The following is a 55,369-nucleotide window of genomic DNA, read 5'->3' on the forward strand; positions in this document are numbered from 1 at the left end:
GGGTTTATGGAGCGGTTACCTTGAAGCAAAGATCGGATGTAGCGATCAGACAGGCCGCCGCGACCATTTAGCGTTCCAATTAGGGGGCAACGTCTTGAGGTGAGGGCAGGGGAGACAGTCCTAGATAGCGGCGATATCGAGTTAAGTAACAATCAACATAGTCATCGCGCACGCTAATTCGGGCTGCTTTATTTCCCTTTCCGACAACATGAAACCACCAGTTGCCAACAGTATCTCAGCGCAGGTCACCCATTGAGGGGCGCCAGTTTTCTCTGCCGAATAAATCAGAGACCCTGAGATACATCGAAAAGATAGTTGCCACAATAAATAAAGTGCGTTCGTGTCTCGGATCCTCCGCAGCCATCTGCTCTGCACAGTCGATAACGAAACTCCACTGAAGCTCTGTAAGCGATTGTGCGGAAACGTCCAATACCGCACGTTGTTTATGATGGACTTTTGTTTTATTGCGCGGAAAGGATTCGACTCGGTCAAGCCTTCGTCCATCGCATGCTGAAAAAAACTACCACCTGCGCAATCGATCCTTGCGCCATCTGGTAGGGGCGAATTGGAAGGTCTTTCGACGACTCTACAGCGATTTTACGATCTCGTTTGCTAGCCGTACTACTGAACGGCCTCCAGTCTTTGTTCACAACATAATCATCTGACTCAAGTCGTTTTCGCCCCCCAGACGAACAATCTCGATTTCACTACTGGTCCTACCCATTCTGCTGGAGGCTGTAGGCAAAACTCCATGAACATTTCAGCATCTACACGACGAATATCAAGAATGGATTTTTTCGCTATGATCAGGGACCAGAGCAAGAGACGCTCGACATGTGTGCGAAACGAGTTGAATGTCGTCTGGTTGCCGGCATATGAGCGTAAAAAACTTCGCACCACAAGGTAGCTCTCTAAGGCCTTACAATCAGGAGCGAATCGTTTCAGATAATCAAGAACCAATGGTAGTTCCTGATGCACCCCGAGAAAACTGAGTTGGTTAAATTTCCCAAAGGTATCAAAAAGATGTTGTGGATCTACGCGCATGGGCTACTCAGACGAGGTTGCAGATCTATCAAGGATGCTTTCGAATGAGGTGCTATGCAATATCCGGGTCTGACAGTTATCGGATATTGCGTGCGTAGAGGCCTTTGCTTTGCCATCGGTTCACTGCCGATGTAGGTCTTGACGGATTCGGGAGAACAGCATTTCGATGTCGGGCTCATTGTCGATCAGCAAAAAGGCCTCTGCAAGTAGGGATAGCGGGTGCACGTCCATACGTGTCGCCAGCTCGACCAGCTTATCGAGGGTGGGGCTCTTGAGGCCGCGCTCAAGAGAGCTTACATAGGTACGGCTGCTGACATCGCCAAAATCCTCCTGGGTCAGGCCTCGGCTAGTCCTAGTTTTGCGTAGCGCTTGAGCGAGGGCTGTTTTGAGCTCCATTTGCGTATTTGATCCACAAAAGGAATGATGAAGCCTCTTTGAATCCTATAGTGCTACAATCTATAGTGTTCATTTTCGTTGGGAGAGAGCTATGACCACCTTGCGAGTAAACCCTGAAAGCTTCTCAGAAGTAGCATCCCTAGGGGCAGGATCCACATTTCTAATCGTTTGCGTGCTGGACCTTTTGGAAGAAAAAGAGATTATTGACATCAGGATTTTTGAAACGGGCCAGAGCACATTGGACTTCTTGAACGAGCTCGACAGGCCCAATGCCACTAGAGGCGTGGTAGGTCTTCAACTCGCATTGCCGCCGCGGTTGAGTCCTAACCAAAAGTGGACGGTAGAGCCTGTTGTCGACTTCGCAAGGGTTATATTGGCGCAGCCCGAGAGAACCTTAGATTCGTATGCTTACCGTATTGCGAGTGGGCGCTATTATGTTGATGGTAATGAAATACCTCTCAAGGTTGTGAGGAGCGAGAGAAGCATTTACCAAGCATCAAATGCTAATTCGAGCGATCCAGTACTGAGTGCATACCAAGCCTGGATTGCGAGGATATTAGGCGAACTGATCAATGAGCAGTTCAACATGCAGCAGAGGACGGAGGCAAGTCGTGGCTGATACAACCGGGAGTGAGTCGTTTCAGGCTTGTTTGTCAGCGCTGTCACTATTGATGTCTTGGGGCGCTGAAGAGCAAGTCGCACATAGTATAATCGGCATGCCCGATTGTGCCGCTCAAGAGATCAAGCTCCGCCTAAGCGTTATTTTTGAGATGAATAGCTACTTGAACAAGATTTTTGAGAATCCTAAGAATATCGCAGGTTTTATGTCCATGAAAAATGACAACGATTATTTTGAGGGAAGCACTCCGCTGGAGAAAATAAGCGATGGAACCTATGCATCCCTACGAGAATGCGCAAAGCGCCTTCAGGCGCTGAGTATGGGCTAGCTCCCCAGAGGCCCTGAACCAAAAGTACTTGAGTTCCACGGTGGAACTTTTTCGTATCAAGGTCAGCGCCTAGCTTTTCATGCAGAACTAGGCCTGAAGGAGGGTTGAGCCTAGTAGTGCCAGGTTCGCTGAAGACTAGCCACATCTGCTCCGCGCTGTGCCTCTAAAACAGGTTATCTTTTTTCAAAATATTTATCTTCTTTGAGGGCTCCGCAGAGCGGACCTAGGGGCTGTGAATCCATCCTTTTAAAAATACTGGCGGTAGTGTGTCGCTATCGAGAGCGGCGACGGAGCATTTCAAGCAACTGATGTGCGGTAATTATTCTTTTTTAGGGGTATTTATCCTTTTTGCGGATCCCTAACAGCCACGTAGTTACCCCCAGACAATCGGTCGGGAGCGTGATCAGATCAACCCTTAAAAAATTATTCTTTTTAAGGTTTTACTTTTTTTTAAGGATAGGCAATATGGCGTTTGTAGCGCTGGAGTGGCACGCGCCCTATTTTTTTTACGGACCGATTGCGATTCGTAGAGTTTGCCTAGGGGAGAAGATTCAGGATAACTCATTGATTTTTCTGGTTTATTGTTTTTAAGGGCCGATTACTTTTTTTAGGGCATCCTGACAGTCGTTCCACGTCGATTTCGCGCATTTGGAGAGCACGTCAAGGCTGGAGCAGGCATGCCAATACAGCTAAGTCACTGATTTTTCATGCGCATCTATGGATAACAAAATTCGCATCTATGGATGCCGGTCACACGGTGCTAGGGTTAGCCGGTGGGTGGAAATGCAACGCTTACAAAACGCCCTGTATTTAACATAATATGCATTATGCGCAAATTTGTATGGAGCCACCGGGGCCGAGGGTGGGTAGATTTGAAGCCAGGCCCACCCCTTAGAACTCTCCCTCAAACCATGATGGTTAGTCCATCACCATGCATCTCGAAATTCTCAATGAACGGATCTGTTGAGCCACATTCCTTGTGGTACTCAACGACACGCGGAATCACATCCTGCAGCACACCGACCAACCCCGTGCAGTAAAGTTGCCGAGCATCTTTCTCGTACCGGTACCGTGCTTTAGTGAAGACATTGCGGTTCGATTCGATCTGATCAACATGACGGTCAAGACCAACCCGACGCCGTGTAGCTTCAGGGACGGCATGAAACAGTGTCAGTAAATCATGCCAGTCAATTCTATCACCGGCTTTTCCGTCAGCTCTCAGCTGCGAATACGCAGCCTTGATCGGGTCTTTGTCGATTTCGTAGGTTTCCCAGATCTTGCCAAAGCCGCCAGTAGGCACAGCCACAAAGCTCTTCAACAGGATTTCCATGGCTAGAGCGGCGTTGATCTGCGAGACATCCATCAAATCATCGCCACGTAAAAGCTGCAGCGACGCTCGTAAATACCTGCAGGCGTCCTCGACCATACGGGCTGATATGTTTTGCATAAGGTGGTCCTGGTCCGTCTGCTCTCGCGGATATGACAACAGACCTTGATGCTACCACCCTTTTTTGCCAGGATATTTTAATGCCTTTAAGGAATAACTACGCTAAATATCCATTTAGTTGAGTTAACGTTGTAGTTCACCAATATACTGGCCCTTCCCCGCAAATACGTCAGCCACGGTTCGTGCTCTCGCCCGCTCATCCCTTCTTGGCTACCGGCCAGCAGCCCTGAGCTTCGCTCTCAGTCCCGCGCCTCACCACCATAATGCCTACACGCCGTCACGCCATGCCCGCAGCCACCTTTCTACGCCTGGCAAGCCGGTGGAACGTTTCTGCAACCGCCCGGGTCGCACAACAAAGACGCAGCCAACTGCGTGAACCCTGACCGTGAGGACCTTCCATGAGCGCGCTCTCTTCCAATGGGGCTGCAGAACACCCCATCTGCCTGACCCTCAATGGTCAGCCCCGAACACTGGCAGTCCACCCGTGGACCACCCTGCTCGACCTGTTGCGTGAACAGCTGGACCTGGTAGGTACCAAAAAAGGCTGCGACCACGGCCAATGCGGCGCCTGCACGGTGCTGCGCGACGGCAAGCGCGTCAATGCTTGCCTGACCTTGGCCATCATGTGCGACGGCGCAGACGTGGTGACCATCGAGGGGCTGGCCAGCGGCGACGTGCTGCACCCTATGCAACGGGCCTTCATCACCCACGATGCGTTTCAGTGCGGGTACTGCACACCTGGGCAGATCTGCTCTGCCGTCGGGCTTGTGCGTGAAGGGCGAGCCGACTGCCGTGAGGCCATTCGCGAGCAGATGAGCGGCAACCTTTGCCGCTGTGGTGCCTATGGCAACATCGTCGCCGCGATCGAAGAAGCCCAGCCGCTGATGGCACACCCGGATCAACCACAACGGGGGGCGAAGCCATGATGCCCTTCAGCTACCACAAGCCTGCGTCAGTCAGCGAGGCCGTGAGCCTGGCTGGCGACAGCGCGCGCTTTATCGCCGGGGGCACCAACCTGGTCGACCTGATGAAGGAAAACGTGGTCCGCCCCGAGCGCCTGATCGATATCTCAGGCTTGGCGCTGGATGGGCTGCATCCCACTGCCAACGGTGGCGTCATGATCGGTGCCCTGGTCAGCAATGCCGACCTGGCCTGGCACCCGATGATCGAGCAACAATACCCGTTGCTGTCACAGGCTATCCTTGCGGGCGCTTCACCGCAGTTGAGAAACATGGCCAGTACCGGCGGCAACTTGCTCCAGCGCACACGCTGTTACTACTTCTACGATACCGGCACCCCCTGCAACAAACGTGAACCCGGCAGCGGATGCCCTGCTCGTAGCGGCCGCAACCGCATACACGCCATTCTTGGCGCCAGTGAGGCCTGTGTGGCCACTCATCCGTCCGACATGTGCGTAGCACTGGCAGCACTCGAAGCCGTGGTGCACGTAGAGGGACCGGCTGGTAAACGCCAGATCCCGTTCGCAGATTTCCATCGCCTGCCGGAGAACAATCCGGAGCGTGATAACCAGCTGGCAGCCGATGAACTGGTAACGGCCGTAGAGCTGCCGCCACCGCTGTTCGAACAGCATTACCGCTACCTGAAAATTCGAGACCGAGCCTCCTACGCGTTCGCGCTGGTGTCGGTCGCTGCGGCCTTGCGCTTGGATGGCGATGTGATTCAGCACGCCCGCCTGGCGCTGGGCGGTGTAGCGCACAAACCATGGCGCAACCCGGCTGTGGAAAGCCTGCTGGTTGGCCAGGTGCCTTCCGAGGCGCTGTTCGACAACGCCGCACAGGCGCTGCTTCAGGGCGCGCAGCCGCTGACCCACAATGGTTTCAAGGTAACACTGGCGCAGCGTGCAATCGTGCGTGCATTGACTGACGCGGCGCACCGTGCCGCTGGTGTGGGGGCATGACCATGGTCAACAACAAATCGGTAGTCGGTACCCCTCTGGATCGCGTGGATGGCGTGGCTAAAGTCACCGGCCAGGCACGCTATGCGGGCGAATACCCAAAAGACGGCCTGCTCCATGGCAGCGTGGTGTCCAGTACCATCGCCCGCGGCCGCGTACTGCGCATCGACGCTACCCAGGCGCTGGGCGTACCCGGCGTTGTCGCGGTGCTCGACCATGGGCATCGTCCGCATATTTCCAGTTATGACGATGACTACAGCGACGCCGATGCAGCAGAGGGCGCACCCTTTCGGCCCCTGTTCAACGATAGGGTGCTGTACAGCGGGCAACCCCTGGCGCTGGTGGTGGCGCACACCCTGGAGGTGGCCCGGTATGCAGGCTCATTGATCCGGATCGAATACGCCGAGGAACCTCACGAGACAGACCTGGGCGCGTCCAGGGCGTCGCATGTGGCGCCGGCAGAAACACCGGCCCCGCGTGGCGACTTCGCTGGCAGTTTCGCTGGGGCACCCGTGCAGGTCGATGCCACCTACCTGACTGCCAACGAGCACCACAACCCGATGGAGCCCCACGCCTCCACCGTGCACTACAAGCCCGACGGCAGCCTGGAAATTCATGACAAGACCCAAGGCACGCAGAACTGCCAGGACTACCTGCACAAGGTATTCGGCCTGCCGAAGGCCCAGATCCGTGTGCACGCAGCCTTCGTCGGCGGTGCCTTCGGCTCGGGCCTGCGCCCGCAGTACCAGCTGCCCCTGGCAGTGATGGCGGCGCTGCATCTTCAGCGCTCTGTGCGCGTCACCCTCACGCGCCAGCAAATGTTCACGTTCGGCTACCGGCCCCGCACCGAGCAGCGTTTGCGCCTGGGGGCAGATGCAGATGGGCGCTTGCTGGCTGTCGGTCACGATGGGCTGGGGCAGACCTCGCGCTTCGAAGACTTCACCGAGCACCTGGTGGAATGGAGCGGCATGCTCTACCAGTGCGACAACGTTGAACTCAACTACCGCCTGGCCTCGCTGGATGTGTACACGCCCCTGGACATGCGTGCCCCTGGGGCCGGTTCAGGCGTGGTCGCGCTTGAGTGCGCGATGGATGAGCTTGCCTGTGCCGCTGATATCGACCCGGTAGAGCTGCGCCGGCGTAATTTTGCTGCCAACAACGGCAACGAGGGCAAGCCCTACTCCAGCAAGGAACTGCTGGCGTGCTATCAGCAAGGCAGTGAGCGTTTCGGTTGGCAGCACCGCAACCCGCAACCGCGCAGCATGCGCACTGGCAACCAATTGGTCGGTTGGGGAATGGCGGGCGGCGTCTGGGAGGCCATGCAAATGAAGGCCAGCGCGAAAGCGCGCCTGGATGCCCAAGGCCACCTCACCGTCAGCAGCGCCACCACCGATATCGGCACCGGCACCTACACCGTCATGACCCAGATTGCAGCCGATGCTGCGGGCGTCAGCGTGGAGGATGTCACCTTCGTGCTCGGTGACTCATCCCTGCCCACTGCGCCCCTGCAGGGCGGGTCGTTCACGGTATCGTCGGTAGGCTCGGCCGTGCGCCAGGCTTGCCAGGTGTTGCGTACCAAGGTGCTGGAGCATGCCCGCAAGGTGCATCCGCAGGTGGCGAGCACAGCGCGGGAGGACATCGTCTTCGCGGATGGTTACCTGCACGCGGGTAGTTTTCGCGTGGCCTTGGCAGACATCGTCGCCAGTGCCCCCGGCGCGGAGTTCGAAGTGCAAATCGACGCTGAGCCTGGTGCAAGGCGCCAACCGTTTTCCACGGCGACCCACTCGGCGGTGTTCGTCGAAGTCCAGGTAGACGAAGACCTTGGCATGATCAAGGTCACCCGAGTGGTCAGCGCCGTGGCGGCGGGCCGCGTGGTCAACCCGAAAACGGCCCGCAGCCAGATCCTGGGCGGCGTGGTATGGGGTATCGGCATGGCACTGCACGAAGAGGCATTGACCGACCATGGCCTGGGTCGCATCGTCAATCACAACCTTGCGGAGTACCACATCCCGGTGAACGCGGACTGTGGTGATATCGTCGTGCTCTTCGTTGAAGAGCACGACGATGTCGTCAATGAGCTGGGGTCCAAGGGTGTGGGCGAAATCGGCGTGGTCGGCGTGGCTGCCGCAGTGGCGAACGCCATCTACCACGCAACCGGCAAACGCGTGAGGGAGTTCCCGATCACACTCGACAAGGTGCTGTAACGCGAAAGTTGTCAGAAACATGCGAGGGGAGCGGCTGCAGGCCGCTCCCCTCATTTCTCAGCAAATCGGTACTCGGAACTGGGGCCATCTGGGGGCGGAGGGAACCGCAGCAGCCCCTGCGCTTCCGCTAGACAATGGCCGCAGGGTCGCCCACCGACTGATTCGGTTTGCTCCCCGACAGGCGCCAGCTCACCGCAGTAATCCCATACCGTTCAGCCATCGGGCGGCTGACCTTCCTGATCTTTTCCCGCCCGAATTTGGGGATGATCCCAATGCCCGCATCGCAACTTGCCCAATGCCAGGCTTCGGCATTGTCCAGGCGGTCCAGGCGAATGATGAAACTGCGCGGCTGACCATGCAGTTGGTAATCGATGATGAACAGCTGTGGGGCAGGCATCGCAGGGGCCTCCTCTTCTCCATGGATGACACCCTGATTGATCGGGGCAGCAGCAGAAGATTCAAAAAAATATCGATCGACAGGCACCAGCGGCGCCCGAGCGGTGTACGCCTACAGGCACACTACCGCTCGCGCAGTACCTTCACTCGCTGCGGGTGCCGTGGCTGTTCCGGCCACCTTTGCGTCCGGCTTCCGATGCCCGCTGGCGATCATTGGCGAAGTTGCCGCCCGACGCCTGGCCGCCTTTGTGCCCAGCGCGCGATGCCCGCTCACGGTCGTTGGCGAAATTGCCCGGGTTGGTTTCTTTGGTTCCGCCGCGCTGGCGGGTACCTTCCTGATCTTGTGCCATGTGGTTTCTCCTTGCGATGAATAGGCGGTCGCACAACCTGTGCGTTCATACAGTGCACGCACCCAAGGTTGCCATGTTCAGATTCCGAACCTGCAATTGCCCGCTTGGCTCACACGTTTTGACGGCAGCTGACCGGTGGCCCGAAACACGTGCAGGCCAACTATTTGTGCCCCGTTTGCAGGCGGGGCGCACTTTATCGCGCATGCAGCAGTCACAACTGCAGGGTAGCGGCCTATAATCGCCCCACTATCCAGGTGTGACTGCACAGTCACGCACCGCCCGTAAGGCTCTTGTACAAGGCTCCGTCGATGAAGTCCTCGCCCAAGCAACCCGCCGCGCCGCAAAACCCTGCACTCAGCCCAAGCCACTTGGACTTTCCGGTGGTGGGCATCGGTGCCTCCGCGGGTGGCCTGGAGGCCATCTGCACGCTGTTTCGGCATATGCCAAGCGACTGCGGCATGGCGTTCGTGGTGGTGCTGCACTTGTCGCCGGATCATCAGAGCGTGGCCGACCGGATCATCCAGGCCACCACGCAGATGCCCGTGCGCCAAGTCACCGAGCCGGTGCCGATCGAGCGTAACCATGTGTATGTCATCTCCCCGGCCAATCGCCTCTCGACCAATGACGGCTACCTGCGCGTGACCCCCGCCAATCGCCGCCGTGGCGACCACGTGGCCATTGACCTGTTCTTCCGCGACCTGGCCGACGTGCACAAGGACCATGCATTCTGCGTGGTGTTGTCGGGCACCGGCGCCGACGGTGCCGTGGGGCTGTCGCGGATCAAGGAGCAAGGCGGCGTGACCCTGGTTCAGACCCCGGACGATGCCCAGTACGACAGCATGCCCCGGGCTGCCATCGAAACCGGCATGGTCGACCTGGTTCTGCCCGTGGCCGAGATGCCACAAAAGCTGCTGGAGCTGTGGCGTAACGCCCGCCAGGTCAGGTTGCCGGAAATCGAGGATGACACCCTGCCCCCGGCGCTGGGCACCCGCGTAGGCGACGCCCAGGCCAGCGAGCCGCTGCTGGAGGAGATCCTTCTGCAGTTGCGCAGCAACACGGGGCACGATTTCCAGCACTACAAGCGCGCCACCGTGCTGCGGCGCATTGAACGCCGCCTGCACGTGACCGGGCAAAGCAACCTCGCCGGCTACTTGCACTACCTCGAGCAGAACCCCGCCGAGTCCACGGCGTTGCTGGCAGACATGCTGATCGGCGTGACCAACTTCTTCCGCGACCGCGAAGCCTTCGAGGCCCTGGAGCGGCACGTGCTGCCCCAGCTGGCCAGCGAGCATGACCCCGTCGACGGCCATGACGAGATCCGCGTCTGGTCGGCCGGCTGCTCCACCGGCGAAGAGGCCTACAGCCTGGCCATGCTGATCTGTGAGCAACTTGCGCTGGAGCAGCGCAACCGCAAGGTCCAGGTGTTTGCCACCGACCTCGATGAGCGTGCCATCGGCATCGCCCGTACCGGTTTGTACTCCGAAGCGATCGTGACCGATGTGCCGCCCAGCCGGCTGCGCCAGTTCTTCGTCAAGGAAGACCAGCATTACCGGGTGCGCAAGGAAGTGCGCGAAAAAGTGTTGTTCGCGCGCCACAACCTGCTGTCGGACCCACCCTTTTCGCAAATTGACCTCATTGTCTGCCGCAACCTGCTGATCTACCTCGACCGCGAAGTGCAACGCGACATCCTGTTGATGTTCCACTTTGCCTTGCGCCCTGGCGGCCATCTGTTCCTGGGCTCGTCCGAGTCAGCCGACGTGGTGGGTGAACTGTTCGCGCCGGTGGACAAGCGTAACCGGATCTTCCGCGCCCGTGACGTCAGCAATGCCGGGCGCCGCGCCGAGCGGCAGGTGCCTGGCAGCACTGGCGCCAGCCTGCCATTGGACCCGTTGGCCAAGGTCAAGCCCGGGCGCAAGCCCTCTTATGCCGAACTGCACCACCGCGCGCTGGCCATGCGCATGCCGGCCAGCCTGATCGCGGATGTGGACGGCAATATCCTGCACATGAGCGAAGGTGTCGGGCGCTTCCTGCAACTGGGCGGCGGCGAGCCCAGCCGCAATCTGCTCGGCCTGGTGCTGCCGAGCCTGCGCCTGGCGCTGCGCAGTACGCTGTTCCAGGCGCGCCAAGGCACCGAAGCGGTCACCTCCCGGCCGGTCGACCTAGGCGATGCCCAACAGCCGTTGCAGGTGGAAATCACCGTGCAGCCTTACAAGGACGACGTGCACAACGGCGATTGCCTGCTGGTGGTGTTCGAGCAGCGGGCGCCCGACCCTTCCCTGCCACTGCCGGGCGTCATCCGCCAGACCGACAGCATGGTCCTGCATAACCTGGAACGCGAACTCCAGCGTACCCGCCTGCAGCTGCAGGAAACCATCGAGCAGTCGCAGGTATCCAGCGAGGAACTCACGGCCTCCAACGAAGAAATGCAGGCAATCAACGAAGAGCTGCGCTCGGCCAGCGAAGAGCTGGAAACCAGCAAGGAAGAGCTGCAGTCCATCAACGAAGAGTTGCTTACCGTCAACTACGAGTTGAAGAACAAGGTGGAAGAGACCGACAAGATCAACGACTACCTGAGCAACCTGATCGCCTGCACCGAAATCGCCACCGTGTTCGTCGACCGCAACCTGCATATCCGCTGGTTCACGCCGCGCGCCGCGGACCTGTTCAACATTTTACCGGTCGATACCGGCCGCTCATTGCTCGACATCACGCACCGCCTGGACTACCCGGCCATGGCTGATGATGCCCGCGCCGTGGCCCAGGGTGAGGCCGTTATCGAGCGGGAAGTTGGCGGCCAGCGCGACCACTGGTACCTGGCACGCCTGCTGCCCTACCGCTCCAGCGAGCAGAAAATCGACGGCACCGTCCTGACCTTCATCGACATCAGCAGCAGCCACGCTGCCGAAGAGCACGTGCGCCTGGGCGAAGAACGCTTGAGCAAGCAGCTGGCGGAATCGCAAACCACCAGCCACATGAAGGACGAGTTCTTCGCCATCATGTCGCATGAACTGAAGCACCCACTGAACCTGATTCAGCTGAATGCGGAAATGCTCCGCCGCCTGCCCTCGATCAAGCAGATCGGCAACGCCAGCAAGGCCGTTGCCACCATCTGCGAGGCGGTTGGCAGCCAGGCCAGGATCATCGATGACCTGCTGGATGTGGCTCGCATCCGTACCGGCAAGCTCAAGCTCAAGACCGAGCCGGTAGACCTTGGCGCCATCCTGCGCGGCATTCACGCTGTGGTGGTGGCTGAGCAACACCCCTGTCTGGTGCGCCTGGAGCTGCCTGCCGACGGCTTGCCAGTGATGATCGAAGGCGATGTCACGCGCCTGGAGCAGATCATCTGGAACCTGCTGAACAATGCCCTGAAGTTCAGCCCGGCAGGCAGTGAGATACGCCTGGTGTTGAGCCGTGACGATCAACAGGCACGCCTGCAGGTGATTGACCAGGGCGTAGGCTTGAGCCCCGACAGCCTGGAGCACATCTTCGACCTGTTCAGCCAGGCTCCCCAGCTGGCCAATCAGAACCGTGAAGGCCTGGGCATCGGCCTTTCGTTGGTACGCCAGTTGGTCGAAGCCCAGGGCGGCACCGTGCAGGCCAGTTCGGCCGGCTTGGGCTTGGGCTGCACCTTCTCCGTTTGCCTGCCCCTGTGCAACGTGCAGTCGCCGCCTTGCGCCAACCCTGCAGAGCATTCCCGGGAGGGCCGGCTGCACGGCGTGCGCGTGTTGCTGGTGGATGACTCGGTAGAGGTATTGGAGATCATGCAAGAGCTGCTGGAAATGGAAAACGCCAGCGTGCGCGCCTTCAGCCGCCCCCGCGAGGCGCTGGAGGTGGCCTCCGGTGAGGCGTTCGACATCATCCTCTCCGACATCGGCATGCCGGTGATGGATGGCCATGCCTTGATCAAGGCGCTGCGCAGCCACGCCCATCTGCGCCACACCCCGGCCATTGCCCTCACCGGCTACGGTGCCAGCGCAGACCAGCACAAGTCACGCCAGTCCGGCTTCGACCGGCACCTGAACAAGCCGGTCGGCTACGACGAACTGGTGGAGGCCATCGAAACCTTGAGCGGCACGGTGCCTTACTGATGGTCGGCCGGCATGAACCTCAGGCGTGCACGCTCCACTGGTTCATGTCCAGCGCGATCGGCATCTCGTCGATGGCATGGATCACGCCGCTTTGCAGTGCCTCCTGCGGCCCCAGAATCCGCGGGTACGCCATCAGGTAGCGCGGCACGTCCAGCACCTCGGGCGCACCTTCTGTGCGCTCGGCCACAATCTGCGCGTACAGCTGCAGGTCGTAATCCAGGCTCATCGCATATTCGGCCATGCGTGAATGGTCGACCGAGCCGTGCAAGGTCCAATGGAACGGGTGGAACAGGAACTTGCTGTAGCTGCATGCCGTGCGCCACTCCCCGGCCAGGAACAGGATATTACCCATGGACTCGACGGTGCCCAGGTTGTGCGTATGCACCGGCACCGGCAGCGCCCGCAGGAAGTTGTACAAGGTAAAGCCGTAGCTGCACTCGCCGCCCATGGTAGCGATGTTCAGTTGCAGCACCTCGGCGCCCTGCTGCAATGCCTTCGAGCAGGTATTGATCAGGTTGCCACAGGTCGACGAATTGATCGGCCCGGTGAAATGAATGATGTGTCTGGCCATGCTTGCCTCCAGGGTTGGCAGGTCAATTCCTGGGCTCGCGCGCCTGGGGCGCATACCCGGTGGAATCGTCTGCGCGGGCAAAGTTCAACCTGTCAGTGCCGTTCCCGTTGATCATACGCGGTGAACCCTTGGCCCTCTGCGCCAGTCGCAATACCACAGTAACCGAACAAGGGACCGGTGATGAGGACGACGGCGTGAGCGATATCCGCATCGGCATTTCCGGGTGGCGCTATGGCCCCTGGCGCAAGGACTTCTACCCCAAGGGCCTGCGCCAGGACGATGAACTGGCGTTCGCCTCGCGGGCCGTGAACAGCATCGAGATAAACGGCTCGTTCTACAGCTTGCAAACCCCAGAGCGCTACCTGCGCTGGCGTGATGAAACGCCGGATGGCTTCGTTTTCTCAGTCAAGGGGCCACGGTACATCACCCATGTGCGGCGCCTGAAGGAGGTTGAAGAGCCAGTGGCCAATTTCTTCGCCTCTGGCCCGCTACTGCTAGGCGACAAGCTGGGGCCGTTCCTGTGGCAGTTCCCACCGAACATGAAGTTTGACGAAGAGCGTTTTGCCCGGTTCTTGCAGTTGCTGCCACGTGACCGCAAAGCCGCGCGCGCATGCGCCCAAGGCTGTGCCGAACGGCTGCGGGACAGTGGCGGCCTTGCAATCACCGGTAATGTGCGCTTGCGCCACGCGGTAGAGGTCCGCCACGAGAGCTTTCTTTGCGAGGCGTTCATCAAGCTGCTGCGCAAGCACCGGGTTGCGCTGGTGGTTGCGGACAGTGCCGGCAAGTGGCCGCATGCCGAAGATGTCACAGCAGACTTCGTGTACATGCGCCTGCACGGCGACGTGGAGCTCTATAGCAGCGGCTATACCGCGCGTGCGTTACGCCGCTGGAAACAGCGCATCCTTCACTGGAGCCAAGGTAGCCAGGCAGACGACGCGCGCCTGATCGTGCCGGGGCCGCCACCTCGGCGTGCGGCGCGGGACGTGTATTGTTACTTCGACAATGACCAGAAGGTCCATGCGCCCTACGACGCCCGCCGCTTGCTGCAGAAGCTGTCGCTGGACCATGAACTGATGACCGAACCGGGCGTGGTGCCGGAGGTGGCCTTGTGAACGAACCCATGACTGCTTTGCCGCGCAGCACCGATCAGTCCACCGCCGTGCGCCGTTTGAACGTACTCACGCTGAACGTGCACAAGGGCTTCACCTTCTTCAATCGCCGCTTCATCCTGCCTGAGCTGCGTGAAGCGGTCCGTGCCACCGGCGCAGACCTGGTGTTCCTGCAGGAAGTGCATGGCAGCCATCAGCAACATGCCTTGCGCCACCCGGCCTGGCCTGATACCCCGCAATATGAATTCCTTGCCGACAGCATGTGGCCCCAGTTCGCTTACGGCCGCAATGCCGTGTACCCGCAGGGTGACCACGGCAACGCCTTGCTGTCCAAATTTCCCATCCGGCGCTTCAACAACCTCGATGTGTCGGTGCAAGGCAAGGAACAACGCGGCCTGCTGCATTGCCAACTCGAGGTGCCAGGGCACGACCAGGTGCACGCCATTTGTGTGCACCTGGGCCTGCGCGAAGCGCATCGGCGAAGCCAGATCCAACTCTTGCTCGACCTGCTGGCCAGCCTGCCGCCGCAAGCCCCGGTCATCGTCGCCGGCGATTTCAACGACTGGCGCCTGAAGGCAGATGCCGTGTTGGGCGAGCACCTGGTAGAGGCCTTCGGCGAGCGCTTCGGCACCCCGGCACGCAGCTTCCCGGCGCGTCTGCCGCTGCTGCGCCTTGACCGCATCTACCTGCGCAACGCCATGCCGAGCGCCGCCCAGGTACTGTCGAATTACCCGTGGTCGCACCTTTCCGACCACGCACCATTGGCCGCGGAGATTCACCTGTGAACAGACCTTGGGTAGAGGGCAACAATATCAAGTTGCTGATCAACGGCGAGCAGTATTACCCCTGTGTGTTCGAGGCCATGGCCCGTGCCCAGGAGGAAATCCTGCTGGAAACTTTCATCATTTTCGACGACAAGGTCGGCCGACAACTGCAGCAGGCGCTGATCGACGCGGCCCGCCGCGGCGTGCGTGTCGAAGTGGTGGTGGACGGCTACGGTACCGGCGACCTGCCCGCGCCGTTCATCGCGGCCATGACAGATGCCGGCGTGAGTTTCCACGCCTTCGACCCGCAGCCGCGCCTGGTGGGCATGCGTACCAACCTGTTCCGGCGCCTGCACCGCAAGATCGTGGTCATCGATGGCGAGCGGGCCTTCATTGGCGGCATCAACTACAGCGCCGATCACCTGGGCGACTTCGGCCCCATGGCCAAGCAGGACTATGCCGTCGAGGTAACCGGCCCAGTGGTGGCACAGGTGCATGCTGCCAGCAAGCGCCTGATGTCGCCGGTGCTGCAGGAACCAAGCGCCGTGCGGCCGTTGACCGAGCCCGCCGGGTCCACCACCGCCGTGCTGGTAGAGCGTGACAATGGCGTGCGCAGGACAGCGATCGAAAGCCAGTACCTGCAGGCGTTTCGCGGTGCCAAGGAACGTATCGTAGTGGCCAATGCCTACTTCTTCCCCGGCTACCGGCTGCTGCGCGAGTTGCGCAACGCTGCCCGCCGCGGGGTGGCTGTGCACCTGATCCTGCAAGGGCAGCCAGACATGCGCTGGGTCCGTGCCCTGTCGCGGTTGCTGTACAACTACCTGCTGCGTGATGGCGTGGTCATTCATGAATACTGCAAGCGGCCCTTGCACGGCAAAGTGGCGCTGGTGGACGACGAGTGGGCGACCGTGGGTTCCAGCAACCTCGACCCGCTGAGCCTGTCGCTGAACCTGGAAGCCAACCTGTTCATCCGCGACCGCGCTTTCAACCAGCTGCTCGGCGAGCACCTGCAGTCACTTGCGCACGAACAGTGCAAGCCGGTGACCCTGGAACGCATGATCCGTGGCTACTGGTGGCGGGCACCGCTGATCTTCGCTTGCTTCCATGCGGCGCGCCATTTCCCGCGCATCGCCGGCTGGTTGCCGGCACACCGCCAACGGCTGCGCTCGCTGCAGCCAGACGTCGAGGCCCCGGCCGGCGACCTGCACGAGGGCAATACCTGATGGCACGGACAACCTGGCAAACCTGGGCCAAGCGCGTATTGACGCTGGCGTTCCTGATCCTGATCCCTGTGCTGTTGTATCAATTGGCCCGCAACCTGGACTGGAACGAAGTGCGCCAGTCGCTGCTCGCCTACAAGCCTGGAACGCTGGTGATCGGCCTGGCAATTGCGGTGTGCAGTTACCTGACGTTCGCCAGCTACGACTTGCTGGCCCGCGCCTACACCGGTCATCAGCTGCCCGCCCGGCAAGTGCTGCCGGTCGCCTTCGTGTGCTACGCGTTCAACCTCAACTTCACCACCTGGGTCGGCGGGGTTGCCTTGCGCTACCGCCTGTATGGGCGCCTGGGGCTCGATACCCCCACCATCACGCGCATTCTCACGCTGGGCCTGCTCACCAACTGGATGGGCTACATGCTGCTGGCCGGCAGTGTGTTCGCCCTGGGTCTGGTCGAACTGCCGGGTAACTGGGCGGTGGGCACCACAGGGCTGCGCCTGATCGGCGTGCTGTTGCTGGCGATTACCGCGGCGTACCTGCTGGCCTGTGGCCTGGCCAAGAAGCGCACGTGGCGTTGGCGCGAGCACGAAGTCACTTTGCCAACCCTGCGCCTTGCGCTCTGCCAGGTAGCGCTGGGGGCCAGCAACTGGGCATTGATGGCGCTGCTTATTTACTGGTTGCTGCCGGGCGACGCCTTCTACCCCGCGATCCTCGGGATCCTGTTGATCAGTTGCGTGGCAGGCGTGGTTGCACATATCCCGGCGGGCCTGGGTGTGCTGGAAGCGGTGTTCCTCGCCCTGCTGCACGGGCAGATGGCGCAGGGCACGCTGGTAGCCGCGCTGTTGGGCTATCGCACCCTGTACTACCTGATACCGCTGGTGGTTGCGATCGTGACTTATCTGGTGCTTGAGAAGCGCGCCAAGGCCATGCGCCAGCGCGACAATTCGGTGCAAACCTGATGGTGCGGGGCAGGCGCGCTTAACGTCGGCGCGGCCTGGTGCCGCGCCAACAAGGCGACCTCAAGGGGAAATCGGGTCGCTCGCCGGGAAGGTCTCATCCAGCGCATTGTCTACGGCATTTTCGTCCGGTTTTTCGCTGCAATGGCAGGCTTGCATCCTGCAGCCCTCGCCATGGCTATGGCCGTTGGCGCAGGCCTCACAGCAATAGGCCTTGCCGTCACGCTGCAAGGCATTGGCATCCACGGTGCAGGAACAGTCGGTACAGGCACAACGTTGCTGATTCATGATCTGCTCTCCTCGTCATCGATCACATCATCGGTCCAGGGTTCCCCATCAAGCGGCGCGGAACGTGCCAGTTCGGCTTCATCCAGCCCAAAGCCGCCACCGATTTCGTCGGCATCCACTTCGCGCAGGTCCATGTCAGCCGGGCCGTCGCCGCCGCCGGGCTCGTGGGGGTCACGGGCGCCGGTTTCATCCAGCAGCGTATCCGGGCTCAGGTCGTCGTAGGTGACGTTGTCTTCATGCAGGCTGTCGCTCAGCGCTTCGCCACCCGTCATGCCGCTTTCGGCAACACGCTCTGGTGGGAATTCGCGCTCGATCTCGCTCGCCGGGCGCTCGTCTCCTACCCGCCCCTGGCGTTCGTCCAGGCGCTCATCGAAGTCCAGTTCGTGCACGCTGCCCATGCGGTCCTCGGTGTCGTCGATCTCGGTTGGGGTGTAGGGCTTAGGATCTTCTGTTCGGGCCATGTACGTTCTCCGTCAGTTGGCTGCATTCGGTCGACTGCATCCGGTGGCCGAAGATTCAGAGTTTTTTGAACTCCCTGCCTGCCCGGCGCCTCCCACCTCTACAGAGTGCGATTTGCCCGGAGCCGGACATGGCCAAGCCCCTGCAGGAATACGCGCGCAAGCGCGACTTCAACGCAACGCCCGAGCCCAGTGGCAAACGCAGCCGTGGCAAAAAAGCCCATGCGCTGCAGTTCTGCATTCAGAAACACGACGCCAGCCACCTGCATTACGATTTCCGCCTGGAGTTGGGCGGTACGTTGAAGAGCTGGGCGATCCCCAAAGGCCCGTCGCTGGACCCGAAAGTGCGCCGCCTGGCCGTGCACGTCGAGGACCACCCGCTGGACTATGCCGATTTCGAGGGCCACATCCCTGAAGGCCACTACGGGGCTGGCGATGTCATCGTCTGGGATCGCGGTATCTGGGAGCCGGAGGGCGACGCCCATGAGGGCTATGCCAAGGGCAAGCTCAAGTTTCGGTTGCAAGGCGAAAAACTGTCGGGGGTGTGGAACCTGTTCCGCACCCACCTGGCGGGCAAGAAAGAACAATGGATGCTGGTCAAATCCCACGATGCCCAGGGCCGTAGCGAAGCCGAGTACAGCATCGTCGACGCGCAGCCCGACAGTGTGCTCAGTGACCGCACCCTGATCCCCCGCAAGCCGGCAGCCAAGCAAGCCGCCGCCAAGCCGCGGGCTACCCGCAAGCGCCCCGGCAAGGTTCGCCAAGCCGCATTGCCGAACCAGTTGCAGCCACAGCTGGCCACCTTGGTGGACACGCCGCCCCAGGGCGACTGGCGCTATGAAGTCAAGTTCGATGGCTATCGCATCCTGGCTCGTATCGACGGCGACGATGTGCGGCTGTTCACCCGCAACGGCCATGACTGGAGCAGCAAGATGCCCCGCCAAGTCGCAGCATTGCGCGCCCTGGGCATCGATTCGGCCTGGCTGGATGGCGAAATGGTAGTGGCTGACGAAAATGGCGCAGCGGACTTCCAGGCGTTACAGAACGCCTTCGACACCGAGCAGGACGAGCACATCACTTACTACGTATTCGACCTGCCCTTTCTGGGTGGCCAGGACCTGCGTCACGCACCGCTACAGGATCGCCGCGAAACGCTGAAAACCCTCCTCGATCACGACGCGTCAGACGTACTCAAATATTCCGCCGACTTCGACGAACCGGTCGACGCCCTGCTGGCCAGCGCCTGCCGACTGGAACTCGAAGGGCTGATCGGTAAACGTGCGGGCAGCCCCTACAGCGGCCGCCGCAGCGCGGACTGGATCAAGCTCAAATGCAAGCGCCGCCAGGAGTTCGTGCTGGTTGGCTACACCGACCCCAAAGGCAGCCGCAGCGGCTTCGGGGCCCTGCTGCTGGCCCTGCACGACCCGGACAGTGGCGAGTTGCGCTATGCCGGCAAGGTCGGTACCGGCTTCACGGCTGCCACCCTTGCCAGCATCCATGCCCGCCTGCAACCACTGGAAATTGCCAGGCCCGCCGTGGCCCGCCCGCCCAGTGGCGCAGAAGCCCGCGGTGTGCACTGGCTGAACCCGCAGCTGCTGGCTGAAGTGGCGTATGCCCAGATGACCCGGGACGGCATTGTGCGCCATTCGGTCTTCCATGGCCTGCGCGATGACAAGCCCGCCACCGCCATCGACCTGGAACGCCCCATGCCCACCAACACCACGCCCCGCCGCAAACGCGGCAAAGCAGCGCCGCTTTCGGAGGACCTGCACCTTACCCACCCTGACCGGGTGATCGACCCTACCACGGGCGTGACCAAGCGCGATGTGGCCGAGTATTACGCCGCCGTCAGCCAGTGGTTGCTACCCCAGATCCAGCACCGCCCGGTGGCATTGGTGCGCGCACCCGATGGCCTGGCCGGTGAGCTTTTCTTCCAGAAGAACGCCAGCCAGCTGCACCTGCCCAATGTGCTCGAATACGACAAGGCCCAGGCCGGCCAGGCGGCCATGGTCATCAACCGCGCCGATACCCTGCTGGGCGCGGTGCAGATGAACATGCTCGAGCTGCACAGCTGGAACGCCACTGACAAGGACTTCGACAAGCCCGACCGCTTCGTGCTCGACCTCGACCCTGACCCCGCGCTGCCCTGGAAGGCCATGCTGGAAGCCACTCAACTCACCCTCACCCTGCTCGACGAGCTTGGCCTGAAAGTGTTCCTCAAGACCAGCGGCGGCAAGGGCATACACCTGGTGGTGCCGCTGACCCGCCGCGCGGGTTGGGACGAGGTCAAGGCCTTCAGCCATGCCATCGTCGAGTACCTGGCCAAGCTGTTCCCCGACCGCCTCAGCGCGGTATCAGGGCCCAAGAACCGCATCGGGCGCATCTTCATCGACTATCTGCGCAACGCCAGGGGGGCAACAACCGCGTGTGCCTATTCCCTGCGTGCACGGGAAGGCCTGCCGGTGTCGGTACCCATCTGGCGTGAGGAACTGGCCACGCTCAAGGCCGCCAACCAATGGAACATCGCCAACCTGCCCGCGCGCCTGGCAGAGGTCGACGACCCGTGGGCGGACCTGGGCAAGGTCCGCCAGTCCATTACGGCGCGCATGCGCAAACAGCTGGGGCTTGCCTAGTGGCCACGCATCAGGAGACCCGCCCATGAGCATCGTCCAGGACTTCAACCTGACCCGTTTCGACCGCCTACTGCGTACATTTGGTGATCGTCAGCAACCCCTCAACCTCGACACTCAGTTGCCTCAGCTGATGCAGGCGCTGCAGGCCGACCACCTGGACCTGCTGCCGTTGCCAGGCCAGGGCAATACCTTGCGCCGTTGGCAGACGTTGGCCCGCGTGGCGGGTTGCGACCTGGCCCTGGCCAAACTGTACGAAGGCCACACCGATGCCCTGGCGATTCTGGCGGAGTGCGCAGCTGCACACTACGTGGCAGAAGGCATTTGGGGCGTGTGGGCCGCCGAGCCACCTGATGCCCGCGCGGTCATAACCTCCCGCGACGGCGACAGGGTACGTTTGCAAGGCACCAAAGCCTGGTGTTCCGGGGCGTTGCAGATCGACCGGGCATTGCTCACCGCCTGGGATGAGCAGGGTCAGCAGCAGTTGGTCGCCATCGAACTGTCGCAGCCTGACCAGGGGCTGAACATCGAGCATTGGCAAGCCGTGGGCATGGCTACCACGGCCAGCGTCGAGGTCACCTTCGACAACACCCCGGCAACGCTGATCGGCAAACCTGGCCAGTACCTGGCGCGCCCTGGTTTCTGGCACGGCGGCGGCGGTATCGCCGCGTGCTGGTATGGTGCGGCCGAGGCCCTGGCCGATTACCTGCGCGAGTATTGCCGCAAGCCGCGGCCCGACCCGCATGCCGATGCCCACCTCGGGGCGGTGGACGCCGCTTTGTATGGTGCGCGTGCGGCGCTGCGTGAATGCGCCGCCTGGATCGACCGGCAGCCGGGTGCAGATGCCAGTTTTGAAGTGCGGCGCACCCGCGCCCAGGTCGAGCAGGCCGTGGACCAGGTCATCAGCCATGTCGGGCGGGCGCTGGGTGCCACACCGTTCTGCCGCAACAGCCACTTCGCCCGTTTGAGCGCCGATTTACCGGTGTATCTGCGCCAAAGCCACGCGGAGCGTGACCTGGCAGCGCTGGGCCAACAGCTGGCGCAGGTGCCGGCAGGAGCGTGGCAGCTATGAGTGAGAACTTGATCCAGGCCAGCAGCGGCACCCCTTGGGCCGACTGGCAGCAGGCGGCACACCTGGCCCGCGCCACATGGCTCGACCCCGCCCGGCTCTGCCCGCCTGGGCGCCGCCTGGTGATGATTGCGCCCCACCCGGATGATGAAATCCTCATGGCAGGCGGCCTGCTGAGCAGCTTCAAAGGCCGTGAAGCCGACCTGATGCTGATTTCCGCAACCGATGGTGAAGGCAGCCACCCTGGCTCAACCCAGTGGAGCGAGCATCGCCTGCGTCGCCAACGCCCCCAGGAAAGTCGCCTGGCATTGCAGCAGCTTGACCTGGACCCGAACCGCGTGGACTGGCGCCGGCTCAACCTCAAGGACGGCCAATTGCCGCGAGAGGAAGCGTTCCTGGTCAGCCATCTGACTCAATTGTTGCGCCCGGACGACCTGTTGATGGCTACCTGGCGCAATGACGGTCATTGCGACCACGAGGCCGTCGGGCGCGCCGCCGCCCACGCGGCACTGGCGCGGCAAGTGCAACTGGCCGAGGTCCCGGTCTGGGCCTGGCACTGGGCGCAACCCGACGACCCTCGCCTGCCCTGGCCCCGTGCCCACCGCCTGCAGCTGGATGAAGCCCGGTTGGCGCGCAAGCGCAAGGCCCTCGCCGCCCATGCCAGCCAGTTGCAGGCAGACGGTGAGCGGCCGCCGGTGCTACCGGCAAACCTGCTGGATTGCCTGCTGCAACCTTTCGAACTGGTGTTCCTTTGACTGGAGTTGTCATGAGCCTCGATCCACAGTATTTCGCCGACTTGTATGCGACCAATGAAGACCCGTGGGCTTTTCGCACCCGTTGGTACGAGAAGCGCAAGCGCGAGCTGGTCATGGCCAGCCTGCCCCGTCAATGCTACCAGCGGGTATTCGAGCCAGCCTGCGCCAACGGCGAGTTAAGTGCACTGCTGGCCGAACGCAGCGGGGAACTGCTATGCCAGGACCTCGACCCCACCGCCGTGGGGCTGGCCCGCGAACGCTTGGCTCAGGTGCACAATGCGTCTGTGGAACTGGCGCGGCTCCCGGCAGACTGGCCTGGTGGGCGCTTCGACCTGATCGTGCTGAGCGAGGTGGGCTACTACCTGGACCCCACCGACTGGCTGCAAGTCATCGAACAAGCGGTCGCCAGCCTGTCTTACGACGGCGGCCTGCTGGCATGCCACTGGAAGCACCCCATTGTCGGTTGCCCGCAGGATGGGCGTGAAGTGCATCGCATGCTGGCCCGCCACCTGCCCCTCTACAAGCAGTTCCAGCATGATGAAGCGGACTTCGTGCTCGAGTACTGGTCAGCCCAGCCCAGTGTGGTCGACCTTGACGAGACTTGCCCATGATCGCCGTCGTGATTCCGGCCCACAACGAAGCCCGCCGCCTCGGCCGTTGCCTGCGTGCGGTGCTGATTGCCGCCGTGCAGGCACAGCAGGCTGGCCATCGGGTCGAGGTGCTGGTCGTGCTCGACCGCTGCAGCGATGGCAGCGCCGCCGTGGCGCGGCGTTTTGGTGTGCAGGTGCTGGAGGTGGAGGCTGGCAGTGTTGGTATGGCCCGGCGGGTGGGCGCGGCGCACATGGTCGACCGTGGTGCGCGGTGGCTGGCCTGTACCGATGCCGACAGCCGGGTACCGGGGCACTGGTTGTTGTCGCAGCTGGCCTGCAGTGCCGAGGTTGTCTGTGGCACGGTACACGTCGAATACTGGCAGCCGTGGCAGACGGCGGCCCTGCGGCAGCTCTATCAAAGCCGTTACGAGCAGCGCGAGGGGCACCGGCACATTCATGGCGCCAACCTGGGCGTGTGCGCCGACGCCTATTCACGGGTCGGCGGCTTCCAACCCTTGGCGGCCCATGAAGATGTGCAACTGGTCAGCGACCTGCAAGCCAGTGGCGCGCAGATCGTCTGGACGGCCAGGCACAGCGTGGCCACCAGCAGCCGCCGCGACAGCCGCGCCCGGGAAGGCTTTGGCGATTATCTGGCGGGGCTGCAGGCTCTGGTTTGAGCGAAGCGCTGCGGGGCTTCGCTCAGGAGGCCTTGCGCGGCTTCTTCGCCGGCTTCTTGCCGCCGAGGCTGCGTTTCAGCAGCTCGGTAAGGTCGAGGATGTCCGCACCTTTCTCGGCGCTGGCGGCCTTGCCTTTCTCGACTGTAGCGATCTTGCCTTTGCTGGCCTTTTCTTCCACCAGGTCCAGAATGGTCTGGCGGAAGGCGTCATGGTAGTCCTCGGGCTTCCACGGCCCGCTCATGTCTTCGACCAGTCGCTTGGCCATGTCCAGTTCGCGCTTGTCGACCTTGGTATCGGTCACACTGCTGTCCAGCTCCAGGGTCTCAAGGCCGCGCACTTCCTCGGGCCAGCGCAAAGTGATCATCACCAGCGCGTCATCCAGAGGGCGCAGCAGCGCCAGGTGCTGGCGGGTGTGCAGCACCACCGTGGCCAGCGCCACCTTGCCGGTTTTTTCCAGCGTCTCGCGCAGCAATGCATAGACTTTGCCGCCGCGCCGGTCGGGGGTGAGGTAATACGGGGTATCGAAGTGCTGCAGGGGTATTTCGCCAGCTTCGACAAAGGAGAAGATATCGATCGTCTGGGTGGCTTCAGGGCGAGCCTTGCGGATTTCCTCCTCGCTGATCACCACATAGCGGCCCTTTTCATACTCCACGCCTTTGACGATGTTGTCCTTGTCGATTTCCTTGCCGGTGACCTTGTTCACGCGCTTGTAGCCCACAGGCTCCATGCTGCGCTTGTCCAACCAGTCGAAGTCTACCCGTTCGGTGCGCACCGCAGTGTTGAGGGCCACAGGGATATGCACGAGCCCGAAGCTGATAGCGCCTTTCCAGATTGCCCGAGCCATGACACTGCTCCAAAATTGGCTGCCGATACCAACAGTGACTGCACCGGGTGGCGAAGGTTTAATGGCATTGCCCCACGGCCACCAATGGCCGGCAATCAGACCGCGTTGAACAGCACATGCTTGAACGCTTCGGCCGCCAGGTGAACCTGTACGGCCCAATCACCGGCAGCCTCGCTGCCCGCGTCATCGGAGATGTACTTCAGGCACACGAACGGAATATCTTCGCTGCGGGCGATCAAGGCCAGCACGTAGGCTTCCATGTCGACCACATCGTAAGGCGCATCGCCGTGCTGGGTTTCGAAGCTGTCGCCACTGCCGCAGGTTTCCAGCGCCAGGCCGGGTATGGCCGCACCGTGTTCGAGTAGCACCGGGGTATTCGCCAGTGGCGTCTCGTAACGGGCGAAACCCAACGGCGTCACGTCCATGTCGCGCTGCACGAAACGGTTGCAGCACACGACAGCGCCTTTACCGTGGCGCTGGCTGCCAGCAGAACCCAGGTTGACGATCAGCCTGGGGCGGCGCGCAGCGATAGCCTTGGTGAGGGCGATAGCAGCGTTGACCTTGCCGATACCGGTGAACACGGTGTTCATTTCGCGGAACACCTCGCCCGCTTCGGCTTCAAGGGCGAAGACGAACAACGTGTCATCCAGGGAGATATCAGGGAATAGCGTGGTCAGCATCATGGCGCGGGTGGTCCGTGTGGCGGCAGGGGGCGCGCCATTGTCGGGCAACCCCGGCCAATTGCAAGTGCGCCGTAACACTTCTACAGGCGGGTAACCGTCAGGGCTACGGCGGCTATCCGCTCCACGGCTTCATAACCCGGCTCAGCCAGTTGCTCCCCGAACACATCAGGGTCGATTTCCCGATACACCCAAGAGCACGTGGGGCCGGCCAGACGCAGGCGAACAGCCTCGAGCAAGGGATCACGGCCGTCCACGATCGCCACACCGGTATACAACAGCAACGAGCCGCCCGGGGTCAGCCGCTCACAAGCCTGCTCGACAATCCGCAACGACAACGCGGCCCCCAGGGCGCCACCGCCATGCCGGTAGGTCCGCTCGCCCACATCGAGCATGTAGGGCGGGTTGGCAACGATCAGGTCGAAACTGCCGGGCACATCGTCCAGCAGGTCACTGTGCTTCACCGAAATATTGCTGACGCCAGCCAACGCTGCATTCACGGCGGTGTACCGCAGGGCAAGCGGGTTGATATCCACGGCAAAAACCTGCGCATGGCGCGCCGCCCGTGCAACCAGCAAAGCGCCAATGCCAGTTCCGCAGCCAATGTCCACGGCATGCTCAATGCGTTTGTCGCCGTGTCGCAGGTGCTCGTGGATGACCTGGGCGAAGCGGTAGCTGTCCGGGCCGAAGAACACTGCGTCTGCAGTGTCGGTCGGGTAGGCAGAATGGACCAGTAACAGGTCGCCCAGGGTAGACCAGCGCACCGCGCTGCGAAACGACGGCTGAGGTGCCGCAGTCAAGCCCTCCGCGCGCTGCAGCAGGGCCATTAGATCCGCGGTTACCAGCCCGGGGCTGAACGCCTGGCTCCAGCCGAACACATCGCGCAGGGTGCGTGCCTGCTCGCCGGCGCAGCGGGCCATGACGCGAGCGTGTGTGGCCGGTGTCACGCAGGTGAAACGGTAGCCAGCGGCACGCAGGCGCTGGCCCAATTCAACCAGCGCATCGTCACTGGCAAGTATTTGCGGGGCGGGCTCCATCAGCGCGCTTGCTCCTGGATCATCCCCGTGGCCTGCAGATAGGCGCGGGTCGCCTGCAGCCCGTCAGGCGTCGCGTGACGATTACCAGCCATGCGTTCGATCAGCGCTTCGATATCGTGCGCGTCGACATTCACAGCGTCACCTTCCGGGGATGCCGGCAACTGCCAGCTTCCGGGGAGCACGCGACGAACGCGCGACTGCCAACCTGCTGCAATCCAGTCGTGCCACAACTGCTTTTCATAGGCGGTGAACACACCGTACATCGGTGCTGATGGCCCATCCACGAGTCCCCACCAGCGGCTTTGCGCGGGTTCTTCACCGCGGCGAATCCAGCCCTGCGCCTGCAGCGCCTGCAGAAAGTGCGGCATGGCGCCAGGTTCTGCCAGCCATTGGTTGATGGTGCGCCCCTGCAGCCGGCACCGGTCTGAATGCATGAACTGGCCAAACGGACGCTTCTGTTCCAAGGCCTGCACCAATTCCGCTTCCAGGTCGAAAAGGCTGACCAGGGTGGGTGTATCCACGCCAAGGTCATTCAGGCGGTAGCCGTGCCGTACTCGCTGGTAGAACCCGGAGGGGTCACTGCGCGGGCTGAGTTGGCGCAAGGCCTGGATTGACAGGTGGGCGTGACCGCTGGCGGCGTTGTCGATCGTGACATGCAATTGGAAATACTGGCCGTCGATGCCCAATTCGGCGAGTTCATAGGTGGTAATCAGCAAATGCAGCGGTGGTTGTTCGTAGCCGAGGTTATAACCGATCAGCTCAGGGAGGAAGTCCTCACCGTAGCGGCCCAGTGCCAGCTGCAGTGCCCCCTGCAAATAGCGTTCGTCTTCAAGGTGCAACGGTTCCAGGCAACCCAGGCGGCTCATCAGCCGCTGATAGATCGCCACATGGTTGCAGCGCACATCACCGCTGCCCAATTCTTCCAGGTAGGTCCGGATCAACCCGTGGTAGCGCGGGTCTGCCCAATGCCGCAACGTACTGTGCAACCACGCACCATCCACCGCCTTGGTCGGTGCCACCTGTTGCAGGAACCATAGCGCTTGCGCGCGCGTGGCAAAATAGCGGCGTGGCCCACCTTGCTGGCGTTGTGCCAAGTAGGCGGCAAAACCTTGAGCTACTTGCCCGGCGTGGCGCGCGCCCCAGGCTTCAAGCTCCACGGGGTCGGCTGGCAGGTCATCCGGCAAGTGCCGGGCACGCTCCAGTTGCTCCTTCAACCATTGCGCGCCAGCGTTATCAGTGCCTGCCAGCAAGGCTTCGTAACGCTGTTGCAGGCTGGTTGTGGCCAGTGAGGCCGGAACTGTCGCGGCGGTCTTGCGTGTCATGACCGTCATGCCGTTTTCCTCATGCGCGTTTATTGGCTGGGTTTCTGACCAGGCATCGGTTCAGGATCTGGCGCAGGTTGGGGGGCGGGCTTGTCACTGGGTTGTTGCATTTGCAGGGACGGCTTGGTGGTGTCGGCGTCGTCTTTGCCGGGGTGGCCATTGTCTCGGTCGAAACAGCCGCCAACCAGCAACAGGGCGCCCGACAGGGCCGCCACAGGTAACCATTGCATAACGACCTCCAGGGCTACTCGATGGCAGTGCCGGTTCCCCGGCACTGCAGGGCCTCATTTACGAGCGGCCGCCTTTGCGGCCCGATTCACTGGTTTGGCCGCCGCTGGAATGCTGCCCGCCCTTGCGGCCTGCCTCGGAGGCTTTTTCGCGGTCATTGGCGAAGTTGCCCGAGTTCTTGTTACCGCCCTGGCTGCCTTGTTGGTTGCCGGTACGGCTATTGTCTTTAGTGGCCATGGTCTGAAACCTCATATGATTTCGGGATGCACGGCTTCAGCGCCGTACATGAATTCGGAGTACGGGCTCGGGTCGGGATTCGTTTCAATTGGCAGGCTTCGGACCGGTGGCATTAAATAAGCGGCCAGTCCTTATTTGGCGCGCCTTTCAGTCGCGCGGCGGGTTATCCATACGGGCCTGACGGCGGCCAAGCCAAGCGCCGGTGGCCGCCCAGGCCACGGCCATTACCGCCCCAATCAGCATGGCCAGTTGCGGGTGTTCGCCCATCACGTCCAGGGCACGCTTGAGCCAGCCGCTGAGGGCGTCGCCACCCCGGTACACCACGGTATCGATGAAGTTCTTGGCCTTGTACTTGTCCTCGGCCCGCAACACGGTGAACAGCATCTCGCGCCCCGGTCGTACCAGCGCATACTCCCCTGCACGGCGCACCACCATGACCATTACGAACACCGCGAACACCGGGGCCAGCGCCAGCCACAAGAAGCCCACTGCCATCACCAGCGGCACGGCCATCAGCAATATGCCTACCCCCAGGCGACGTGCCAGCCGCCCGGTGAGGAAGACTTGCGTGAGGATGGCCAAGGCTTGCACAACGCTGTCGATCAAGCCGAACACCTGGGTTTGCCGGGTGGGGTCGGTGAAAGTCTGGCTGACGATGCGTGCCTGCTCGAAGTACAGGAAGGTACTGACACTTGCCAGGAACACCACGAACAGCGCAATGCCCAACAGATAAGGCGAGCGCAGTACCGCAGTGGCACCGGCCAGCGGGTTGCCGCCCAGCGGCCTTGCGGCGCTGCGCTCGGCATGCGCTGGCAACGGTTGCCGCTGTCGCCAGCGCTGCAGAAACAGGCTTGCCCCGACGCTGCCGAGCAGGAATCCCGCCGCCAGCAGCAGCAACCCGGCGTGGCCCAGCGGTGCCACCAGTAGCGTGCCCAGAATCGGCCCACTGAGGCCACCCAGGCTGGCCCCGGCGGCCAACAGGCCGAACAGGCGCTTGCCTTGGGCCGTAGAAAACAGGTCGGCGAGTACACTCCAGGCCAGCGAGATGGTCAGCAGGTTGAACACCGAAAGCCAGATGTAGAACGCCCTCGCCGTCCACAGGTTGTCTGGCGAGCGGGTAAACAACACAGCGAACAGCAGCAGGTTGCTGACAAAAAAACCATAGGTCCAAGGCAGGATGAACCGGCGTTGCACGCCACTGGCCAGCCAGCCGAACACCGGCAGGCATGCCAGGCTGGCGATGAAGGTTCCGGTGAACAACCACTGCAGGTTGTCAACGCCCCCGGCAACACCCATGGTTTCGCGCACAGGGCGCAGCATGAAGTAACCGGTGAACAGGCAATAGAACAGCAGCAGGCCGGCGGTAACCGCCGGGCCTTCGCCGGGCTGTATGTTCAGCCCTTGATCCAGGCGCCGCCGCCAGGCCCTCATGCGCTCAGGTGAATTGCCTGATCAGCGCCTGTTGCTGCGCCTGGGTAAGCATTGGGCCCTGGCCAGCCTTGAGCTGGTCGAGCTGGCGATCTGGCCGACCGGTGGCGGGAATTACCGTCGTCACCGCCGGGTGGCTGATGGCGAACTTGAGAAACAGCTGCGCCCAGCTGCCGACGCCCGCTTCAGCGGCCCAGCCGGGCAACGGCTGGTCTTTGACGCGGGTGAACAGGCGCCCATCGTCGAACGCGCGGTTGACCAGCACCGCTACACCCCGCTCCTGGCACAACGGCAGCAATTCACGGGCGGCCTGGGGGGCACTGACCGAGTAGTTGATCTGGATGAAATCCAGCGCCTCGCTGCGCACCAGCTCGGCGACCTCGGCGTGGCCACTGTTCAGGTAATGGGTGATCCCGACATAGCGGGTTTTGCCCTGCTGCTTGAGTTCGCGCGCGTAGGGCAGTTGGGTTCGCCAGTCACGCAGGTTGTGCACCTGCAACAGGTCGACCTTGTCGGTGCGCAGCCGCTTCAGGCTCTCAGCCCATTGCGCTTGGGCTTCTGCGCGGCTGTCGGCGGCAATCTTGGTGGCAATGAAGCAGCGTGAATGCCACCCCCCCTCCTCCAGCAATTGGCCAAGAATGCTGTCGGCGCCACCGTAATTGGGCGAGGTGTCGATCACCCGCCCGCCACCGTCGAAAAAGGCCTTGAGCACTGCCCGCAGTTGCTGGTAGGCAGCCGAACCGGCTTCAACCTCGAAACTGCCGGAAGTCCCGGCGCCAATGACCGGCAGCGCTTCACCGCTGGACGGTACGGCGCGGGTCAACATGCCTGCCGGCGTGGCCGCGTGCAACCAAGGGGCGCTGGCCAATAGGCCTAACGTAGCACCCACGCGTAGGACATCACGACGTGCATACATGGAAAAGCTCCCGTCATGCCAGGGAAACTTCCAAGGCTAGTCGCTCTACTCGGCGCGCGTGGGCGTTTCTGTGTCCGGATGTTTTTACCTGGCCTGCAGCAGCGGGCTCAGGTCGACACCGGTGGCGCTGATTGGCGGGCACCAGTAGTAGCCGCCGCTCAGGGGCCGGCTGAAGCGGTACAGGCCGTCGATGATGCCGTCCTCCAGGCCACTCATGCGCCGCAGTTGCACTTCGAAGGCATCGAAGCTGCGGCCCAGGGCAACGAAAGCCAGGCCGGCACCGCGCTGATCGGCCCAGGATACCGAGCGGCGAACCATGAAGGCCTCGGGCTCGAAGCTTTCCTGGGCAGTACGCTTGACGTGTGCCGACTCGGGCGCGTCGTCGAGTTCTTCGTTGTCACTGAGGCGGCGGCCCATGATGTTGTCCTGGTCGGCCTGGGGCAGCGACTTGAAGTACGCCAGGTCGTGCTTCCACAGCTGAAACGCAGCAAAGCTGGAACCATCGGCAGCGATCGCTGCCTGCACCGCATCCTCGTCCACCGGGTTTTCCGTGCCGTCTTCGTAGCCGGTCAGGTCCAGCCCACCCCGGTGCAGGAAACCGTCAACGCTGTCGGCCAGGCGCAGGGCCGGCGCCAACGCCTGCTCCAGTGCCTGGGCCCGCAGCAGCAGGTCGCCCCGCTCATTGCCACGCAGCCACAGCCACAACGCATGCTGGGTGCTGGGGTTCTCTACCGCCGCATCCAGCAGCGGGAAAGGACGCAGGCCAGGTACTTCACGCCCCAGGGCTTTGGCCATGGGCGCGCCTACGCCGAGGATCACCTGCACGCCATCGACCTGCGGTAGCAAGGCATCGAGGGCGGCAGGCAACGCCTCGGGCGATTGCAGGGTGAAGAACAGGTGGCGGGCGTGGGCCGGCACCGGGGTGGCAAGCAGACCTTGCTGGAACGGCATGACAGGCTAATCCTTGGAAAAGGCGGCATGCTACTGCGCCTGCGGGCCTGCTGCAACGCGCCATGCAGGGCTGATAAGGGCTGTCCTTGGTAACAAATGGTTACCAAGAGCTGGCTTTTTGCAATTATCTATCCATCCCGGCCCACCTAGACTGCATCGGATCCTTCACCCGAGAGACTGCCGATGACCGCCTCGCCTCTGCTCACCGCCGTTCTGCCCCTGGCCTTGGGCATCATCATGCTGGGCCTTGGCCTGTCGTTGACCTTGGCCGACTTCGCACGGGTGGTGAAATACCCGAAGCCCGTGGTGGTGGGCCTGGCCTGCCAGATTCTGCTGTTACCGCTGGTGTGCTTCCTGATCGCCAACGGCTTTGGCCTGGAGTCGGCGCTGGCGGTGGGGTTGATGTTGCTGGCCGCTTCGCCGGGCGGCACTACGGCGAACCTGTTCAGCCACCTGGCACATGGCGATGTGGCGTTGAATATCACCCTCACAGCGGTCAACTCATTGATCGCGATTCTCACCATGCCGCTGCTGGTCAACCTGTCGTTGAGCTGGTTCATGGCGTCGGACCAGGCCATACCGCTGCAGTTTGCCAAGGTCATGCAGGTGTTCGCTATCGTCCTGCTGCCGGTGGCGCTTGGCATGCTGATTCGCCGCTTTGCTCCAAGGTTTGCCGCGCGCATGCAAAAGCCGATGAAGCTGGTGGCGGCATTGTTTCTGGCATTCACCATTGTCCTGGCGCTGGCCAAGGACTGGCAGACGGTGGTCGAGTACGCACCGGTCGTGGGCCTGGCGGCGCTGCTGTTCAACATCTTGAGCCTGGCGGTGGGCTACTGGGTGCCGCGCCTGCTCAACATCCCCAAGCGCCAGGCCATCGCCATCGGCATGGAAATCGGCATACATAACGGCACGTTGGCGATTGCCCTGGCCCTGAGCCCGTCGCTGCTGAACAACCCGACCATGGCAGTGCCGGCAGCGCTGTACAGCCTGATCATGTTCTTCACCGCCGCCGGTTTCGGCTGGTGGGTCAGCCGAGGGCACGCCGTGGCGCAGCCTGAAAGCGGCACCGCCAGGTAACGCCCAGGCAGTCAGCGCCGGTTGCGCTTGCCCCGCAGTTGCTGTTTCAACACCTTCAACGGCGGCGCGTAGAAAAAACCGAACGACACACCCCCGGTGCGCCCCTTCACTGCATGGTGCAGCCGGTGCGCCCGGTGCAGGCGTTTGAGGTAGCGGTTTACCGGCCGTGGCCGGCGCGGCCAGTGCCGATGAAAGAAGCCATCATGGGCCAGTACATACAGTACGCCATAGCCCGCCACGCCACCGCCCACCCACTGCAGCGGCGCATGGCCGCCCTTGCCCAGGGCGATCAGGGCGGCGGCTATCAGCGCCAGCGCCAGCAGGTAGAGGTCATTGGTTTCGAGCATGCCCAGCTGTGGCTCATGGTGCGAGCGGTGCAAGCACCAGCCCCAGCCATGCATGATGTACTTGTGGGCCAGCGTGCCTACGCCCTCCATGGCCACCAGGGTGCTGAACAGCACGGTCAGATTGAGCAGCATGGAACGGTCCGGGTGATCGCATAGGGTGGCGCAAGGTTACCGGCTGATGGCTTTTTTTTCCATGTGGCAGGCCCGGCTGCTGGGCATTTGCCGATTAAGGCATTGTCTTCTTTCCCCACTTGACCGGTATTGCCACGGGGCGTATGGTCCGCGTCGCAATTTAGCCATCCCAACAGGAGACCCGCTTTGGACAGTAGCCCCAGTCGCTTGCGACAGGCCCACGTGGCGCGCTAGCTCGGCAGTGTCCTGCACTGTCTGGCCAGCCTGGCATGACGGTGGTTTCTTGTAACCCCGCTTCACCTCCCTCCCCCCGTGGTCCTGCGCATCTTTCTGGTTTTTCAACCGCGCCCAGTGAAGGCGCTCATGCGGGCGTGTGCCCGTGGAAGAGGTGAGCTATGGATTGGAATGTTTTTCTGCTGCGCGTCAGTGTCGCGCTGCTGCTAGGGGCGCTGATCGGCGCCGAACGCCAGTTGCGCCAGCGCCTGACCGGGCTGCGCACCAATGCACTGGTCAGTACCGGGGCCTGCCTGTTCGTGCTGATGACCCAGGCAGTGCCCGGCATGGCCGCTGCCGATGCCTCACGCGTTGCCGCTTATGTGGTCTCGGGCATTGGTTTTCTCGGCGGCGGGGTGATCATGCGCGACGGCTTCAATGTGCGCGGCCTGAATACCGCCGCCACCCTGTGGTGCACGGCAGCGGTCGGTGTCCTGTGCAGCCTGGGGCTCTTGCTGGAGGCCGCGCTCGGCAGCCTAGTGGTGCTGTGCGCGAACATTCTGCTGCGCGACATCGCCCAACGCCTTGACCGCCAGGGCGTGGTGCCCGCCAGCGAGCACGAACAGCATTTCGAAGTGCGCATCGTCTGCCGCGCCGAGGACGAGATCCAGGTGCGCAGCCTGATGCTGCACAGCCTGGCCGAACCGCAGCTACGCCTGCAGTCGCTGCAAAGTGCCGACCTGGACAACCCGGCCAGGCTTGAGGTGCGTGCAGAGCTGTTGGGCACCGCCCAGGCACCGGCGCAGTTGGAGCGCCTGGTCAGCCGGGTCAGCCTGGAAAAGGGCGTGAGTTCGGTGCGTTGGCAACTCCAGCAACAGGTGCTGGCCGTGGATTGAGCGCCACCGGGTTCGCTGCCGGTGATGAAAAAGATTAAACCTTTGCCCTGCCCCGCCCCTCAACCGTACGCGACACTGAGGTCGCGCCAAGGTTTAAGGAGTGAAGCATGAGCAGTATTTTCATCAAGCGTGTCGGGTTATCGATGGTGCTGGGTCTGGTATCGGCCCACACGCTGGCAGCCAGCTCCAATGATTTCGTCGATGCAGCGGTCGAATCCGGCATCGCCGAAGTGGTTACCGGCAACCTGGCCCAGGAAAAAAGCCAGAACGCAGAGATCAAGACCTTCGCCCAGCAAATGGTCACCGACCATACCCAGGCCAATCAGAAGCTCGGCGACATCGCCCGTAAACTGGATATTTCGGTACCCGACGACGCGGCGATGACCGACAAGGTCAAGAAGATGATCCTGGAATGGCGTGACGAGTCGTTCGACAAGTCTTACCTCAACAACCAGGTCGATGCGCACGAGAAAGCGGTCGAGCTGTTCAAGAAAGAAGCTGCGTCCTCCGATAAGGCTGAGCTGAAGGCCTTCGCCAGCGAAACCCTGCCCAAGCTGGAACAGCACCTGGAGCACGCCAAGGCACTACAGGCCAAACACGCCAAGTGAACGTGAGGTTCGACATGAGTAACGATGCACTGAAAAGCGAAGTACTCACCCGTCTGCTGCATGCTCACCCACAGGGGCTGGGCAAGGAAGTGCTGGACAACTATCGTGGCGAGAAGGCCGTTGCAGGCATGCTCAAGACCCTGCAGGACGACGGCCTGATTCATGATGGCAGCGTGGTGGTCAGCAGTGACCACCAAATCAGCCTCCAGTACCCCATCAAGCTGTCGGCGGCCGGTGTGGACGCCGCCAGGCGGGCCGAGGGCTAAGCGCTGGCAAACCGGGGATTTGCGCCGACTGGTCTCACAGGCCGGGCAAATCCCTCGGTAAACCCGCCAGCCCATTTCGCTCAGCTGGCGGGCATTCCCTATTTCTTCTCCACATCCCTGGGTGGTTTGGCGGGGCCCTGCGGGTCAACCTGCGGATCGTCGAGGTCCGGCGAATCCGGGTCGAAACCCAGGTCACTCTGCTTGTCCGCCTGCTCCGACGAGTGGGGCCCCTGTTTGTGCGGTGGTTGTTTATCAGGCATAGCGCTATCTCCTTGAGGTGTTTAGGGAAGAAAGCGCTGCCACGAAAAAGTTTGATCAACCTGCTGCTTCGGCCACCCGCGCCCGACACTGCGCCAACGCCTCGTCACGCTCGCGCAGTTGTTCCTCGAAGTGTTTCAACTGCCGTGCTTGCTCGGCACACAGCTCGCGCCGCTGTTCCAGGCTCTGTGCCTGGGTCTCCAATTGCCGGCGCATTTCCTCACTGGCGCCCTGCGCCTGCGCCAGGATCGTGCGCAAACCCTGGATCTGCGCATCACGTAGCTCCAGCAATTCCCCCTGCGCCCGGCATTCGCTGGCCACTTGGCGGTGCTCACCGAGCAAGCGCTCGTTATCGCGGTGCAGGCGGGTCAGTTCGTCCTGCTTGACGATCATGCCCTGCTGCAATTGGCGCACTTCCACCTGCAACTGCTGCAATTGCGCCTCGTGCCGGCGTTGTTCCTGCTCGCGCTGCTCACGGCTGGCGCTGCGGTAATGCTCGAGGGCGTCGCGGGCATGGCGGTGCTTGTCTTCCAGTGACTGGATCTGCTCGTCCTTGTCTGCCAGGCGCAGCTGCAGTTCGCCCAGCGACTGGTTGAGGCTCGCACTGCGTAGCTGTTCGGCCTGCAACGTACTTTGCGTGGACAGCAGCCGCTCGGATTCGGCAGCCAGTGCCGCGGCATCGATCTGGTGCTGCTGATGCGCTGCGGCCAGGGCTTGCTGCGCGCTTTCGAGCTGCGCCTGCAGCTGTTCACGCTGCTGGGTAAACGTGCTTTCGGCCTGCTCGATGGTCAGATCGGCCTCGTCCTGCAACTGGGTCGCCAATTGCCCAACCATGCGGGCCAGCACCTCACTCAATGCAACGCCACCTTCCGCGGCAACCGGCTGCTGGCCGTTCAGCTCCTTGAGGTAGCGGTGAATGGTGGTCTTCGAGCCGGTATTGCCCAGTTCGATACGAATGGCATCGATGCTGGGGTTTTCGCCCCGGGCTATCAGCGCCTGGCGTGCCTGCTGCACCACCACCTTGTTTATGCCGCCCCGGGCCATGAGTGCTCCTACAATTTCGTACTGTGTTATGTAGCATGTAATTACGTACTGATTATGCCAATACCGGCTTTGGTCAGTAAAGGTTTTCTCACATGGAATAATCACGGCTTATCGCATGTGAGGGGTGAATTTGTGGGTTTGGTAGTGCTGGCAGCGGTACGAAGCTCTGCAACCACCCGCCTTGTGTCCCAGGCGCTTTGCCGCCACCATGAACGTCCGGTTCCTGCCCCTGCGAAAAAGCACCCGAAACACATGACCCTGGATAACTACAAGGCAATTGCCGACAGCATCGCGCTGTTGCTGTACCCGCACGCGGAAGTCATCGTCCACGACCTGCGCAGCCAGACATCATTGGTTGCTGGCCCGAAAATGATCCCGCACTGGCGCGCTCGCTACAGGCGGGTGAGATCATCGAAGTGCAGGCGCGCGAAACCCTTTCCGACGGCACCGCCGGTGGCATCGAGCCAGGTGCTGTCAGCTTCCCGCTGTGCCAGGCGCTGGTCACCGGGACGGTGCTGGTCAGCGAGGACGAAATCCGTGCGGCGATGCGCGACATCGCCCGCCACGAGCGCTGGATCATCGAAGGCGCTGCGGCAGTTGCCGTCGCCGGCATGCAGAAACTGGCCAGGCAGTACCAAGGCAAGCGAGTTGCGGTGGTCCTGTGTGGCCGCAACATTGTCCTGGACAAGTTTCTCGAAGCGGTCGGGTGACAGCTGACGCCAGGGCCCGGCATAGCGCCGGGCCCCAACCTCAACCGCTCAGAGCAGGCGCTGCACCTGGGCTGGCGTACGCTGCATCAGCACCTTGCCATGGCGCACCGAGACCAGCGCATGCCCCTGGCTGCGCACCATCTCGTAGTCATCGGGTGCCGACAGCAGCAACAGGTTGGCTGGGCGCCCCACCTCGATGCCATAGTGCTCCCCAAGGTTCAGGGTGCGGGCGCTGTTGTCCGTGATCAGGTCCAGGCAACGCTGCAAGTCTTCGTAGCCGAGCATGTGGCAGATGTGCAGCCCGGCCTCGAGAATGCGCAGGATGTTGCCGTTGCCCAGCGGGTACCACGGGTCCACGATGGAGTCCTGGCCAAAGCACACGTTCATGCCGGCGCGGTCGATTTCGGCTACCCGGGTAACCCCACGGCGCTTGGGGTAGTTGTCGAAGCGCCCTTGCAAGTGGATGCTTTCGGTTGGGCAGGACACGAAGTTGATGCCCGACAGCTTCAACAGGCGGAACAGCTTGTAGCAGTAAGCGTTGTCATACGAACCCATCGCCACGGTATGGCTGGCGGTGACCCGGGCGCCCATGCCACGCACCCGGGCTTCCTCGGCCAGAACTTCAAGAAAACGTGACTGCGGGTCGTCGGTTTCGTCGCAGTGCACGTCTACCAGGCAGCCGCTGCGCTCGGCCAGGTCCATCAGGAATTTTATCGACGACACGCCCTGGTCGCGGGTGTTCTCGAAATGCGGAATGCCCCCCACCACGTCGGCACCAATGGCCACCGCTTCGGTCATCAATGCCCTGCCGTTGGCATACGACTCGATGCCTTCCTGCGGAAACGCGACGATCTGCAGGTCGACCAGCCCGCGGACTTCGTCGCGTACCTCGACCATGGCCTTGAGCGCGGTAAGCGTCGGGTCGGTGACATCGACATGCGTGCGCACATGCTGGATACCGTGGTCCACCAGCATGCCAATGGTTTTCTTCGCGCGGGCCTTGATGTCATCGTGGGTGGTGAACTGCTTGCGCTCGGCCCAGCATTCGATGCCCTCGAACAGCGTACCGCTCATGTTCCACCTCGGCTCACCGGCCGTCAGGGTGGCGTCAAGGTGGATGTGCGGCTCGACAAAGGGCGCTACCACCAAGTTCTGTGCAGCGTCCAGGTCGCCGGGCGCCTGCGCCACTGCATTGGCCTGCGGCACGATTGCGCTGATGCGCTCGCCAGCAAGTTCAATGCGGAACAAGCCGGGTTTGCCGCGCAGCCGGGCGTTGATGATGTTCATGCGGTTACTCCTTGCCGTGGGCTTCGCTCATGCGCCATACCAACATGGCGACCGAAGCATTCATGCGAAAAAGCGGGTCGTCGATCGACTGCCCGCTCAGTTGTTCGATGCGCTGTATGCGCTGATTGACAGTGTTACGGTGCAGGCCCAGGCGCTGGGCGGCTTTGAGGCTGTTGCCATTTTCCATGAGCAAGGCGTCGAGGGTGTGGACCAATGCAGTGGCTTGCTTGCGCCCTGGTGCCAGCAGCGGGCCAAGGGTACGGCTGACGAAATCGTCGATCAGCGAGCGGTCGACGATGCCCTGTAGCAAGCGCAGCACGCCCAGCTCACTGAAATTGCAGTAACCACTGGCCGGGCGCAGGTGCCGGGCCACATCCAGTGCCTGGCGCGCTTCATTCAAGGCCTGGCGGTAGTGTGCACAGTCTTCGGCAAGGCTGGAAAGCCCCATGTACAGGCTCAGCTCGCCGGCCACCCCTTGCAATTGCCGGTACAACCCGGCCAATCGTTCCGGCAGGTCTTGCGTGTCGGCCAGCAACACCACGAACAGGTCACCGGGCAGGTGCGCCGTGACGCTGCCCGGCTGCTGCCGGCACCAGGCTTGCAGTTGATCCTCCAGGGCCTGGCGGGTGTGCTGCCAGCGCCGCTCGCCGAGCGTCAGCCCCAACCGCTGGAACAGCTCATCGACCCCGGCCAGGCGCAAGGCCAGCAGCCGGCGCGGCTCATCCAGCGCCAATTGCAGGTGCGCAGCGCGCTGCCGGGCAATCGCCAGGCTTGGGTAATCGCCACTGAGCAGTTGGCCGAGGATGTCGTTGCGCGAGCGGCGAACCTGGGTCATCTGCACCAGCGCAGTACCGATCAAGTGGGTGACCACCACCATTTTCAGGGCGTAAGGCTGTTCGATCAGTGGCAAGCCCAGCTGCTCGGCACGGGCAATCACTGCAGGCGCAATGTGCTGGATGAAACTGCCGCCGGTGAGGATTACCAGGCCGGCAATGCCGACGGCGTCGCCGTCTTCGACCAGCGCAAGCAGGTTGGCCTCACCCCGTGGGTGGTTGATGCCGGTGACGAACACCAGCTCGCCGCCCATCACCCATTCGGCGATACCTTCGTTTTCTGCCACATAAGGCCAGCGTACCCGCCGTTGCAGGTTGCGCGCCCCGGCGCGCACGCTCATCTCGTGCAGGCCGGGCAGCTGCAGGATTTCTTCCAGCGCCAGGCTCACGGTTCGACGCCCGCCTGGGCCGCTGCGCGGCGCCCGCCCAGCTCGAGCACGACGATGTAGCACAGCGCCGAGGCGCCGATACCCACCAGCGGTGCCACCCAAGGCGACGCGTAGGCCAGTACGGCGCCAACGGCGTAGGCCAACAGCCCGACCAGGTTGTAGCGGGGCAGCGTTGCAGTGCGCAGCGCCGGGTATTTGCCACGGTGGCGGTACCAGAAATCGGCCATGATCACCCCACCCACCGGCGGAATGATCGAACCCAGCAACACCAGGAACGGGATCAGCATCTCGTACATCCCACCCATGGCCAGCACGATACCCACAGCGGCCGCCAACAGGGTCGCCGTGCGCCGCCGCTCGCTGCGCAGCAGGTGGCACGCGGCAGCCGAAACGTTGTAGATGGTCGGCCCCTGGATGGTCCACAGGTTCAGGCACAGCATGACCACTGCGGCAAAGGACAAGCCCTGCAGCATCATCACTTCGACGATATCGGCCTGCTGGTAGACCATGGCGCACCAGGCGCCTGCCACCACCATCAGGCCGTTGCCCAGCAGGAACGCGACCACACTGGCGCTTACCGCTACCCGCCCGCTGCGCGACAGGCGTGTCCAGTTGGTCGCCTGGGTGGCGCCGCTGGCAAAGGTGCCGAACACCATGGTCACTGCCGCGGAAAACGTCATGGTCTCATGCGGTACCACCGCCGCCAGGCCGGCGAACCCACCGGCATCCCGGGTGGCGATGTACATCGACACCAACAGCAGCACGAACATCAGTGGCACCGAAACCCGGGCCAGCACATCCAGCCCCTTGAAACCGAGGATGGCGGTGATGCTGAAGCCCAGGCCGAACAGCACCATCAACGGCAGGCTGAAACCCTCTGCCAGGCCAAGCAGCTTGACCAGCACGATCGCCACCGTGGCGGTGCCCCAGGCGTACCAGCCCAGTTCGGCGAAGCCCAGCAGGAAGTCGGACAGCCGGCTGCCTGCCTCCCCGAAACAGAAACGCCCCATCAACACCGTGTTCAGGCCGCTACGCGAGGCAATGAAGGCCAACGCGGCGGCATACAGCGCAAGCAAGCTGTTACCGAGGGTGGCGACCCATAGCATGTCGGCGAAACTGAACGCCATGCCCAGTTTGCCGCCGGCAAACATGGTGCCGGTGAAGAAGGTGAAACTGAACAGGACCATGGTGATCGGCAGCAGGCCCTTGCGGGCTGATGGCGGCGCTTCGCTGAGTGGAAATTCGCTGGGTGAGCTCATTGCACGGGGCTCCAGGTTGTAGTTGGGAGCAGCTGGAGCAAGATGCGGGCCGCTTTTTGCGGCCGCCAAACAGCGAAAAAACCGGGCATGCAGCCCATTGGTGAATGTGCACAGTGACCAGTAAAGCCGGGTTTTAGCCCGGTGAAAGTGTGCGGCTCGACTTCTTTTGAGGCATTCATGCACCAAAGCGGTTCTGGGCTGAGTAGTAACCACCCAGCCCGACACCGCATGCAACGTTATGCCGCCCCGTCCAGCCCCATCTGCCAGAAATCCGCTTCCAGGCTGGAGGCCTGGGCGAAAATGGCTGCCAGTTCGGCAAAACGCTGCTCGGTCATGCTGCGTGCTGCCAGCTCGTCGAGGTGCCGGCGAGCTGCGGCAGCCACGCCCTGGTAGGCTGCACCCGCGTACTCGCCAATCCACTCGCGGTACGGGTGGCCGCTCAAGTCGCCAATCTGCTCGGCCAGGGCGCGGCCGATTTCGGCATAGCCGACCACGCAGGGGGCCAGTGCCACCTGCAGCTCCAGCAGGTCCCCGGCAGCGCCGCAGTCCAGCACGTAACGGGTATAGGCCACGGTGGCCTGATGCTCTGGCGCCGCTTCAATGTCGGCCTGGCTCAACCCCCAGCGCGCGCACAGCCGCAGGTGCAGCTCGGTTTCATCGAGAATGGCCGCCAGCGTGGTCTGTGCGGCACGAATGTCCGCCGGGCGTCGGCTTTTGTAGGCAGCCAGCGCCCAGGCCCGGGCAAACTGGACCAGGAACAGGTAGTCCTGCACCAGGTAGGTACGAAACGCTTGCTCGCTCAACGTGCCCGCGCCCATCTGCTGCACGAAGTCATGCGTGACATAGCGGGCCCAGGGGCGGTTGGCGGCGGTTTTCAGGCGCTCGAAGATATCCATGCTCACTGGCCCTCCGGGTAGATGGCATCGAAGAAGGCCAGCTCCAGTGCCACGGTGCGTTGGTAGAAGTCACTGGCCAGCGCCGCCGCCTGCGGGCCTACCCGGTCCAGTTCGGCCTGCAGGAAGGCAACGAAGTCCTGGAAGGCCGGGTTGTCATGCAGCGTGATCCATTCGGCATGGACAAAGTTGGCCGGCAAGGGCTTGGGCGCCTTCAACGCCCAGTCCAGGTACAGGCCCTCGGCAACGTTGAGCACCGCCAGCGCCGCCGCGTAGGAACGGGTGGCGGCCGCTTCGCGCATGATCGCCTTGAAACCGGCGGTGGGTGCGGTATCGGCGGGTTCGCGGCGTTGCGCCGGGCTGACATCCAGCGCCTCGAACGCGCGCAGGAAATAGGTGTTCTCGTCGCTGCAGATCATGCCGGCAAAGCGGCCGAAGCGCAGCCGGGCCTCGAAGGTATCGGCGGTGGCGATGGCGGCACCGAGCAAGGTCAGGAAGCTGTCGAGAAAGCGGTGGTCCTGCACCAGGTAGTCGATCATGATCGGCGCCGGCAGGCTGCCGTCACACAGTTGGGTCACGAAACGGTGGCCAACGGCGGCCGACCAGGTCGGGTCGCTATGGCGGCGCAGGGTCTGGCTGAAGCGTTCGGTCATGGTGCTGTCCTTGTGGGGGGATGGCAGCGAGACCTTGGCACTGGGCATGGACGAGCCTCGCATGTGAGGCCGGCAAAAAGGCAGGTAACGACACGTATCGAGCCCATCCCTTCGCCGGCATGATCCGGATCAGGTTCGAAGGGTCACCGCGCTGCGATGCTCAGCGGTTTCTCAGCCCGTTGCCGGGCTCCCCTTGGTCGCGCTCAGGTATACCGCAGCGTGCCGCTGCTGTACAGCGCGCCCGATCACACCCGGGACAGCCGGGTGATTTAGGTTTATCGTGTAGCCGTCCTCCACCGCCGCTTGCACCATGACCGATATCGAACGCTACCTGCGCGCCGCCACCCGCGACAACACTCGGCGTAGCTATCAGGCTGCCGTCGAACATTTCGAAAGCCACTGGGGCGGCTTCCTGCCGGCCACCGCCGAGAGCATCGCCCGTTACCTGGCCGAGCATGCCGACCAGCATGCCGTCAGCACCCTGCGCCAACGGCTGGCCGCGCTGAGCCAGTGGCACGTTGCCCAAGGCTTTCCCGACCCCACCAAGGCCCCCCTGGTGCGCCAGGTGCTGCGCGGCATTCGTAGCTTGCACCCGGCCCCGCCCAAGCAGGCTGCCCCGCTGCTGCTGCAGCACCTGCAAACGGCGGTCGCCTGTTTCGAAGAGGAAGCCCGCCAGGCCCGTGAGAATCACGACTTGGCCGCCTTGCGCCGCGCACGGCGCGATAGCGCGCTGCTGTTGCTGGGCTTTTGGCGGGGTTTTCGTGGCGATGAGCTGGCGCGCCTGCGCGTGGAGCATGTCCAGGCCGAAGCGGGTGTCGGCATCACCCTGTTCCTGCCACGCAGCAAGGGTGACCGCGAAGCGCTGGGGGTGCAGCACCGCACCCCCGCGCTCAAGGCCCTGTGCCCGGTCACGGCCTACCTGCAATGGCTGGAGGTTGCCGGCATTGCCCACGGGCCGGTGTTTCGCAAGCTCGACCGTTGGGGCAACCTGGGCGACAGCGCGCTCAACAGCAACAGCCTGGTGGGGCTGCTAAGGCGCATGCTGGCACGCGCCGGGGTTCCGGCAGCCTTGTACACCGGCCACTCGCTGCGGCGCGGTTTCGCCACCTGGGCCACCGCCAATGGTTGGGAGTTGAAAGCGTTGATGAGCTATGTGGGCTGGAAAGACGCCAAGTCGGCGCTGCGCTACATCGATGCGGCACAACGCTTCGGCGAACTGGCCGCCCTACCGGCCGGCCATGAGCAGGTGCTCATTCCCTGACGGCTGCGCAGCGCCACAGGCGGGCGATGTCACAGGCCCGCGCCTGCAGCAGCTCAGCGGCATCGGCACATGCCTGCTCCAGGCTCATTGGCCCACTGCTCAGGGTAAAGGCCGCATCCACGCCGTGCGCATACAATTGCTGGTAGCCCTCACCCAAGGTCCCGGCCAGTACCACCACCGGTACCCCGTGGCGCTTGGCGACCCGGGCCACGCCCATTGGCGTCTTGCCGCGCAAGGTCTGTGCATCGAAGCGCCCCTCGCCCGTCACCACCAGATCAGCACCTTGGACCAGGGCATCGAGCCCGGCCAGTTCCGCCACCACCTCTACCCCGGGGCGGAACTGCGCGCCCATGAATGCCCGCGCGGCGAAACCCATGCCACCGGCGGCGCCACAACCTGGGTAGTCACGCACATCCTCACCCAGCAACTGCGCACATTGGTCGGCAAAATGCCCCAGCGCTTGGTCCAGCGCCTGCACCTGCTGCGGGTTGGCGCCCTTCTGTGGGCCGAAGATCGCCGATGCACCATTGGCCCCGCACAGCGGGTTGTCGACGTCGGCCGCTACCTCGAACTGTACCTCAGCCAGGCGTGGGTCGAGATCGCTGGCATCGATATGCGCCAACTGCGCCAAAGTCAGCCCCCCTTCCTCCAGCGCCTGCCCCTGGGCATCCAGCAGGCGCAGGCCCAACGCACGCAACATGCCGCTACCGGCGTCATTGGTGGCACTGCCGCCAATGGCCAGCACCACGCGCTGTGCGCCGGCAGCCAACGCGGCGGCAATCAGCTCGCCGGTACCCCAGGTGCTGCTGCGGCAGGCATCGCGCTGCCCGGTTGGGACCAGCTGCAGGCCACTGGCCTGGGCCATTTCGATGATTGCCGTGCGGCTGTGCGGCAACCAGCCCCAGCCGGCTTCCACGCTCTGCCCCAGCGGCCCGCGAACGGTCTGGCGGCGCAGCTCGCCGTCGCTGGCGGCAAGGATCGCGTCCATGGTGCCTTCGCCACCATCGGCCATCGGGCATTCGACCACCTGCACACCCGGGCAACCCTCACGCAAGCCGGCGGCGATGGCGCGCGCAACCCCGGCAGCATCGAGGCTGTCCTTGAACGAGTCGGGGGCAATGACGATCTTCATGGGGATTCTCCTGTCCTGATGGCGGCATGCTGACAGCTGTGCGCCCAGGCGGCCTCGGTCAAATGCACAAAACCCTGGGTGGGTTGTTTGGGCGGATGCCTTTGGCCTGTGGCGGCCCTATCGCCGGCAAGCCGGCTCCCACAGGAATGAGTGCTCCCTCAGGCCTGTATCTGTGGGAGCCGGCTTGCCGGCGATAGGGCCGCAACAGAGAAATGCTTCAGTTTGCAGGCAACAGCTGCAACCCCAGGTACAAGCTCAGCATGCCTTCCATCCGCAGCGGGTCGACCTCGCCCAACTCGGCAATGCGCTCCAGCCGGTAGCGCAGGCTGTTGCGGTGGATGCCCAAGGCATCGGCACAGGCCTGGCTCTGGCCGTCATGGGCACACCAGGCCCGCAGGGTGGTCAGCAACTGGCCGCTGCTGTCCTTGACGCGTATGCGCTGCAACGGCTCCAGCAGTTCATCCAGTGCGTCATCATTGCGGTGGCGCCACAGCAGCGCCGGCAGCCGGTAGCGCTGCAGGCTGAGTAGGCGTTCGCCAGGCAATACCTCACGGCCATAAGCCAGCAAGTCACGCACCCGACGGTAACCCCGGCGCAACTGCTCCAGGCTCTGCGCGGCGCTGCCCAGGGCTAGCCGTTCCACTTCCCAGCCATGCCGTTGCAGGCGTTCCAGCAGGCGCGGCTCATCCAGTGCGACACCCGCCGGGCGGCACCACAGCAACGATTGCCGCGCCGGGCTGACGCACCAGCTGTCGGGGTAACGGCTGATCAACCACGCTGCCAGTGCCTCGGCGGCCGGCCCCGAGGCCAGTTCGAACAAGCACGGCACGCGCGGCAGCTGTGGCTTCAGGCCCAGTTGCCGGGCTTCGTCGAGCAACCGCGGGGAATCACCGCTGCCGCCAAGCAGCAACGCCAGCAGGTCGTCACAGCGCTGCCGCCGCCACTGCTGGTCGGCCTGCAAATGGCGCTGGGCCAGCAGCATTTCGGCGGTCATGCGCACCAGTTCACCGTAGGTTCGCACGTGCTGCGGGTCGCCGGTCAGGCCCAGCACGCCCATCAACCTGCCGTCGAGCATCAACGGCAGGTTGACCCCAGGCTGCACGCCCTTCAGGCATTTGGCCGCGTCAGTGTCCAATTCGACGATCCGGCCGTTGGCAAGCACCAACTGGGCGCCTTCATGGCGGGTGTTGATGCGTTCCGGCTCGCCGCTGCCCAGGATCAACCCCTGGCTGTCCATGACATTGACGTTGCACGGCAGAATGGCCATTGCCCGGTCAACGATATCCTGTGCCAGGTCATGGTCGAGTTCGAACATTGCACGGTCCTTAGGGTGTTAGGCTTTTGGGCTCGGGCACAGCAGCCCGCGCCCGGCACTGTGCAAAAGCACAAAGACAGGCACGCCGCAGTCCCCGAGACTCGTCAGGGCGAGCGCCGGCACAGGCGACGCGGCGATAACCATAACAACAGAGAATCCGATCATGGCACACAGCCCAGCCCCTGACCAAGGCACGGACACCACCCGCAACGCGCTGTACCGGCGCGTCACCCTGCGGCTGATTCCGTTCATTTTCATCTGCTACCTGTTCAACTACCTGGACCGCGTCAACGTCGGCTTTGCCAAGCTGCAGATGCTCGACGCGCTGAAGTTCAGCGAAACCGTGTACGGCCTTGGCGCCGGCATCTTCTTCATCGGCTATGTATTGTGCGGCCTGCCCAGCAACCTGGCGCTCAACCGCTTCGGCCCTCGGCGCTGGATCGCGCTGATGATGATCGCCTGGGGCAGTTTGTCCACTTGCCTGCTGTTCGTCACCACCCCGACCGAGTTCTATACCTTGCGCCTGCTCACTGGGGCGGCCGAAGCTGGCTTCTTCCCGGGTGTGGTGTTGTACCTTTCGCGCTGGTTCCCGGCAGCCAGACGCGGGCGCATCATGGCCCTGTTCATGTCGGCTATCCCGGTTTCGGGCCTGCTGGGCGGGCCGTTCTCCGGCTGGATCCTTGAACATTTCGCCGCCGGCCAGCATGGCCTGGCCGGCTGGCAATGGATGTTCCTGATCCAGGGCTTGCCGACCGTGGCCCTGGGCATTCTGGCAGTGTTCCTGCTCAGTGACGGTTACGAGAAGGCTGCCTGGTTGAGCGCGGGCGAACGCCAGCTGATCGCCGCAGACTTGGCGGCCGATGCTGCCAGCAAGCCTGCCACTGCCGGCGACAGTGTACTGGCGGTACTGACCAACCCGCTGATCTGGACCTTTGGTTTCGTCTATTTCTGTATCCAGAGCGGTGTCTACGCCATCAACTTCTGGTTGCCGTCGATCATCAAGGGCATGGGCTTCGACAACCCGCTGCTGATCGGCTGGCTCAGCGCCATTCCGTACTTGTTGGCCGGGGTGTTCATGATTCTCTGCGGGCGCTCGGCCGATTTGCGCAACGAACGCCGCTGGCATCTGGTGGTGCCGATGCTCATGGGCGCCGTGGGCTTGCTGATCGCAGTCAACTTCGCCGCCAACCCGGCCATCGCCATCCTTGGCCTGTCCATCGCCACCATGGGCGCGCTCACTGGTCTGCCGATGTTCTGGCCGATGCCCACGGCGCTGCTCAGCGCCAGTGCCGCCGTGGCTGGCCTGGCGATCATCAACTCGGTCGGCCAGATGGCCGGCTTCCTCAGCCCGTACCTGGTGGGGTTCATCAAGGACCAGACTGGGTCCACCGATGCCGCCCTGTATTCGTTGGCGGCACTGATCGTGCTCGGTAGCCTGGTGGCGCTGCGCGTGACCAGGGCCGGTGCACTGAGTGCTGCACGGGCCAATTGAGTCCAGCGGCGAGCCAGCCCGCTGCCAGACCACGCCAGCATAGTGATGCAACGGGCGTGTTCTAGTGGCAGCGGGCCTGGCCCGCTACCACCGGAACACCGGTCGTCAGCCCAACGCATCCCCTTCCCACCTCAGGCGTCAAAGGGTTCCAAAGGCCCCCTTTGGAGAACCCTCATGACCCAGTACGCCGTGGCCCGCCTGGCACAACTCGACGAGCACCGCCCGTTGCGCGTTCAGGCCGGCAGCGAAGAGATCATCCTCGTTCGCCAAGGCCAGCAGGTACGCGCCTATCAGGCCAATTGCCCGCACGCCGGCGCGCCGCTCGACGAGGGTGTGGTGTGCGCCGGGCTACTGGTCTGCCCGTGGCACAAAGCCGCGTTTGCCGTCGACGACGGCGCAGTCTGCGAACCGCCGGCACTTGCCGACCTGCGCCGCTACCAGGTGTTGCTCAAGGGCGATCAGGTGTGGGTAGATGACCAGCCCCTGGCTGCCGTCGAGCCGCCCAGGCACAGCGATGCCCGCTGCTTTGTGGTGGTGGGTGCCGGGGCCGCGGGCAGCGCTGCGGTGGCCGCCCTGCTCAGGCAAGGTTTTGCCGGCCGGCTGGTGTGGATAGACCAGGAGCGTCAGCCCGCCTATGACCGGACCTCGCTGAGCAAATTCGTGATCGCCGGGCAGATGCCCCCCGACGAAGTACCCGCCTTGCTCGACGCCGATGCCTTGCGCCAAGGCCAACTGGAGCGCAAGCATGGCAAGGTGCGCAGCGTTGACAGTCAGCACCGCCAAATCACTTTGGCTGACGGCCAGTCGATCGCGTATGACGCTTGCCTGCTTGCCACCGGCGGTAAGCCCGTGCGCCCGCAACTGGCCGGTATCGATCTGCCTGGGGTGTTCACCCTGCGTTCCCGCGACGATGCTGAGCGCGTGCTCGATGCGGCCGAGCCCGGCCAGCCGGTGGTCATTGTGGGCGACGGCTTCATCGGCCTGGAGGCCGCTTCGGCCCTGCAGGCGTACGGCGCGCGGGTGCATGTGGTAGCCCGCCACGAGATCCCCCTGGCTCGACAGCTGGGTGAGCGCATTGGCCGTTGCCTGCGCACGCTGCATGAGGCTCAAGGGGTGACTTTTCACGGCCCCACCGAGGTCAAGCTGATCGAAGGCCAGGGGCAGGTCGAGGCCGTGGTACTGGCCAACGGCGAGCGCCTGCAAACAGCCTTGGTCGTGCTGGGAACCGGCGTCAGCCCCGCGACCGCGTTTCTGCACGGGGTTCCCCTTGGGGAAGACAAATCGGTGAGGGTCGACGCCGACATGCGTGCTGCCCCCGGCCTATGGGCGGCAGGGGACATCGCCACATTCCCGCTTGCCGGGCGCCCGGTGCGCATCGAGCACTGGCGCCTGGCGCAGCAACAGGGGGTGATCGCAGCGGCCAACATGCTCGGCGAGCAACGCCGCTACGCCGACGTGCCGTTCTTCTGGACCTACCAGCACGGGGTCACCTTCGAGGTGCTGGGGCACGCACAGGACTGGAACCGCATCGAGTTCGTCGGCGGGCCGGAAACAGGTGACTTCATTGCCCTGCAGTGTGTGAACGAGCAGGTCGAGGCAGTGATTGCCAGGGGGTATTCCGACGCCATGGCGGCGCTGTCGCAGCGTATGAAACAGCCGTTGACCCTGCAACAGGCCCTGATGCTGATCGGCTGAAGGGGCTTGGGTAGGCCCGCCCTTCGATCACAGGCTCAGGACAGCACCTTTAATTACCAGCAGATGCACTGGATAAAACAGATAGCCCCAGCGCCCCACTGCCGGCACCCGCCAATCATCATGGCGCAACAGCACTAAGCCAAGCGCAAGCGCCGAGGCCGCGCTCAGCAGTGTGAGCAGGGTGATCGGTGCCAGCAAATGCGCCTGCAACCAGCTATTGGTCAGGTTGCCGCCCATGGCCAGCAGGCAAGGTAACACCCAGGCCGCGCCGCCCTGCCGGCGCGCCATCAGGCAGGCGCCTGGCAGCAATACCCCGGGCACCCCATACATCAACTGCCCACTGAACAAAAAACCTGCCAGCCCGGCCGCCAAACCCAGCAAACGCAGCGACAGCAACGGGTGATGCACACCCCAGGCCACCAGCAACCCCAATACCAGCGTCGGCATCACGTTCAATGTCTGCGAGCCGCCATCCAGCCAGCGATATGCAGGTTCCGACAGCACCGCGAACAGCAGCATCAGCCCCAGGTAGCGCACATTGCCAATGGTATTGAAAGCTCCTGCCCTGGCCCGCTGCACATTCACTGCAATGGCCAGGCAAAACAACGGGAACGCCAGCCTACCCACCACGAACAGGCCATCGGCTGTGGGCCAGAGAAAGCGCAGGTGATCGGCGACCATGGTCGCCATGGCGGTCCATTTGACCAGGTCCAGCCCCGCCGAGCGCAACCCTCAGCGCTCGCGTTCGGCAGGGCTGAGGCCCAGGTAGCGCTCGGTCCACAGGGCCAACGGCAGCGGTGGTTGCTGCTCCAAGACACGCCGCCAGATCAGCACCAGGTCGCGCCTGTTGAACATCGACCCGGGCCCGGTTTGGAAAGCCGCTGGCACATCGACCACCCACTGCCCCTGGCTGTCCCGGTGGGCCATGCGGAAACGGAAGCTGTAGTTGCCCGGGATACCCATGCGCAAGTCCGTGACCACCAGCACGTCGCCGACCTGGTCGTAACGCAACCAGTCATCGGTGAACCAGCGCAAACGCTGATACAGCTCATCGGTGGCCAACACCTGCGCCAACTGCGTGTTGCGCGGCAAGCGCTGCATTTCTGGCGCCTGCCGGTCGAAGGCGCTGCTGATGCCCTCGTAATAGTCACCCCCGGGCGTTTTTGCCAACACTCGCCAGACCAGGCTGTTGAAGGCAATGGGCACGGCCCGCAATTCAGTGGTGACGATACCTTGCTGGTCCAGTGCGGCCTGGAAGCGCTGCTCGGCGGCCATGCGCCCGGCAAGGCCGAAACCGAGGTACGCCGTGCTGAACACCAGTGCCAGGGTCAGCAGCCGCGTGGCCCTGGCAGTCACTCCGCGCACGGCCGCGTAGATAACGGCGGCCACCAGGGGCAAGGTATACACCGGGTCGATGATGAACACCGCAGCCCAGCTTTGCGGTGTGACTGGCAGAGGCCAGAACAACTGGGTGCCATAGACCGTGAAGGCATCGAGCAATGGGTGGGTGATCAGCACCAGCCAGAACGCCAGGAACAGCCTGTTCAAGGTATAGCCTTTGTCGGGCCAGCACTTGTTGACCAGCCAGGCCAGCAGCAAGGCCAGCCCGGTGAGCACGAACAGCGAGTGGGAGAAGCCGCGGTGGTAAGTCATCTGCGACACCGGGTCGGCGTAGCGGATGATCACGTCGAGGTCCGGCAGCGTGCCCAACGCCGCGCCATACAACAGCGCGCGGCGGCCTTGCAGGCGGCCCAGCACGGCACCCTGCAGGGCGGCGCCGAGTACAGCTTGGGTAATCGAGTCCAAGGGAGCATTCCTGGCAGGTGGTGACGGGAAACTACCCTCAACCAGGGCCGCTAGGCAATTCCCCGCCTTGTTGCCAGATGCAACGCCGCAAGACCGGGCGGTTCAGCCGAGGTCGCCGCCCCCTACCGGCAGGGTCACGCCGGTGATGTATGACGCTTCATCGCTGGCCAGGAACAGAATTGCCCCGACCTGCTCGTCGATGCTGCCGTAGCGGTGCATCAGGCTGCTGTCGAGGGTCTGGTCGACAATTTGCTGGTACCAGCGCCTCTCCTGCTCGGTTTGCTCGGCGGTGTTGCGCGGTACCCGCCGCGGCGGCGCTTCGGTGCCACCCGGCGCGGTGGCGTTGACGCGGATGCCACGGCCAGCGGTTTCGAAGGCCAGGCAAGCAGTCAGCGCATTGACCCCACCCTTGGCCGCACCATACGGCACCCGGTTCACGCCCCGCGTGGCGACCGACGAGACATTGACAATGACCCCACTGCCGCATTCGAGCATGTACGGCAGTGCGGCGTGGCAGCACCACAGGGTGGGGAACAGCGAGCGGCGCACTTCGGCTTCTATCTCTTCGGCCGCGTAGTGCTCGAAAGGCTTGGCCCAAATGGTACCGCCCACATTGTTGACCAGTATGTCGAGGCGGCTGAACGTTGCTACTGCGCTGGCCATGACCCGGACGCAGTCGGCGTGCCGTTCAAGGTCGGCGGTCAGGGTCAGCACCCCCTCGCCGGCCAGTTCGTGGACCAGTTCGGAGCGGTCTACCGCCACCACTTGCGCCCCCTCGGCCTTGAGCCGCCAACACACGCCACGACCAATGCCTTGGGCGGCGCCGGTGACCAGGGCAACCTTGCCTTCGAATCTTTTGTTCATGTTCAAATCTCCGCTTCCCCGCGGTCCCCGTAGGAGCGGGTTTACCCGCGAATGCGTCCGACCAGGCAACGTTGCTGTACCTGCTGGCCTCTTCGCGGGTAAACCCGCTCCTACAGGGGGCGGTGTCATGCTCGGGGTAAAGGTAATCAGGCCGCCGCCGCGAACTTTTCGTAGTAGAAGTTGGCCGGGGTAATGCCCTGCTCACGCACGTACTGGCTGACCGCTTCGACCATCGGCGGTGGCCCGCACAGGTACACATCCACATCGCCATCGTTGAGGTGGCCCGGCTCGATGTGCTGGGTCACGTAGCCCTTGTGCGGGTATTGGCTGTCCGGGTTGGTCACGCAGGCGCTGTAGGTGAAGTTGGGGATGCGTGCAGCCAGTGCTTGCAGGCGGTCGAGCTCGACCAGGTCGAAGTCGTTGGTCACGCCATAGATCAGGTGCAGCGGGTGTTCACTGCCCTGCTCGGCGATCTTTTCCAGCATCGCGGTGAATGGCGCCAGGCCGGTACCGCCGGCCAGCAGCAACAGCGGGCGCCGAATCGGGCGCAGGTAGAAGCTGCCCAACGGCCCGGTCAGGCTCATGCTGTCGCCGGCCTTCGCCAGGTTGGTCAGGAAGCTGCTCATCAGGCCGCCCGGCACGTTGCGGATCAGAAAGCTGACTTCGCCGTCCTTCTGCAACGAGCTGAACGAGTAGGCGCGGCTCTGCTCGCTGCCCGGCACCTTCAGGTTCACGTACTGCCCTGGCAGGAACGCCAGGCGGCTCAGCGCTTCGCCCTTGATCGACAGGGCAATGGTGCTGGCCGACAATTGGCGCACATCGCTGATGGCCGCCTCGAAACTGCCCTGTTCGGTCTTGCACAGCTGCGACGACACCGGAATGTGAATCACGCAGTCGCTTTCGGCGCGCATCTGGCAGGTCAGCACGAAGCCTTCGGCGATTTCGTCTTCGCTCAAGGCATCTTCGATAAAGTTGTCGCCCAGGTCGTAACGCCCGGACTCGGCCTTGCACTTGCAGGTGCCGCAGGCGCCGTCGCGACAGTCGAGCGGGATATTCATGCCCTGGCGATAGGCAGCGTCGGCCACGGTCTCGTGGCCCGTGGCCTCAATGAAGCGGGTGACCCCGTCTTCGAAATTCAGTGCGATCTGGTAGCTCATGTTGCACCTCGCGGGCGAGCCGACCCACGGCGCGTCGCAAAACGCACCGGGCAGTGCTCGCAAAACCCTGTATCAGATGTGGTAGATGTCGATGACCTGGCGCACATAGTCGTTCTTCAGCACGACCTTTTTCGCCTTGATCAGCGGCTGCTCACCGCGCAGGTCGAGGGTGTAGAAACTGGTGCCAAAGTAACTGTCGGTGGTCTTGTAGCGGAAGCTCAGCGTGTGCCAGTTGAAGCGCACCTTGCAGCTGCCCTCGCCCTGTTCCACGATCTCGATGTTGCTGATGTTGTGCGAGGTGCGGGTATCAGGGACGGTCGCACTGGAGCGCTCGGTCTTGATGCGGAATATGCGGTCTTCCAGGCCACCACGGTTGCCGTACCAGATCAGCGAGATTTCGCTTTGTGGGTCTTCGGTCAGGCTGTCGTCATCGTCCCAGCTCGGCATCCAGAAGCTGACGTCGCTGGCGTACAGTTCCAGCCATTGGTCCCACTGGGCATCGTCCAGGTAGCGCGCCTCGCGGTAAAGGAAATCGCGCACGGTTTCATGCAGGCTCATTGCACGGCCTCCACGGGGATCAAGTGTTGTTCGTGCTTGAGGGCGCGGACCATGGTGGCCTGCCAATACTTGTGCTGCAGCACGAACAGGCCTTCGTCCTCGGTGCGCACGCCAGACAGTAGCGGCTGCAGTTCGATCTCTTTGGCCGCCGCATCGGCGCCTTCCACCCAGTGCGCCGCACCGCGGGACATGTCGTTCCAGCCAGTACCGCGGCCATAGCCAGTCTGGCACGAGCGGAACTCTTCCAGGTCGTCCGGGGTGGCCATGCCGCTGACGTTGAAGAAGTCTTCGTACTGGCGGATACGCTTGGCCCGCGCCTCGGCGCTCTCGCCTTTCGGCGCGATGCAATAGATGGTGATTTCGGTCTTGTTCACCGAAATCGGCCGGGCAACGCGGATCTGCGAGCTGAACTGGTCCATCAGGTACACGTTCGGGTACAGGCACAGGTTGCGCGAGTTCTCGATCATCCAGTCGGCCCGGGCCTGGCCGAAGTCGGCCGCCAACTGCTCACGGCGCTCGTAGGCGGGGCGGTCCTCGGGGTTGGCCCAGCGGGTCCACAGCAGCAGGTGGCCGTGCTCGAAGGAATAGAAGCCACCGCCCTGCTTGGCCCAGGCGCCAGCGCTCATGGTCTTGATCGCGTCACCGGCCTCGCGCTGCTTGCGCTGGTTCTGGGTGGCAGCGTAGTTCCAGTGCACGGAGCTAACGTGGTAGCCGTCGGCACCGTTTTCAGCAGTGAGCTTCCAGTTGCCTTCATAAATGTACGAGCTGGCACCGCGCAGCACTTCCAGGCCTTCCGGCGACTGGTCGACGATCATGTCGATGATCTTCGCCGACTCGCCCAGGTGCTCGACCAGCGGCTTGACGTCGGCATTCAGGCTGCCGAACAGGAAGCCGCGGTACGACTCGAAGCGCGCCACCTTGGTCAGGTCGTGGGAGCCCTCGCAGTTGAAGCTGTCGGGGTAGCCGGCATTGCTCGGGTCTTTTACCTTGAGCAGCTTGCCGCTGTTGTTGAAGGTCCAGCCGTGGAACGGGCAGGTGTAGCTGGAACGGTTGCCGCGCTTGTGCCGGCAGAGCATGGCACCGCGGTGGCTGCAGGCGTTGAGGAAGGCGTTGAGCTCACCGTCCTTGTTGCGCGCGATGAAGATCGGCTGGCGCCCCATGGTCAGGGTGAGGAAGTCGTTGTTCTCGGAGACCTGGCTTTCGTGGGCCAGGTAAATCCAGTTGCCCTCGAAGATGTGTTTCATCTCCAGGTCGAACAGGCGAGGGTCAGTGAACATCTCGCGCTTGCAGCGGTAGATGCCCTTTTCACGGTCGTCCTCGAGCATGGCATCGAGGTAGTCGAATCCCAGGGACATGGCCAGGGTCTCCCTTGTTATTGTTTAGACCTGGTCAGGTTAGGGATTGGTATGGGGCGGCAATATCCGGTTTGTGCGGGGTGCTATCCGTTTTGTGCAGGTGGATGTGAAAGGTTCAAGGGCCTCTTCGCGGGCACGCCCGCTCCCACAGGTACTGTGTATCCCTCAAAGGTCAGGAATTCCTGTGGGAGCGGGCGCGCCCGCGAAGAGGCCGGTGTCGTTCAGCGCCGATTACGCAAGGTTTCCGAGGGCAACTCGCCAAACTGCTGCCGATACACCTCGGAGAACCGCCCCAGGTGCAGAAAGCCATAGTCCATGGCCAGTTCGGTCACACTGCGTACCGAACAACTGGCAT

56 protein-coding genes, 2 pseudogenes and 1 riboswitch (1 of these 59 cut by a window edge) are annotated in these 55,369 nt (G+C 62.9%); of the genes and pseudogenes, 24 read left to right on the forward strand and 34 right to left on the reverse strand.

What is annotated here, in order from left to right; translation table 11 throughout:
• Window positions 1-666: 666 nt before the first annotated feature.
• Window positions 667-1,044 (reverse strand): hypothetical protein, encoded by a 378-nt coding sequence (locus GYA94_RS28070; RefSeq protein ID WP_255326897.1) that lies wholly within the window; start codon window positions 1,042-1,044, stop codon window positions 667-669.
• Window positions 1,045-1,164: 120 nt separating this feature from the next.
• Window positions 1,165-1,440 (reverse strand): helix-turn-helix domain-containing protein, encoded by a 276-nt coding sequence (locus GYA94_RS03815; protein ID WP_027915576.1) that lies wholly within the window; start codon window positions 1,438-1,440, stop codon window positions 1,165-1,167.
• A 91-nt stretch (window positions 1,441-1,531) separates the two neighbouring features.
• Between GYA94_RS03815 and GYA94_RS03820 the strand changes: the two genes are divergently transcribed.
• A complete protein-coding gene (locus GYA94_RS03820; RefSeq protein ID WP_141400918.1) occupies window positions 1,532-2,059 on the forward strand; it encodes a hypothetical protein in 528 nt (175 codons plus the stop codon).
• Window positions 2,052-2,387 (forward strand): hypothetical protein, encoded by a 336-nt coding sequence (locus tag GYA94_RS03825; RefSeq protein ID WP_050587348.1) that lies wholly within the window; start codon window positions 2,052-2,054, stop codon window positions 2,385-2,387. The genes GYA94_RS03820 and GYA94_RS03825 overlap by 8 nt, the downstream gene beginning before the upstream one ends.
• 904 nt (window positions 2,388-3,291) lie before the next feature.
• Here GYA94_RS03825 and GYA94_RS03830 read toward each other — a convergent pair.
• Entirely contained in the window at window positions 3,292-3,834 is a 543-nt protein-coding gene (locus GYA94_RS03830; RefSeq protein WP_161891819.1) for a hypothetical protein, read from the reverse strand.
• Between the two features lie 398 nt (window positions 3,835-4,232).
• On the opposite strand from GYA94_RS03830, the gene GYA94_RS03835 reads away from it, so the two are divergent.
• From GYA94_RS03835 to GYA94_RS03845, 3 genes are read left to right on the forward strand one after another with little or no spacing between them, the layout of a single operon-like run.
• Window positions 4,233-4,760 carry a (2Fe-2S)-binding protein gene (locus GYA94_RS03835; RefSeq protein WP_161891820.1) on the forward strand — a complete coding sequence of 176 codons (528 nt, stop codon included), beginning with the start codon at window positions 4,233-4,235 and terminating at the stop codon, window positions 4,758-4,760.
• Entirely contained in the window at window positions 4,757-5,752 is a 996-nt protein-coding gene (locus GYA94_RS03840) for an FAD binding domain-containing protein (RefSeq protein ID WP_161891821.1), read from the forward strand. Before GYA94_RS03835 ends, GYA94_RS03840 begins: the two co-directional genes overlap by 4 nt.
• Window positions 5,749-7,953, forward strand: a complete 2,205-nt coding sequence (locus GYA94_RS03845) for a xanthine dehydrogenase family protein molybdopterin-binding subunit (protein WP_438826228.1) — start codon at window positions 5,749-5,751, stop codon at window positions 7,951-7,953. Before GYA94_RS03840 ends, GYA94_RS03845 begins: the two co-directional genes overlap by 4 nt.
• A 127-nt stretch (window positions 7,954-8,080) precedes the next feature.
• Here the strand turns inward: GYA94_RS03845 and GYA94_RS03850 are convergent, their stop codons facing one another.
• Both GYA94_RS03850 and GYA94_RS03855 read right to left on the reverse strand, forming a co-directional pair.
• Complete coding sequence (locus GYA94_RS03850) at window positions 8,081-8,350, reverse strand: DUF6555 family protein (RefSeq protein ID WP_029886814.1); 270 nt, start codon at window positions 8,348-8,350, stop codon at window positions 8,081-8,083.
• A 142-nt stretch (window positions 8,351-8,492) separates the two neighbouring features.
• Window positions 8,493-8,699, reverse strand: coding sequence for a con-10 family general stress protein (locus GYA94_RS03855; RefSeq protein WP_161891822.1), 207 nt, complete (start codon window positions 8,697-8,699; stop codon window positions 8,493-8,495).
• 308 nt (window positions 8,700-9,007) lie between these two features.
• On the opposite strand from GYA94_RS03855, the gene GYA94_RS03860 reads away from it, so the two are divergent.
• Window positions 9,008-12,787, forward strand: coding sequence for a CheR family methyltransferase (locus GYA94_RS03860; protein ID WP_161891823.1), 3,780 nt, complete (start codon window positions 9,008-9,010; stop codon window positions 12,785-12,787).
• A gap of 19 nt (window positions 12,788-12,806) precedes the next feature.
• Here GYA94_RS03860 and GYA94_RS03865 read toward each other — a convergent pair whose 3' ends face one another.
• Window positions 12,807-13,358, reverse strand: a complete 552-nt coding sequence (locus GYA94_RS03865) for an ATP-dependent Clp protease proteolytic subunit (RefSeq protein WP_110676348.1) — start codon at window positions 13,356-13,358, stop codon at window positions 12,807-12,809.
• A gap of 194 nt (window positions 13,359-13,552) precedes the next feature.
• Here GYA94_RS03865 and GYA94_RS03870 point away from each other — a divergent pair, with 194 nt between their 5' ends.
• Genes GYA94_RS03870 through GYA94_RS03885 form a run of 4 tightly spaced genes read left to right on the forward strand, consistent with a single transcriptional unit; the run spans window position 13,553 to window position 17,407 of the window.
• A complete protein-coding gene (locus GYA94_RS03870; protein WP_167524212.1) occupies window positions 13,553-14,470 on the forward strand; it encodes a DUF72 domain-containing protein in 918 nt (305 codons plus the stop codon).
• 8 nt (window positions 14,471-14,478) lie between these two features.
• The gene (locus GYA94_RS03875) at window positions 14,479-15,252 is read left to right on the forward strand and encodes an endonuclease/exonuclease/phosphatase family protein (protein ID WP_161891847.1); all 774 of its coding nucleotides are present in this window, start codon (window positions 14,479-14,481) and stop codon (window positions 15,250-15,252) included.
• Window positions 15,249-16,454, forward strand: coding sequence for a cardiolipin synthase ClsB (gene clsB, locus GYA94_RS03880; protein ID WP_029886820.1), 1,206 nt, complete (start codon window positions 15,249-15,251; stop codon window positions 16,452-16,454). Before GYA94_RS03875 ends, clsB begins: the two co-directional genes overlap by 4 nt.
• Window positions 16,454-17,407, forward strand: coding sequence for a lysylphosphatidylglycerol synthase domain-containing protein (locus GYA94_RS03885; protein WP_161891825.1), 954 nt, complete (start codon window positions 16,454-16,456; stop codon window positions 17,405-17,407). The genes clsB and GYA94_RS03885 overlap by 1 nt, the downstream gene beginning before the upstream one ends.
• 60 nt (window positions 17,408-17,467) lie before the next feature.
• On the opposite strand, the gene GYA94_RS03890 is transcribed toward GYA94_RS03885, so the two are convergent.
• Window positions 17,468-17,692, reverse strand: coding sequence for a metallothionein (locus tag GYA94_RS03890; protein WP_009686889.1), 225 nt, complete (start codon window positions 17,690-17,692; stop codon window positions 17,468-17,470).
• Window positions 17,689-18,153 carry a hypothetical protein gene (locus GYA94_RS03895; protein ID WP_009686890.1) on the reverse strand — a complete coding sequence of 155 codons (465 nt, stop codon included), beginning with the start codon at window positions 18,151-18,153 and terminating at the stop codon, window positions 17,689-17,691. Before GYA94_RS03895 ends, GYA94_RS03890 begins: the two co-directional genes overlap by 4 nt.
• 128 nt (window positions 18,154-18,281) lie before the next feature.
• Between GYA94_RS03895 and ligD the strand changes: the two genes are divergently transcribed.
• The 5 genes from ligD to GYA94_RS03920 are packed head-to-tail and all read left to right on the forward strand — an operon-like array spanning window position 18,282 to window position 23,871.
• Complete coding sequence (ligD, locus tag GYA94_RS03900) at window positions 18,282-20,783, forward strand: DNA ligase D (RefSeq protein WP_161891826.1); 2,502 nt, start codon at window positions 18,282-18,284, stop codon at window positions 20,781-20,783.
• A gap of 25 nt (window positions 20,784-20,808) precedes the next feature.
• Window positions 20,809-21,852, forward strand: a complete 1,044-nt coding sequence (locus tag GYA94_RS03905; RefSeq protein ID WP_161891827.1) for an acyl-CoA dehydrogenase family protein — start codon at window positions 20,809-20,811, stop codon at window positions 21,850-21,852.
• Window positions 21,849-22,604 (forward strand): PIG-L deacetylase family protein, encoded by a 756-nt coding sequence (locus GYA94_RS03910; protein ID WP_110676338.1) that lies wholly within the window; start codon window positions 21,849-21,851, stop codon window positions 22,602-22,604. Before GYA94_RS03905 ends, GYA94_RS03910 begins: the two co-directional genes overlap by 4 nt.
• Window positions 22,605-22,615: 11 nt before the next feature.
• Window positions 22,616-23,215, forward strand: a complete 600-nt coding sequence (locus GYA94_RS03915) for a class I SAM-dependent methyltransferase (RefSeq protein ID WP_029886191.1) — start codon at window positions 22,616-22,618, stop codon at window positions 23,213-23,215.
• Window positions 23,212-23,871, forward strand: coding sequence for a glycosyltransferase family 2 protein (locus GYA94_RS03920; protein WP_161891828.1), 660 nt, complete (start codon window positions 23,212-23,214; stop codon window positions 23,869-23,871). Before GYA94_RS03915 ends, GYA94_RS03920 begins: the two co-directional genes overlap by 4 nt.
• Before the next feature lie 22 nt (window positions 23,872-23,893).
• Here the strand turns inward: GYA94_RS03920 and ku are convergent, their stop codons facing one another.
• From ku to GYA94_RS03965, 9 genes are all read right to left on the reverse strand, one after another.
• Window positions 23,894-24,715: a non-homologous end joining protein Ku gene (ku, locus tag GYA94_RS03925; RefSeq protein WP_009686897.1), complete on the reverse strand. Its 822-nt coding sequence runs from the start codon at window positions 24,713-24,715 to the stop codon at window positions 23,894-23,896.
• A gap of 95 nt (window positions 24,716-24,810) precedes the next feature.
• On the reverse strand, window positions 24,811-25,398 hold the full coding sequence (locus GYA94_RS03930; protein WP_161891829.1) for a 5'-methylthioadenosine/S-adenosylhomocysteine nucleosidase family protein: 588 nt from the start codon (window positions 25,396-25,398) through the stop codon (window positions 24,811-24,813).
• 80 nt (window positions 25,399-25,478) lie between these two features.
• Window positions 25,479-26,432 (reverse strand): methyltransferase, encoded by a 954-nt coding sequence (locus GYA94_RS03935; protein WP_110676330.1) that lies wholly within the window; start codon window positions 26,430-26,432, stop codon window positions 25,479-25,481.
• The gene (locus GYA94_RS03940) at window positions 26,432-27,763 is read right to left on the reverse strand and encodes an iron-containing redox enzyme family protein (protein ID WP_161891830.1); all 1,332 of its coding nucleotides are present in this window, start codon (window positions 27,761-27,763) and stop codon (window positions 26,432-26,434) included. The genes GYA94_RS03935 and GYA94_RS03940 overlap by 1 nt, the downstream gene beginning before the upstream one ends.
• A 20-nt stretch (window positions 27,764-27,783) precedes the next feature.
• Entirely contained in the window at window positions 27,784-27,984 is a 201-nt protein-coding gene (locus GYA94_RS03945) for a hypothetical protein (RefSeq protein WP_110676326.1), read from the reverse strand.
• 58 nt (window positions 27,985-28,042) lie between these two features.
• On the reverse strand, window positions 28,043-28,219 hold the full coding sequence (locus GYA94_RS03950; protein WP_009686902.1) for a con-10 family general stress protein: 177 nt from the start codon (window positions 28,217-28,219) through the stop codon (window positions 28,043-28,045).
• Between the two features lie 147 nt (window positions 28,220-28,366).
• The gene (locus GYA94_RS03955; RefSeq protein WP_161891831.1) at window positions 28,367-29,650 is read right to left on the reverse strand and encodes an NTP/NDP exchange transporter; all 1,284 of its coding nucleotides are present in this window, start codon (window positions 29,648-29,650) and stop codon (window positions 28,367-28,369) included.
• A 4-nt stretch (window positions 29,651-29,654) separates the two neighbouring features.
• Window positions 29,655-30,563, reverse strand: a complete 909-nt coding sequence (locus GYA94_RS03960; RefSeq protein WP_161891832.1) for an aldo/keto reductase — start codon at window positions 30,561-30,563, stop codon at window positions 29,655-29,657.
• Between the two features lie 84 nt (window positions 30,564-30,647).
• Window positions 30,648-31,514 carry a Dyp-type peroxidase gene (locus GYA94_RS03965; protein WP_047150156.1) on the reverse strand — a complete coding sequence of 289 codons (867 nt, stop codon included), beginning with the start codon at window positions 31,512-31,514 and terminating at the stop codon, window positions 30,648-30,650.
• A 183-nt stretch (window positions 31,515-31,697) separates the two neighbouring features.
• On the opposite strand from GYA94_RS03965, the gene GYA94_RS03970 reads away from it, so the two are divergent.
• On the forward strand, window positions 31,698-32,591 hold the full coding sequence (locus GYA94_RS03970; RefSeq protein ID WP_161891833.1) for a bile acid:sodium symporter family protein: 894 nt from the start codon (window positions 31,698-31,700) through the stop codon (window positions 32,589-32,591).
• An 11-nt stretch (window positions 32,592-32,602) separates the two neighbouring features.
• Here the strand turns inward: GYA94_RS03970 and GYA94_RS03975 are convergent, their stop codons facing one another.
• Window positions 32,603-33,070 carry a sterol desaturase family protein gene (locus GYA94_RS03975; RefSeq protein WP_161891834.1) on the reverse strand — a complete coding sequence of 156 codons (468 nt, stop codon included), beginning with the start codon at window positions 33,068-33,070 and terminating at the stop codon, window positions 32,603-32,605.
• Window positions 33,071-33,465: 395 nt separating this feature from the next.
• On the opposite strand from GYA94_RS03975, the gene GYA94_RS03980 reads away from it, so the two are divergent.
• The 3 genes from GYA94_RS03980 to GYA94_RS03990 all read left to right on the forward strand — a co-directional run bounded on the left by GYA94_RS03980 (window position 33,466) and on the right by GYA94_RS03990 (window position 35,053).
• Window positions 33,466-34,179, forward strand: coding sequence for an MgtC/SapB family protein (locus GYA94_RS03980; RefSeq protein WP_009686909.1), 714 nt, complete (start codon window positions 33,466-33,468; stop codon window positions 34,177-34,179).
• Between the two features lie 107 nt (window positions 34,180-34,286).
• Window positions 34,287-34,787, forward strand: a complete 501-nt coding sequence (locus tag GYA94_RS03985; RefSeq protein ID WP_110676316.1) for a DUF4142 domain-containing protein — start codon at window positions 34,287-34,289, stop codon at window positions 34,785-34,787.
• 14 nt (window positions 34,788-34,801) lie between these two features.
• Window positions 34,802-35,053, forward strand: a complete 252-nt coding sequence (locus GYA94_RS03990; protein WP_110676314.1) for a hypothetical protein — start codon at window positions 34,802-34,804, stop codon at window positions 35,051-35,053.
• Between the two features lie 98 nt (window positions 35,054-35,151).
• Here the strand turns inward: GYA94_RS03990 and GYA94_RS27600 are convergent, their stop codons facing one another.
• Window positions 35,152-35,313 (reverse strand): DUF6021 family protein, encoded by a 162-nt coding sequence (locus GYA94_RS27600; RefSeq protein ID WP_167524213.1) that lies wholly within the window; start codon window positions 35,311-35,313, stop codon window positions 35,152-35,154.
• Between the two features lie 55 nt (window positions 35,314-35,368).
• Window positions 35,369-36,355, reverse strand: a complete 987-nt coding sequence (locus GYA94_RS03995) for a DNA-binding protein (RefSeq protein WP_161891835.1) — start codon at window positions 36,353-36,355, stop codon at window positions 35,369-35,371.
• A 252-nt stretch (window positions 36,356-36,607) separates the two neighbouring features.
• Here GYA94_RS03995 and GYA94_RS28610 point away from each other — a divergent pair.
• Window positions 36,608-36,703 (forward strand): annotated as a pseudogene (locus GYA94_RS28610) (hypothetical protein); the annotation flags it as partial.
• Window positions 36,700-37,065: pseudogene (locus tag GYA94_RS04000) on the forward strand (pyridoxal-phosphate dependent enzyme); the annotation flags it as partial. The pseudogenes GYA94_RS28610 and GYA94_RS04000, both read left to right, overlap by 4 nt.
• Before the next feature lie 48 nt (window positions 37,066-37,113).
• Here GYA94_RS04000 and codA read toward each other — a convergent pair.
• The 5 genes from codA to GYA94_RS04025 form a co-directional block, all read right to left on the reverse strand.
• Window positions 37,114-38,352 carry a cytosine deaminase gene (codA, locus tag GYA94_RS04005; protein WP_029886206.1) on the reverse strand — a complete coding sequence of 413 codons (1,239 nt, stop codon included), beginning with the start codon at window positions 38,350-38,352 and terminating at the stop codon, window positions 37,114-37,116.
• A gap of 4 nt (window positions 38,353-38,356) precedes the next feature.
• Window positions 38,357-39,574, reverse strand: a complete 1,218-nt coding sequence (locus GYA94_RS04010; RefSeq protein WP_054904711.1) for a PucR family transcriptional regulator — start codon at window positions 39,572-39,574, stop codon at window positions 38,357-38,359.
• Window positions 39,571-40,833 (reverse strand): cytosine permease, encoded by a 1,263-nt coding sequence (codB, locus tag GYA94_RS04015; RefSeq protein WP_110676304.1) that lies wholly within the window; start codon window positions 40,831-40,833, stop codon window positions 39,571-39,573. The genes GYA94_RS04010 and codB overlap by 4 nt, the downstream gene beginning before the upstream one ends.
• Window positions 40,834-41,069: 236 nt before the next feature.
• A complete protein-coding gene (gene tenA, locus GYA94_RS04020; protein ID WP_054913734.1) occupies window positions 41,070-41,729 on the reverse strand; it encodes a thiaminase II in 660 nt (219 codons plus the stop codon).
• Window positions 41,730-41,731: 2 nt separating this feature from the next.
• A complete protein-coding gene (locus tag GYA94_RS04025; RefSeq protein WP_161891836.1) occupies window positions 41,732-42,379 on the reverse strand; it encodes a TenA family protein in 648 nt (215 codons plus the stop codon).
• Between the two features lie 89 nt (window positions 42,380-42,468).
• Window positions 42,469-42,583, reverse strand: a riboswitch (TPP riboswitch).
• Window positions 42,584-42,689: 106 nt separating this feature from the next.
• Between GYA94_RS04025 and GYA94_RS04030 the strand changes: the two genes are divergently transcribed.
• The gene (locus GYA94_RS04030; protein WP_054904714.1) at window positions 42,690-43,640 is read left to right on the forward strand and encodes a site-specific integrase; all 951 of its coding nucleotides are present in this window, start codon (window positions 42,690-42,692) and stop codon (window positions 43,638-43,640) included.
• Here the strand turns inward: GYA94_RS04030 and GYA94_RS04035 are convergent.
• On the reverse strand, window positions 43,630-44,772 hold the full coding sequence (locus tag GYA94_RS04035; protein WP_161891837.1) for a glycerate kinase: 1,143 nt from the start codon (window positions 44,770-44,772) through the stop codon (window positions 43,630-43,632). The genes GYA94_RS04030 and GYA94_RS04035 overlap by 11 nt on opposite strands.
• A gap of 217 nt (window positions 44,773-44,989) precedes the next feature.
• Window positions 44,990-46,087, reverse strand: a complete 1,098-nt coding sequence (locus tag GYA94_RS04040; RefSeq protein WP_144188196.1) for a sugar diacid recognition domain-containing protein — start codon at window positions 46,085-46,087, stop codon at window positions 44,990-44,992.
• A 163-nt stretch (window positions 46,088-46,250) separates the two neighbouring features.
• Between GYA94_RS04040 and GYA94_RS04045 the strand changes: the two genes are divergently transcribed.
• Window positions 46,251-47,579 carry an MFS transporter gene (locus GYA94_RS04045; RefSeq protein WP_110676298.1) on the forward strand — a complete coding sequence of 443 codons (1,329 nt, stop codon included), beginning with the start codon at window positions 46,251-46,253 and terminating at the stop codon, window positions 47,577-47,579.
• A gap of 174 nt (window positions 47,580-47,753) precedes the next feature.
• Window positions 47,754-49,274 (forward strand): FAD-dependent oxidoreductase, encoded by a 1,521-nt coding sequence (locus GYA94_RS04050; RefSeq protein WP_161891838.1) that lies wholly within the window; start codon window positions 47,754-47,756, stop codon window positions 49,272-49,274.
• Between the two features lie 27 nt (window positions 49,275-49,301).
• On the opposite strand, the gene GYA94_RS04055 is transcribed toward GYA94_RS04050, so the two are convergent.
• The 7 genes from GYA94_RS04055 to GYA94_RS04085 form a co-directional block, all read right to left on the reverse strand.
• A complete protein-coding gene (locus GYA94_RS04055) occupies window positions 49,302-50,003 on the reverse strand; it encodes a TraX family protein (RefSeq protein ID WP_161891839.1) in 702 nt (233 codons plus the stop codon).
• A 3-nt stretch (window positions 50,004-50,006) separates the two neighbouring features.
• On the reverse strand, window positions 50,007-51,080 hold the full coding sequence (locus tag GYA94_RS04060; RefSeq protein WP_161891840.1) for a metal-dependent hydrolase: 1,074 nt from the start codon (window positions 51,078-51,080) through the stop codon (window positions 50,007-50,009).
• Window positions 51,081-51,182: 102 nt separating this feature from the next.
• On the reverse strand, window positions 51,183-51,944 hold the full coding sequence (locus GYA94_RS04065; RefSeq protein ID WP_161891841.1) for a 1,6-dihydroxycyclohexa-2,4-diene-1-carboxylate dehydrogenase: 762 nt from the start codon (window positions 51,942-51,944) through the stop codon (window positions 51,183-51,185).
• Between the two features lie 146 nt (window positions 51,945-52,090).
• Window positions 52,091-53,101, reverse strand: a complete 1,011-nt coding sequence (gene benC / locus GYA94_RS04070; RefSeq protein ID WP_161891842.1) for a benzoate 1,2-dioxygenase electron transfer component BenC — start codon at window positions 53,099-53,101, stop codon at window positions 52,091-52,093.
• Between the two features lie 72 nt (window positions 53,102-53,173).
• Window positions 53,174-53,659, reverse strand: a complete 486-nt coding sequence (benB, locus tag GYA94_RS04075) for a benzoate 1,2-dioxygenase small subunit (protein WP_161891843.1) — start codon at window positions 53,657-53,659, stop codon at window positions 53,174-53,176.
• Window positions 53,656-55,014 carry a benzoate 1,2-dioxygenase large subunit gene (benA, locus tag GYA94_RS04080; RefSeq protein ID WP_161891844.1) on the reverse strand — a complete coding sequence of 453 codons (1,359 nt, stop codon included), beginning with the start codon at window positions 55,012-55,014 and terminating at the stop codon, window positions 53,656-53,658. Before benA ends, benB begins: the two co-directional genes overlap by 4 nt.
• Window positions 55,015-55,235: 221 nt before the next feature.
• Window positions 55,236-55,369: the 3' end of a helix-turn-helix transcriptional regulator gene (locus tag GYA94_RS04085; RefSeq protein ID WP_161891845.1), read on the reverse strand. The gene runs 823 nt beyond the window's last position; the window shows 134 of its 957 coding nt (coding positions 824-957); the start codon falls outside the window, past its right edge; its stop codon occupies window positions 55,236-55,238.

This window comes from Pseudomonas juntendi (assembly GCF_009932375.1).
Taxonomy (GTDB): Bacteria; Pseudomonadota; Gammaproteobacteria; order Pseudomonadales; family Pseudomonadaceae; genus Aquipseudomonas; species Aquipseudomonas juntendi.

Coding starts and splice junctions, on each gene's coding strand:
- GYA94_RS03845 (WP_438826228.1), top strand. CDS start 5,749: ATGACCATGGTCAACAACAAATCGGTAGTCGGTACCCCTCTGGATCGC.
- GYA94_RS03980 (WP_009686909.1), top strand. CDS start 33,466: ATGGATTGGAATGTTTTTCTGCTGCGCGTCAGTGTCGCGCTGCTGCTA.
- benC (WP_161891842.1), bottom strand. CDS start 53,101: ATGAGCTACCAGATCGCACTGAATTTCGAAGACGGGGTCACCCGCTTC.
- GYA94_RS03985 (WP_110676316.1), top strand. CDS start 34,287: ATGAGCAGTATTTTCATCAAGCGTGTCGGGTTATCGATGGTGCTGGGT.
- codA (WP_029886206.1), bottom strand. CDS start 38,352: ATGAACATCATCAACGCCCGGCTGCGCGGCAAACCCGGCTTGTTCCGC.
- GYA94_RS03945 (WP_110676326.1), bottom strand. CDS start 27,984: ATGCAATGGTTACCTGTGGCGGCCCTGTCGGGCGCCCTGTTGCTGGTT.
- GYA94_RS03975 (WP_161891834.1), bottom strand. CDS start 33,070: ATGCTGCTCAATCTGACCGTGCTGTTCAGCACCCTGGTGGCCATGGAG.
- GYA94_RS03885 (WP_161891825.1), top strand. CDS start 16,454: ATGGCACGGACAACCTGGCAAACCTGGGCCAAGCGCGTATTGACGCTG.
- GYA94_RS04030 (WP_054904714.1), top strand. CDS start 42,690: ATGACCGATATCGAACGCTACCTGCGCGCCGCCACCCGCGACAACACT.
- GYA94_RS03875 (WP_161891847.1), top strand. CDS start 14,479: ATGACTGCTTTGCCGCGCAGCACCGATCAGTCCACCGCCGTGCGCCGT.
- codB (WP_110676304.1), bottom strand. CDS start 40,833: ATGAGCTCACCCAGCGAATTTCCACTCAGCGAAGCGCCGCCATCAGCC.
- GYA94_RS03970 (WP_161891833.1), top strand. CDS start 31,698: ATGACCGCCTCGCCTCTGCTCACCGCCGTTCTGCCCCTGGCCTTGGGC.
- ku (WP_009686897.1), bottom strand. CDS start 24,715: ATGGCTCGGGCAATCTGGAAAGGCGCTATCAGCTTCGGGCTCGTGCAT.
- GYA94_RS03890 (WP_009686889.1), bottom strand. CDS start 17,692: ATGAATCAGCAACGTTGTGCCTGTACCGACTGTTCCTGCACCGTGGAT.
- GYA94_RS03910 (WP_110676338.1), top strand. CDS start 21,849: ATGAGTGAGAACTTGATCCAGGCCAGCAGCGGCACCCCTTGGGCCGAC.
- GYA94_RS03850 (WP_029886814.1), bottom strand. CDS start 8,350: ATGCCTGCCCCACAGCTGTTCATCATCGATTACCAACTGCATGGTCAG.
- GYA94_RS03990 (WP_110676314.1), top strand. CDS start 34,802: ATGAGTAACGATGCACTGAAAAGCGAAGTACTCACCCGTCTGCTGCAT.
- GYA94_RS04040 (WP_144188196.1), bottom strand. CDS start 46,087: ATGTTCGAACTCGACCATGACCTGGCACAGGATATCGTTGACCGGGCA.
- GYA94_RS03955 (WP_161891831.1), bottom strand. CDS start 29,650: ATGAGGGCCTGGCGGCGGCGCCTGGATCAAGGGCTGAACATACAGCCC.
- tenA (WP_054913734.1), bottom strand. CDS start 41,729: ATGGATATCTTCGAGCGCCTGAAAACCGCCGCCAACCGCCCCTGGGCC.
- GYA94_RS03830 (WP_161891819.1), bottom strand. CDS start 3,834: ATGCAAAACATATCAGCCCGTATGGTCGAGGACGCCTGCAGGTATTTA.
- GYA94_RS03820 (WP_141400918.1), top strand. CDS start 1,532: ATGACCACCTTGCGAGTAAACCCTGAAAGCTTCTCAGAAGTAGCATCC.
- GYA94_RS04045 (WP_110676298.1), top strand. CDS start 46,251: ATGGCACACAGCCCAGCCCCTGACCAAGGCACGGACACCACCCGCAAC.
- GYA94_RS03940 (WP_161891830.1), bottom strand. CDS start 27,763: ATGACGGTCATGACACGCAAGACCGCCGCGACAGTTCCGGCCTCACTG.
- GYA94_RS28070 (WP_255326897.1), bottom strand. CDS start 1,044: ATGCGCGTAGATCCACAACATCTTTTTGATACCTTTGGGAAATTTAAC.
- benA (WP_161891844.1), bottom strand. CDS start 55,014: ATGTCCCTGGGATTCGACTACCTCGATGCCATGCTCGAGGACGACCGT.
- GYA94_RS03840 (WP_161891821.1), top strand. CDS start 4,757: ATGATGCCCTTCAGCTACCACAAGCCTGCGTCAGTCAGCGAGGCCGTG.
- GYA94_RS03960 (WP_161891832.1), bottom strand. CDS start 30,563: ATGTATGCACGTCGTGATGTCCTACGCGTGGGTGCTACGTTAGGCCTA.
- GYA94_RS03935 (WP_110676330.1), bottom strand. CDS start 26,432: ATGGAGCCCGCCCCGCAAATACTTGCCAGTGACGATGCGCTGGTTGAA.
- benB (WP_161891843.1), bottom strand. CDS start 53,659: ATGAGCCTGCATGAAACCGTGCGCGATTTCCTTTACCGCGAGGCGCGC.
- GYA94_RS03930 (WP_161891829.1), bottom strand. CDS start 25,398: ATGATGCTGACCACGCTATTCCCTGATATCTCCCTGGATGACACGTTG.
- GYA94_RS04050 (WP_161891838.1), top strand. CDS start 47,754: ATGACCCAGTACGCCGTGGCCCGCCTGGCACAACTCGACGAGCACCGC.
- GYA94_RS03855 (WP_161891822.1), bottom strand. CDS start 8,699: ATGGCACAAGATCAGGAAGGTACCCGCCAGCGCGGCGGAACCAAAGAA.
- GYA94_RS03865 (WP_110676348.1), bottom strand. CDS start 13,358: ATGGCCAGACACATCATTCATTTCACCGGGCCGATCAATTCGTCGACC.
- GYA94_RS04025 (WP_161891836.1), bottom strand. CDS start 42,379: ATGACCGAACGCTTCAGCCAGACCCTGCGCCGCCATAGCGACCCGACC.
- GYA94_RS03860 (WP_161891823.1), top strand. CDS start 9,008: ATGAAGTCCTCGCCCAAGCAACCCGCCGCGCCGCAAAACCCTGCACTC.
- GYA94_RS03920 (WP_161891828.1), top strand. CDS start 23,212: ATGATCGCCGTCGTGATTCCGGCCCACAACGAAGCCCGCCGCCTCGGC.
- GYA94_RS03835 (WP_161891820.1), top strand. CDS start 4,233: ATGAGCGCGCTCTCTTCCAATGGGGCTGCAGAACACCCCATCTGCCTG.
- GYA94_RS03950 (WP_009686902.1), bottom strand. CDS start 28,219: ATGGCCACTAAAGACAATAGCCGTACCGGCAACCAACAAGGCAGCCAG.
- GYA94_RS03815 (WP_027915576.1), bottom strand. CDS start 1,440: ATGGAGCTCAAAACAGCCCTCGCTCAAGCGCTACGCAAAACTAGGACT.
- GYA94_RS04065 (WP_161891841.1), bottom strand. CDS start 51,944: ATGAACAAAAGATTCGAAGGCAAGGTTGCCCTGGTCACCGGCGCCGCC.
- GYA94_RS27600 (WP_167524213.1), bottom strand. CDS start 35,313: ATGCCTGATAAACAACCACCGCACAAACAGGGGCCCCACTCGTCGGAG.
- GYA94_RS03915 (WP_029886191.1), top strand. CDS start 22,616: ATGAGCCTCGATCCACAGTATTTCGCCGACTTGTATGCGACCAATGAA.
- GYA94_RS03995 (WP_161891835.1), bottom strand. CDS start 36,355: ATGGCCCGGGGCGGCATAAACAAGGTGGTGGTGCAGCAGGCACGCCAG.
- GYA94_RS03965 (WP_047150156.1), bottom strand. CDS start 31,514: ATGCCGTTCCAGCAAGGTCTGCTTGCCACCCCGGTGCCGGCCCACGCC.
- GYA94_RS03905 (WP_161891827.1), top strand. CDS start 20,809: ATGAGCATCGTCCAGGACTTCAACCTGACCCGTTTCGACCGCCTACTG.
- ligD (WP_161891826.1), top strand. CDS start 18,282: ATGGCCAAGCCCCTGCAGGAATACGCGCGCAAGCGCGACTTCAACGCA.
- GYA94_RS03895 (WP_009686890.1), bottom strand. CDS start 18,153: ATGGCCCGAACAGAAGATCCTAAGCCCTACACCCCAACCGAGATCGAC.
- GYA94_RS04035 (WP_161891837.1), bottom strand. CDS start 44,772: ATGAAGATCGTCATTGCCCCCGACTCGTTCAAGGACAGCCTCGATGCT.